The organism is Streptomyces sp. NPDC012888, from assembly GCF_042900645.1.
Taxonomy (GTDB): domain Bacteria; phylum Actinomycetota; class Actinomycetes; order Streptomycetales; family Streptomycetaceae; genus Streptomyces.
This window is the reverse complement of sequence record NZ_JBIBBM010000012.1, coordinates 169,058-226,728: the sequence shown is the minus strand read 5'-3', so window position 1 is coordinate 226,728 and position 57,671 is coordinate 169,058. Positions and strand designations below refer to the sequence as shown.

Sequence of the window (57,671 nt, the reverse complement as noted above, 5' to 3'; positions counted from 1 at the left end):
GGGCCGTTGCCGCGCCAGGTGTAGGAGACCAGCGCCAGATAGGTCCCGGCCGAGTTGGAGCCGCACACGTCGGGGCTCTGGGCGAAGACCCGGTTGTCGTTGGAGATCCCGTGCCGCTCGATGCCGAGGTCGCTCCAGCGCCGGCCCCGGTCGATGGTCTCCAGGAACTTCCGCATGTCGAGGGAGTAGTAGAGCGGCTGGTCCGGGCCCTCGGCGGGCAGCGGGGTGGCGATGCCCGCGTCGTGCAGGGTCTCGGCGTACTGCCGGTAGGTCGCCAGCACGATGGGGCTCACGAAGGGGCGGTGGACCTTGGCGTACTGCCCGGCCGTCGAACGCATTCCGGTGATCAGATCGCCGGCCGGCTGGCCGGAGGGGAAGACGAAGTCGAAGGCGGCGAGGTCGCGCAGGGCGACCTCGCGCGAGCCGGTACTGGTGATGTGGACCTTGATGCGGTGCCTCAGCAGGATGCGCTGGACCTCCTCGTCCTCGAAGAAGTCCCGTTTGGAGGCCATCTTCCCTTCGAGGACGAGGATCCGTTCGAAGGGCAGCAGCAGGTTGCCCGACACGGCGAGCGCCGTGAGCCCCGTCAGGAGGGTGGCCAGCGCGGGCAGGAAGAACAGCAGCAGGCCGCGCCGCGACCACGCGCCGGACGCCCGTCCGCGGACGACGAGGCGCGGCTCCTCGACGACAGGTCTTTCCCCGACGACCACGCCAGCCCCCCAGCCGTTCGCGTGCCCCACCCTGAGGGTGGCACCATGCACCACCCGGCCGGCCATTCACGCACGCACCGGCGAATCCCGGGTTAACAACTGGCGTACACCCGAAGGGAGTTCGAACATGGCGCAAAACGACCGGACGCACGGCTCATCCGCCGAAGGCGAGGTCTGGGACCCCTTCGGCACGCTGCGCCGCGCGCTGTGGATCGGCGGCGGCCAATGGGCCGGCAAGTCGACCGTCGCCCGGCTGCTGGCCGTCCGGTACGGCGTCACCGCGTACCACTACGACTACCACGACGCCCGCGCTCACAACGACCGCAGGATCGCCCGCCGCCTCGCCCTCGGCGAGCCCGTCACCGAGCCCGACCCGGACGAGGTGTGGGTCCACACCACCCCGGAACGGATGGCCGCCGGGACACTGGCCGGCTTCCCGGTGCGGTTCCAGTGGGCCCTCGACGACCTGCGCGCACTCGTCTCCGGCCGGCCGGTCATCGCCGAGGGCTGGGGGCTCCGGCCGGAGCTCGTCGCGCCCGTCGCAGATTCGCCGCGCCGGATGATCGTGATGGTGCCCACGCCCGGCTTCCGCGAACGGCAGGCCCGCGAACTGCCCCGGGCCGCCTCGCTCGGACACCCCTTCAGCGACCCCGCCCGGGCGCAGGCCAACCGACTGGCCCGGGACCGGCTCGTCGCCGAGGACGCCGTCCGCACGGCCCACCGGCTCGGCATCCGCGTGATCGAGATCGACGGGTCCCGCGACGCGGACGCGATCGCGGAGCTCGTGGCCGACCACTTCGGCCCCTACCTCCCGGAACGGGAACCCGGCGCCGGTGCCGCGCGCCCGGGGCCGTGACGGTGGCACCGGGCGGTGCGGCGGTGAGCACCGGGCACTGGGCGGTGGGCCGGTGCGGCGGTGGGCGGTGCGGCGGTGGCCGGTGCGGCTGCTCAGCGCCCGGGCCGCACCGTCCGGAGCCGGGAGGCCTGGGCCTCCCGGCCCGCCGTGCCCTCCTTGATGGCGGCGGCCCGGTCCATCCCGGCCCAGCCCGAGCCGCTCTCCGCGTTGACCTCGTCCCGCGCCGACCGCAGCCCGTAGTGGGCGAACAGCCGCTGCTCCTCCTGCACCGACAGGACGCTGCCGCAGTCCAGCGCCGCGCACGGAGCCCGCTCGATCAGCGAGACGGCGTACGGCAGGGTGAGGCGGTGCCCGTCCAGCAGCGCGTGCCGCAGCGGGACGAAGACACCGCCCAGGCCGGAGGCCGGGTCGGTGACGCGGGCCCACTCGGGCCTGCCGGTGGTGTCGTCCACCAGGACGTACTCGACCGAGCCCAGGCGCTGACCCTGGTCCGTGAACGCCGCGATCCCGGCCGTGGCCGTCAGCTGCTCCTGAGTGATCATTGCTTCTCCCTGTCTCCGGTCGGCGGCTGCCTGCACCGTTCGGCTACCCGCCGTCGGCCCGCGGAACCGACCCGGGCGGTCCCGTCTCAGCAGCCGGTCCGGGAACAGGGCCCGTCGCTCAGGCGGTGCAGCGGATCATCGTCAGCGGCGGGTTCGCGTGGTACTCCTCCCAGAACGCCTCGCCGAACTCCTCCACGCCGGCCTGGGAGACGCCCAGCGGGACCCACTCGATCCCGGTGAACCCGGCCGCCGTCAGCGTCTGCTCGTACGTCTTCCTCGACGGCGTGGTCGCCTCGAAGGACACCGGCGGTTCCAGCAGGGCCGTCAGCCGGATCCCCGTGCCGATCTCGTTGTCCTTGCCGGTGGATTCGAGCAGGAACCCGTACTTGGCCAGCGACGGGCCGCCGAAGTCGTAGTCCGGCTCCTGCGCGAAGAGGAAGAACGAGCCGCCGTCGACGAGGCTGCGGCGGATGTTGCGCATCATCTGCTCGATCTCGGCCACGTCCTTCGCGTAGTTGAACGCCTGGACGGCCACGGCGACGTCGAACGGCTCGTCGAAGGTCCGCAGCGTGGCGGTGTCGCCGACCTCGTAGTCGATGCCGAGGGGCTCCGCCTGCTCGCCGGCGGCGGCGGCTTCGACCATCGCAGGGGAGATGTCGAACCCGAGGACGCGGGAGGCGCCCCGGCGCTTGAGCTCGCGGCTGTAGAAGCCGGTACCGCAGGCGATGTCGAGCACCGACTTGCCGGTGACGTCGCCGACCAGGGCGAGGAAGCCCGGGACTTCGGCGTAGCGGATGACGGGCAGGGTCTTGAAGCCCTCGAAGGCTTCACCGATGCCGTCGTACAACTGACCACTCATCGTGGTGTTCTCCTCGATTTGTGGCGTCGGCCCTCACGATGAGCCGCGGCCCTTGGGGGAAGTCTCTTCCTTGATCAAACCGAGTTCGTACTGGTGGAAGGCACGAAAACCGGCCGCCCGCGATGTATGGAGATCTCCCGGCGTTGTCGGGGGCGGCCCGGGCCGGCCCGGCGCCGGGTGGAGGCGGACGCTCAGGCCAGCAACCGCTCCCTCACCGCGGCGAGGACGTCCGCGCGGCTGCGCGGGCCGTTGTCGGCCGCGATCAGGTGGTCGCCGATGCGCAGGGAGAAGGTGATCAGGCAGCGCGCCTCGACATCGCCCTCGTCGGGGCAGAAGGCCCCGTAGAGCCGGCGCAGGTAGTCCATGCGGCGGTTGTCGGCGCGGCGGAGCCGGTCGGCCACGCCTTCGTCACGCCGCGCCCAGTCCCGGACGGCCAGCTCGACCCCGGCATCGGTCACGGGCGTCTCGGCCGACCCGACGAAGTCGAAGAGACGTCCGAGCCGCTCCCGGGCGTCGCCCCCGTCCCGTTCGATCCGCTCGATGACGTCCTGGGCGACCCCGCGCTCCCAGGTGTCGAGCATCTCCTCCAGCAGGGCCGCCCGGTTGCGGAAGTACCCGTAGAAACCGCCCTTGGTGACGCCGAGTCGCTGGGCGAGCACCTCGACGCGGACGGCCTCGGGGCCGCCGCGGGCGAGCGCGCGCAGCCCCTCGTCGATCCACCTGTCCCGCGGCGTACGGATCGTCCCCATGCGGTATTCCTCCTCACATCAGGGGGCCAGTATACGGAGCCGTATATCCGGGGCTATGATCCGTCTATACGCCACCGTATAGATCGGAGTCCGTGATGAACGGCCTGCGCCTCCCCGCCACCGACCACACGTCCCGCCCCTGGCGGATCCACGAACTGGCCCCGGACTTCCGGCTCGAGGACCTGTGGGCGCTGCCCACCCCGGGCGGCCCCGACGACCTGCGGCACCTGGTCCGGCAGATGGCGGAGGGCGAGGGCGGCCCCGACGGCGGCAACCTCGTGGGCCGCTTCCTGTTCGCGGTGCGCTGGAAGCTCGGCGCGCTCCTGGGCTGGGACGGCCCGGACGGCGGCCTCGGCGGCCGGGTCGCGACGCTGCGCGACCGGCTCCCGGACGACCTCCGCGACGGCCCGCGGGGCCCGGACGTCAGCGCGGCGCCCTTCACGTCGGTCTTCCAGACGGACCGGGAGTGGGCCGCGGAGTACGCCAACAAGACCATGCACGGGGTGATGCACATCGGCTGGGTACCGGACGGGAGCGGCGGCTACCGCGGCCAGATGGCCGTCCTGGTCAAGCCCAACGGCCGCCTCGGGTCCCTGTACATGCTCGGCATCAAACCCTTCCGCTACCTGGGCGTGTACCCGGCCCTGATGCGGTCGATCGGCCGCGAGTGGCAGGAGAACGCGGCGCGACGCACCGCGGGCTGACGCACCGTCGCCTGTCAGGACCGGGCGGGTCACTCCTCGTTGAGCCAGCCGCACACGTAGTACTGCTGGTCCGCGTCCCGTTCGATGATCCACTGGTTGAGGACGTCGCCCGCGAGTTCCCCGGTCTCGGGGTCCCGTCGGGTGATCTTCGCTTCCACGCTGAGCTCGTCCATGTCCGCGGGGATCTCGTAGGGCTGGAGTTCCCAGCGGTGCACGAAGTAGCCGTTGAGGGCGAACCCGAGCAGTCCCGAGCGCAGCCGCGGGCAGGTGCCCCGGCGCAGCGAGGTCATGTCGTGGTCGGCCAGACCGTTCATGTAGAGCGCGAAGACCCGCTCGACGGCCTGGCGGTCGAGCGGCGTGTGCGTGGGGGAGGGGGTGCGGCCGGCGCTGCGTTCGGGGACGGACGGACCGGCCGTGACGGGTGCCGCGGTGGACGGGGACGAGGACGGGAAGGGGGACGGGGACGGGGACGGGGACCCGGACGGGGAGTGCCGGGTGGGCGCCGTCGAGCCGGTCGCACCGCTGCGGCCCCCGTCGCCGCCACCGGAACCGGACTCCGGCAACCACCACGGCATCGCGAGCAGGGCGGCCACGACGGCCGCCGCCGGCACCCCCAGCCATAACCCCCGCCGCCGGCCGCCACGCGCGGGACCGGGCCCCGCCGGGGTCGGCCGTCCCGTCGCGGGCCCGGCGCCCAGCCGCAGCGTGGACGCGGACGTCGGCGCGGCGTCCGGCCCGGCGGGCTCCGCTTCGCCCGCCGGCCCGGCGAGCATCTCGTACGCCTGCTCGGCGGTGAGGCGCTGCGCCGGATCCTTGCGGAGGAGGCCCGCCAGCACGGGGGCCAGCTCCCCGGCGCGGACGGCGGCGGCGGGCTCCTCCGTGGCGACGGCGACGAAGACCGCCCACGAACCGGAACCGGAACCCGAACCGCCGAACGGAGGGTGTCCCTCCACCGCCGTGAACAGCGTCGCACCCAGGGACCACAGGTCCGATTCGGCGGTCGCCGGGAGACCGCGCACCTGCTCGGGGGACATGTAGACCGGGGTGCCCATGAGGGCCCCCGACCGGGTCAGACCGGGCTCGCCCTCCACGGCGGCGATCCCGAAGTCGGTCAGCACCACCCGGTCGCCTTCGAGCAGCACGTTGGCGGGCTTGATGTCCCGGTGGGTGACGCCCGTGGCGTGCACGGCGCGCAACGCCTCCAGGATCTGCCGGCCGATCCTGGCCACGCGGGCCGGCGGAAGCGGACCGTCCTGCTTGATCACGTCGTCCAGGGAGCGCCCGTCGACGAGTTCCATCACGATCCACGGGCGGCCGTCGTCGCCCGCTATCCGGTCGTGGACGGTGATGACCCCCGGGTGCTTCAGCCTGGCGGCCGCGCGCGCCTCGCGGTCCAGGCGGCCGATCCACGCCTCCCGCCGGGAGGCGTCGAGCTCGCCGGGGAGCCGGAGCTCCTTGAGGGCGACCTCCCGGCCGAGTTGCTCGTCGTGGGCCCGCCAGACGGTCCCCATGCCGCCCTGGCCGAGCAGTTCGGCAAGCCGGTACCGGCCGGCCAGCAGTCGTCCGCGATCGTCAGTCACGACGGGAACCTAACCCACCGCGCCTGGCCGTGCGAACGCCGACCCGGCCCATGTGCCCGCCCACACCGCCCAGTTGGCGCCGCCGGTGCTCCGCGACCGGAACGAAGAGGGCAGGGCGGTGCCGGAGCACCACCCTGCCCTGTCGGCCGGGACGTCAGCTGACGTGGTCGTACAGCCAGCCCGTCGCGATCTTCGTGCGCGCCGCGAACGTGGACGTGCCGCTCAGGCCGGTGGCGGTGTAGCGGTAGACGTCGCCGGCGGTGGTGACGGCGACCAGGTCGGCGCGGCCGTCGCCGTTGATGTCACCCGGGGCCGCGAGGTGCGCGTACACGCCCCAGCCGGCGCCGACCAGGACGCGGGCGGCGAAGGGGGCGGCGGCCGAGCCGGTGCCGGGGTGGACGTAGAGGCGGTCGCCGTCGCGGGAGATCAGGTCGGGACGGCCGTCGCCGGTGACGTCACCGGCACCGGTCAGCTTGTCCAGCGGCCAGCCGGTGCCGACCTTCACCGCGGCTCCCACCTGGGGCCCGGATCCGCCCTTCACGCCCGCGTGGAGGAACAGGTTGCCCCAGCCGTCCAGGCCCAGGACGTCGCCCTTGCCGTCACCGGTGACGTCGCCGGGAGCGACCCTCTCGTAGTACTGGTAGAAGGCCCCGCTGGAGGAGATCATGTGGCCCACCCCGTCGCGCTCGCTGACGAAGCCCGGGTTGGTGGCGACCAGCAGGTTGGCGCGGTCGGTCTGGTCGAGGGCCGATCCGTTGCCCATGCTCCAGTGGTACCCGTACGAGCCGGCGGTCCCGTACTGCTTGGCCGCGGCCAGGGTGCCGTTGGCCAGGGTGGCGTGGTTGGACGCGGTGCCCGCCTTGTCGACGGTGAACAGGCCGTGCTTGCCGTAGTCGGGGACACCTCCCTGGTTGACGTGCTGGGCGGTGTACTGACCGCCGCCGCGCTCGTAGGAACGGGTGGCGAACTTGCCGCCGCCGACCGAGAGGTACTTGTAGTACGCGCCGGAGTGGGCACGGGCCGTCAGGTCGGCCTTGCCGTCGTCGTTGACGTCGTCGGTGCCGATGATCTGGTTGTAGATGTTCCAGCCGCTGCCGACCTTGACGCGGGTCTGGAACGGGGCGGTGGCGGAACCGGTGCCCTTGTAGAAGTACAGGTCGCCGGCGAGGGTCTTCGCCACCAGGTCGGCGACGGTGTCGCCGTCGAGGTCGTTGGTGGCGACGATCTGGTCGTAGATGTTCCAGCCGCCGCCGACCTTGACGCGCGTCTTGAACGGGCCGGCGGAGTCGACGGTTCCCTTGCCGGCGTACAGGTAGAGGGAGCCGTCGGGCGTCCGGGCCAGCAGGTCCTGGCGGCCGTCCCGGGTCAGATCACCGGGGGCGAGGACCTTGTTGTAGATCTGCCATCCGCTTCCTTGCCACACCAGCGCCTTGTCGGTGGCGGTGGGGCTCACGGTGGCGTGCAGGTTGAGCGTGCCGTCGGAGTGCAGCGTCAGCAGGTCCGGGGCCGCGGTGCCCCACAGGTTGTCCGCCGGCAGGATCTCCTTGGCGGAGGCACCGCGCAGGTCGTCGGCGCCGATGGTGAACGCCGAGGCGGTGCCCGTGCCGGACGCGACGACCGTCAGCTTCCCGGTCACGGCCGAGCGGGTCAGCCGCTCGCTGCGGCCGTCACCGTCGAGGTCGAAGCGGGCCTTGGCCCGGACGGTGGACTGGGCGGAAGGCTGAGGAGACTCCGCGGCGATCGCGGGGACAGCCGACACGAGTCCGGCGCTGAGGGCGAGGGCCGTGCATGCGGCCACCCGGTCGGTGCGCCGGATGGGCAGGAAAGTCAAGGTCCCTCCTGGGACGGTGTGCGGTCTCGTGACACTGGCGACGGCCGGACGGTCGTACCACCGACGCTGCCCGGACGCCGCCGCAGAGGCGTGCCGGCGCGGGGAGCCCCGCGCAACGTAGTGGAGGCTATCCCTCCTGATCTCCAGAAAAAAAGACGTTCCCCGTACAACCTTTCGCCCTTTCGCCCTACGCCCGCGTGGTCCGCGGCCCGTGGACCACGGCCCGGAGGGCAGGCCCGTCCTCCCGGTTCCGGTCCGGGTGCCCCGGTCCCCGAGCCGGCCGCCGCCCGTCCAGGTGAACCGGGACCCGCCCGCCGCAGACGCCCGGCGACAGGGTGCACCCCGCCCCACCTGCGCCGGGCCCGCTCCCCACCGCCTGGGGACGCATCCGCTCGCCGGCCACCCCCGCAGGCGCTTCGGCTACGGTGAGCGGCCGCGGCCGCGCCCGGCCGCGTTGACACGGCCCGTACCACGAGGCAGGCGAGCCATGCACCGCACCACCCCCTGGCAGGACCGGTCCGTCGTCGTCACCGGCGGAACGCGCGGCATCGGACGGGGCATCGCCGAACTCTTCGCCCGCCGCGGCGCGGCCGTCCTCCTGACCGGGCGGGACGGGACGGTGGCCCGCCAGGTCGCCGCAGGCCTCGCCCGGTCCACCGGCGGACGCGTCGCCGGATGCGCCGTGGACCTCCGCGATCCGCACGCGGTCGAGGAAATGGCCGCCGAGGCCGAGCGGCACCACGGACACGTCGACGTCCTCTGCGCGAACGCGGGGATCTTCCCCGAGAAGCCGCTCCGCGAGATGACCGCCGCCGACGTCGACGAGGTCCTGGCGGTCAACCTCCGCGGCTGCATCCTCGCCGTCCGCGCCTGCCTGCCCGCCATGGAACGCGCCGGCCGGGGCCGGATCGTCCTCACCTCCTCCATCACCGGCCCCACCACCGGGTACACCGGCTGGTCCCACTACGGGGCCAGCAAGGCCGGCCAGCTCGGATTCCTGCGCGGCGCAGCCCTGGAACTGGCCCCGCTCGGCATCACGGTCAACGCCGTGCTGCCGGGCAACGTCCGCACCGAGGGCCTGGAGGAGCTGGGGGAGGACTACCTGCGCCGGATGGCGGCCTCCATCCCGCTGGGCAGGCTGGGCGAGACCACGGACGTCGCCCACGCCGTGGGCTTCCTCGCCTCCGACGAGGCCGCGTTCATCACCGGCCAGACACTCACCGTCGACGGCGGCCAGACCGTCCCCGAATCCCTCGACGCCCTGGCCGCCACCGGCGCGTGACGGGGCCGGGCCGACCACCGTCCCGGATCAGACGCGCCCAAGGGTCCGGTTCCCCGGCGCGGCCGGGTCGGTGGAGGTGAAGAACTCCATGGCGGCCGGGTGCCATTCGTCCCGATCGGGGGTCCGGAACACCTCCTCCGCCGCCGGCTCCGGTACGCCGCGGCCCACTTCCCCGCTGGACCGGATCTTCCGGCGGTCTTCCTGAAGCCGGGACCGCCCTGTTCACTGGCACCGTCATGCCGCGCCCCTGAACCCAGGAGGTCCCATGCACGACGAACGGCCGGTCCCGGAAACGGACGTGCTGGTGATCGGCGGCGGCCCGGCCGGCACCACCGCGGCCGCCCTGCTGGCCCGCGAGGGCTTCGCCGTCACCCTGCTGGAAAAGGCCCGTTTCCCCCGCTACCACATCGGGGAGTCCCTCCTGCCCTCCCTCCTGCCCCTCCTCGACCTGCTCGGCGCCCGCCAGTCCATCGAAGACCGCGGTTACGTCCGCAAGCAGGGCGCCTACTACGACTGGGGCGGCCAGCAGTGGCACCTCACCTTCGACGGCATCGGCCCCGACGCCCCCTACAGCTTCCAGGTCGTCCGCGCCGACTTCGACCACGCGCTCCTCGACCACGCCCGGGCGCAGGGCGTACGGGTCCACGAGGAGACCGCGGTCCGCACGGTCGACTTCCACGACGGCCGGGCCCGTTCCGCCGCCTGGACGTCACCGGACGGCCACGAGGGCAGCACGTCCTTCCGCCACCTGGTGGACGCCTCCGGCCGCGCCGGCCTGCTCACCGCACGCCACTTCCGCACGCGCCGCTTCCACGACGCGTTCCGCAACGTCGCCACCTGGACGTACTGGCAGGGCGCCGAACCCGCCCCGGGCGCCCCCGAAGGAGCGATCCGCCTGCACTCCCTGCCGGACCACGGCTGGTTCTGGGCGATCCCCCTGCACGACGGCACCCTCAGCGTCGGCCTGGTCACCGACAAGCACTCCTTCGCCCGTTCCCGCCACGAACTCGGCTCCACCGAGGCCCTGTACGCGGACCGGCTGGCCCGTACCCCGGCCCTCGCCCGACTCCTCGCCGACGCCGTACGGACCGCCGGCCTCCGCGTGGAGAGCGACTACTCCTACACGGCCGAACGGTTCTGCGGACCGGGCTGGTTCGCCGCCGGCGACGCCGCCTGCTTCCTCGACCCCCTGCTCTCCACCGGCGTCCACCTCGCCATGTACAGCGGCCTGCTCGCCGCCGCCTCCATCGCCGCCACCCTCCACGACGACGCCACCGAAACCGAGGCCACCGCCTTCTACCAGGGCGCCTACCGCCACGCCTACGAACGTCTCCTCGTCCTCGTCGGCGCCTTCTACGACATCCACCAGGGCCGCGACGCGCACTTCCGCCGCGCCCAGCGACTCAGCCACCGCGACCAGAAGCCCCTGCGCCTGCACGAGTCCTTCCTCAACATCGTCACCGGCGTCGAAGACCTCCACGACACCCGCGGCGACGCCCTCACGCACCTCTTCACCGCCCTGCGCGAGCCCCTCCCCGGCCACAGCCGGGCAGGCCTCGGCGGCCACGGCGCCAGCCGCATGACCCCCTGGCCCACCACGCCCGCCCAGTCGGTCGGCGGCCTCCGCCTCACACTGCGACCCCGACTGGGCCTGCACCGCCCCGACCACTGACGCGCCCGGCTCCCGGCGGGCTCCGCGTGACCGGGCGCCCCGGCCCTGACGGCCGGGGCGCCCGGGTGCGGCGGGGGCCGGTCAGGGGCAGCGGGTCGTGGCGCCGCCGTTGCTGAGGTAGGCGCCGTAGATCCACCCGAGGCTGGATCCGGCGGCGTCGCGGATCCAGGTCCACCTGTTGCCGTAGTCGTTCACCACGTAGCAGTCGTAGGAGACGCGGGCGTCCTGGGACACGTACCCCACGGTGGTGCAGGCTCCGTACGGGCCCGTGTGGACCGCGGCACTGCCGGACTTGGTGACCCTGCCGGAACCGCTGTCCACGTTCTCGTGCGGCCAGTACGCGTTCCCGCACGTGACGGCGGACTCCCCGGCCGGGGCCGCCTGCGCGGGCACGGCCACGGCCCCGGCTGCCGCCGTTGCCCCGAGGGCCACCGCGACGAGGGCGCTGCGAAGACGCATGGATCCTCCTGTGATCGGTGCTGGTGATGGGAATACGAGCGCTGCGCCCGCCCGATCAGCCTCGCCGCCCCGCCCCCGGCACGTCGACTCGTTTCGGTCTGGCCCGAAGCGAGGGCCGGCGGGAGGATCGCAGCGCCGATGTCCGTGAGCGCGACGCGTACGAGGGGGGCTCGTGCTTCGCCTTCACTTCACCACCGCCGACCTGGCCCGGGTCCGCATCACCAGCCTTGGGCCGCTCGCCGAGACGGAACTGGCCCTGCGTAACCTGCAGGAGCACGACCGCCGGGCCGTGTTCGGCAACTGGCGCGCCCGGTCCGGCCCCCGCGTCCGGGCCGACGGCCGGGACCTCGCCCGCTTCCTGGCCCCCGCACCGCCCGGAGGCATGGTCGACCTGTTCAGCCTGACCGGCCCCGCGGACGGCATCGACGAGGCCATGGACCGCCTGCGCGCCGTCCCGCACCGGCAGTTGTACGAGGAGTTCACGTTCCACCCGGGCATGGCGACGCGCCGCGCCCCCTGGCTGGGCCGGGTCCTGGAGCGCGACCGTGAGGCGGCCGATCGGCTGGCCCGGGCGCTGGAGCACTGCCACGAGGTGGCCGTGGCCCCGTACTGGGACCGGATCCACCACCACTTACGGGCCGAGGCCGTGCTCTTCGGGCAGCTCGTCGCCCACGACGGCCTGGCCGCCTTCCTCGGCCGCCTCCAGCCGCTGGTCCGGTGGCGGGCACCCGTGCTCGAAGTCCCCGGATACCGGCCCTGGCAGAAAAGCTCCGACGTACACATGGCCGGCCGGGACCTGGTCCTGGCGCCCTCCGTCTTCTGCGGCCCGGTACCCCAGCCCTTCGCCCGCCCCCACGGCCGGCAGATCCTGCTGATCTACCCCGCGTTGCGCGACCTCGCCGCCGCGAGCACGATCTGGGCGGACCCCACCGGCCCCCCGCACGGCGCCGCCGTCCCCCAGCCCCTGATCGCCCTCCTCGGCCGTACCAGGGCCACCGTGCTCAGCGCGATCGCCGAGCACGCCCTGTGCACGACCACCCAGCTCGCCGCGCACACGAGGACCTCCCTGGCCAGCGCCAGCGAGCACGCGACCGTGCTGCGCCGGGCCGGGCTGACGTCGGTCGTCCGCGACCACAAGCACGTCCGGCACAGCATCAGCCCGGCCGGCCTGGCCCTCCTCGCAACCACCGCCGCCAGGTGAAGGCGGCGGCCGCCCGGCACCAGGGCGACCACCGCCCCCGCCGCGCCGTTCCGGCGGAGCTCAGAGCATGTTCTTGTAGATGTTCCAGCCGGTGCCGAACTTCACCCGGGCGGCGAACGTCCCGGTCCCGGCGTTGCCCGTCGAGGTGTACAGGTACATGTCGCCGTTGGCGACGCGCGCGAGTACGTCGCCCTTGCTGTCGCCGTCGATGTCACCCGGCACGACCAGCATGTCGTAGATGCCCCAGCCGGTCGCGATCTGCTCCCGGGCGGCGAACGGCGCGGTGGACGTGCCCGTGCCCTTGTAGAGGAACAGCCGGCCGGAGGTGTCGCGGGCGAGCAGGTCGGGGCGCCCGTCGCCCGAGTAGTCGCCGGCGCCGACGACCGCGTTGTAGATGTTCCAGTTGGCGCCGACCTTGATGCGCGCGCCGAGCTTGGTGTACACCGCCCCGTCGCCGGGGTGCAGCCACAGGCCGCCGGCGGAGTCGCGGCTGATCAGGTCGCCCTTGCCGTCACCGGTGAGGTCGCCGGGGCCGACCATCATGTCGTAGTTCCAGGTCGTGCTGACCTTCTGGCCGCGGATGTACAGGTCGCTGCCGATGTTCTGCACGTAGCCGGCGTGGTTGTGGCTGTTGAGACCGGTGGCGTACGTGTTGCGGGACCCGGGCGTCTCGGTGCCGGCGTTGACCGGGGGCGACAGGTAGTCGCCGTTGGCCAGGGCGTAGTACTTGGCCAGGGTGTTGTTGGTCTGGGTCATGAGGTTCTGACCCTTGCCGTAGAGCTGCGTCGTGCCCGCGCCGACGACGAACTCGTTGCGTTCGTAGCCGCTGCCGAAGTACGCGCGTGCGGCGAACCGGCCGCCGCCGACCGACTTGTACCAGTACTGCAGGCCGTCGCGGTTCCGGGCGAGCAGGTCGCCCAGGCCGTCGCCGTCACCGTCGTCCGAGCCGGTGATCATGTTGTACGTGTTCCAGCCGGAGCCGACCTTCACGCGGGGCTTGAGCGGCGCGGTGGCGCTGCCGGAACCCTTGTGGAACCACAGCTCGCCGGTCAGGGTGCGGGTGAAGACGTCGCCGATGCCGTCGCCGTCGACGTCGTTCGCGCCGACGAGCTGGTCGTAGATCCCCCAGCCGGATCCGACCTTGACCCGCGTGTCGAACGGCTTGCCGACCGTGCCCGTCCCCGTGTACAGGTACAGGCCGCCCGTGTGGTCGCGGGCCAGCAGGTCGGGCCGCCGGTCCCCGGTGATGTCGCCGGTGGCGACGACGCGGTTGTACGTCTGCCAGCCGCGGCCGGACCACAGCGGCGCCGAAGTGGACTTCAGGCCGGCCTCGTAGAGCGTGAGAACGCCGTCGAAGGAGAGGGAGAGCAGCTCGGGCCTGGTCGTGCCGCCCACGTCGCCCACCGGCAGCAGGTCCTTGAACGAGGCCGAGGGGTCGGTCTTGTGGATCGCGTAGTCGCTCCACGCCTTGGCCGACGACAGGTAGACGGCCGTGTGCTGGTCGTACTCCATGACGATCATGTCACTGATGCCGTCGCCGTCGACGTCGTGCCGCGGCTTGGCGGCGGCGGCCACCCGCGCGGACGGCGCGGCCCGTCCGGGCATGACCACGGTCGGGTGCTCGGCGGCGCGCCGCGCTCCGGCACCGGAGGACGGCTGCGGGACCGGGGCGGGCGCGGGCCGCGCCACGGCGGAGCCGGGCGCGGGGTGCTGCGGGGCCGCGGTGCTCGGGGCGGCGGCGAGGGCGCCGGCGGCCAGGGCCAGTACGCCACCGGCCGCCAGCAGGCGCAGGCGTCCGCGCTGTGGTGTAGTCAAGATCCCCCCTCGGGAACGAGCCGTGGGGGAATGTGACCGGGAACACGCGTCCGTGCGTGAACGGCCCCCCACTTCCGTCCGTGCAGCGTACGTCGTGCCGCTGACAGAGGAGGGGCCGGGTCGCGCCGACTCCCGTGCCGGGGTGGGCCGTTGGTGGCGCGGGACGGGACGGTCGCCCGGCGGTGCGCCGCGTACGGAACGCCGTTCACGGTCCGTCACGCTCCGCCGGGCCGGCGGCCGGCGGCCGGTCAGGCGTGCTGCCAGACCGGGGCGGTGTGCCGGGCGGCGCCCTGGACGAAGTTCGACAGGGTGCCGTTCGCGTTCAGGACGACGATGGTGTTGTCGTCCTGGAGGATCACCGACTTGCCCTTCGCGAAGTAGGTCCAGTTGCTCCAGCTGCCGCGCGAGGTCATCTGCACGCCGTACAGCCCGTCCTTCTTCACCAGGCGGACCTTCGTGCCGCCCACGACCCCGTAGACGCCGAGCTTCGGGGAGGTGGTGGTGGCGCCGGTCCAGCTGTGGACCTCGCCGTCGATCGTGAGGCGCACGTAGCGCTGACCGACCTTGCGGACGTCCTGGTACGCGGTGTGTCCCGGGCGCAGGAAGCCGACGCGCTTGCCGTTCTCGACGACGTGCGAGCTGAAGGCCTGCGGACCGGCCTTGTAGGTCTTGACGGTCAGGCCGCCGTACGTGGTCGTGGAGTGGAGCCGGCCCGCGGTGTTGCACTCCTTCGGCAGCAGCGGGAACGCGGTGGCGGTCCACGGCGCGTCGCCGCCCCCGGCGCGCTGCCTGAAGACGGGAGCGCTGGACAGCACACCGTCGATGCGCAGGCCGGCGGCCTGGTCGACCGGCTTGCTCTGGTCGACGGTGTTCAGGACCTTGCCCTGCTCGTCGCGCAGCTGGGCCACGGCACCCGTGTGGGCGCTGTTGGTCAGCTTGACCGTCCGGCCGGCGGACACGGACGGGACGACCTTGCTCACGATGCACTTCTCGGCGACCACCAGGGTGCGCGCGGGGGAGGCTTCCTGCGCCGGGGCAGAGGCCGCGAAGGCCGCGGTGGGGGTGGCGATCGCCGCGCCGGCGAGGGCGAGGGCGAGGGCCGCGGTGGTGGTGGCGCGGAGGGTGGTGCGCATGACGACTCCTTGATGCGTGGGAGGTGTGTGAGGAGCGCCGTATGCCGTGGTCTCTTGCGGTGGAGTCCGTCGAGTTCGGGCCGTTGGCTGCATGAGCAAGATTAATGATCTTGTGGGGTGGAATCGTCGGGTCCGCGTCACAGCCGTGTGACAGCCCCCGGCACCCGAGCACCTCCGGCACCCGAGCACCCCGGGCACCCGAGCCCCCCGGGCGCCCGAGCACCCCCGGCGACCTGCGGCCTTGCGCGGCTCACCCCCGTCCGGAGCCCCGCGGGAGCAGCCTGCGCAGGGCCTCGGCGGATCCGGCGTCGTTCGGGGTGTAGAACTCCAGGCGGTGGTCGAGGCTGTCGGGCTGGAGCCACACCTGGTAGGTGACGCTCAGGGCGCCGACCGCCGGGTGCAGCAGGTGCATCGCGGCCGTGGTGCAGTCGCGGACGTCCCCCTCGGCCCACAGCCCCGCGAACGCGTCGCTGCCCATCATGATCTCGCCGAGCAGGGACGCGAGCCGCGCGTCGGTCGGGTGGCGGCCGGCGGTGAGCCGCAGGTAGCCGACGTGGATCTCGGCCAGCTCGGACCAGTTGCGGTAGAACTCCCGCGCGGACGGGTCCAGGAAGAACGCCCTCGGCACGGACGGCCGCCGCTCCCGGTCCTCCGGGTCCTCGAACGCGAACCCTTCGCCCAGCAGGGCGTGACCGGCGCGGTTCCACCCCAGGACGTCCCCGCGGCGGCCGAGGAGCACCGCGGGCGTCGCCTCGTCCAGGGCGGCGAGGAGGGCGACCACGCGCTCGTGCGGCGTCTCGTCCGGGGGCTCGCTCAGGCAGGAACGGCCGGGCCGACGGGCGAGGTTGCGCAGGTGGGCGCTCTCCACCTCGTCCAGCCGCAGCACCCGCGCCAGCGCGTCCAGCACCTGCTCGGAGGCCGACTCGGCCAGCCCCTGCTCCAGCCGCGTGTAGTAGCCGGCGCTGACCCCCGCGAGCTGGGCCAGCTCCTCCCGCCGGAGACCGGGGACGCGGCGGGAGGTGCCGTACGTGCGCAGCCCGGCCTCGCCGGGCGTCATCCGGTCCCGACGGTTCTTCAGAAACGCTCCCAGGCTCTCCATGAACCCGACGGTAGGCCGTGGACCGGGCCGCCGGGGACGCCGAGGGTGTACCTGGCGGGTGTACCCACGGCAGGGGGATGGCCGGGTCGGCCACCGCCACCGAGCGTGGGTCCATGACGACGACCGAGAAGAAGACGCACGGACACCGGAAGCCCACGCGGACGCGCACGGAAAGGGCCGGCGCCGGGCGGCCGGACCTCCGGGCCCGGCTCGGCCTGCTCGTGGTCCTCGGCCCGGTCCTCCTGGTCTCCATGGACGGGTCGATCCTCTTCCTGGCGATGCCGCGGATCTCCCGGGCCCTCGCGCCGACCGCCGACCAGGCACTGTGGATCCTCGACGGCTACGGCTTCGCCGTGGGCTCCCTGCTGATCGCCTTCGGCAACCTCGGCGACCGCTACGGACGCCTGCGGCTGCTGAAGGCCGGCGCGGCCGTCTTCGGACTGGCCTCCCTCGCGGCCGCCTCCGCCCCGACGCCCGGACTGCTCATCGCGGGCCGGGTCCTGATGGGGGTCGCCGGCGCCACCCTGCTGCCCTCGGCGCTGGCCGTGGTCAGCGAGCTGTTCCCCGACCCGCGTCGCCGGGCCAGGGCCATCGGCGTCTTCGCCGCGGCGTTCGCGGCCGGGTTCGCGATCGGACCGGTCGTCGGCGGGCTGCTGCTGGAGCGGTTCCGGTGGGGCTCGGTGTTCCTGGTCAACCTGCCCGTCATCGCCCTGTTCCTGCTCCTCGCGCCACGACTCGTCCGCGAGGTCACGCCCGCCCGCCCCGGACGCGTCGACGCGCTCAGCGTGGCCACCTCCTCCGCCGGCCTGCTGTTCACCGTCTACGGCCTGAAGCACCTCGCCGCCGACGGGATCGCCGCCCTTCCGCTCGGCGCGATGGCCGCCGGCACCGTCCTGCTGGTCCGGTTCGCCGCCCGGCAGCGCCGGCTCGTCCACCCGCTGATCGACTTCTCGCTCTTCCGGGACCGCGTCTTCACCCTCGCCATCGTCACCGGTCTGCTGCCGCTCGCCGCCTGGTCCGCGACGAACTACCTGGCCGGGATCCACCTGCAGTCCGTCCTCGGCCTGGACGTGCTGCACGTCGCCCTGCTGGCGCTCCCCGGGGCCGCCGTCCTCACCGTCACCTCCGTCGTCGCCCCGGGCTTCGTCGACCGCATCGGCAAGCGGGCGGTGCTGGTCACCGGCCACTTCGCCATCGCCGTCGGCCTGCTCGCCCTGCTCGCCGTCACCCCCACCAGCGGCACCGGCTGGTACGTCGTCTCCACCGCCGTCACCGGGATCGGCTACGGGATCTCCTTCGCGGTGGTCGCGGACACCGCGGTCGGAGCCGTCCCCGCGGAGCGGGCCGGCGCGGCCGGAGCCATCGCCGAGACCAGTAACGAGCTCGGCAACGCCCTCGGCATCGCCCTCCTCGGTTCGCTGGCCGTGCTCGTCTTCCGCCTCCGAGGACCCGGCCTGGCCCCCACCCTCGACGAGACCCTCCACCTCACCGGTCTCGGCGCGGCGGGCGCCGCGCGCGCCAAGGCGGCCTTCGTGACCGGCCTGCACGTCGTCGCGGTCACCGCGAGCGCGCTGCACGCGGTTCTCGGCGCGGCGGCCCTGCGCCGGTTCCCGAAGGCGGAGCCGGCCGACGCCGGGCCCGCCCGTCCGGCCGCGGGCCTCTGATCGCGGAGCTCGCGCCCGCGGTGGAGACTGGTGGGGACGCCTCCAGAGAGGGCCTGGGACCATGGGCGACTACGTCGAGCTTCCGGGGGTCACCACCTGGTACGAGACCGACGGGTCCGGTGACCCCCTGCTGCTGCTCCACGGCGGCTTCTGCACCATCGAGACGTGGGGCGCACAGCGGGGCGATCTGGCGGAGCGGTACCGGCTGTTCATGCCCGAGCGCCGCGGGCACGGACGCACGCCCGACGTCGAGGGGCCGCTGACCTACCGGGACATGGCCGACGACACCGCCGCCTTCCTCGACTCCGTCGTCGGCGCCCCGGCCCACCTCGTCGGCTGGAGCGACGGCGGCACAGTCGCCCTGCTCGTCGCCCTCGCCCGCCCCGACCTGGTCCGAAAGCTCGTGGTGATCGGCACCAACTTCCGCCCCTCCCCCGAGTGCTGGGCCGACCCGGCGGCACTCGACCGCATGACCCCCGACAGTCCCGACATGGCGTTCTTCCGCGAGATGTACGTGCCCCTGGCGCCCGAGGGCGCCGGGCACTGGCCGGCACTGGCGGAACGGATGGTCGAGATGTGGCGCACCCAACCGACGCTCACCATCGGCGACCTGGCCGGCATCACCGCGCCCACCCTGGTCGTCTCCGGCGACGACGACCTGGTGACCCTCGAGCACACGGCCGCCCTGTACCGGGCGATCCCCCGCTCCCAACTGGCGGTGGTACCCGGAACCTCGCACCTGGCGCCACTGGAGAAGCCCCAGCAGGTCAACCGGTTGATCCTCGACCACCTGGGCGGCGAACCGGTGGAGACCATGCTCCCGATCCGGCGCAGCGAGCCGGCCGGCACACCATGACCGAATCCGGTGCCCCGTACGTCACTCCCCGGGGCGGTCGCCGCCGCTCCGGCGGTGCCGGTACCGCGACCTCCACCGGGCGAAGAGCTCGCCGGGGGTACGGGCGGGTGGTGTCCGTTCCGCCGGCCACCGCTCCTGCCGGGTCAGAGCGACATGGGGCATGAGGTAGCGGTCGCCGCCGGTCTCCAGCACGCACAACGGGACGTCGTCGGCGGCGTCGGGGTGCGCGATCCGCACGACCAGGCGCCTGGGCGGGACGGTGGGGACCTCACCCTCGAGGACGGTGGCCCCGCGGCGCGGGGCGCGGGCAGCGGCGACGGTCCTCCCGTCGACCCAGACCTCCGCACGCCGGCGCCGCGGATCGTGCAGGACGGTGATCGAGTGACCGTCCTGATCCAGGTGGTAACGGTGGTGGCGGCTCGCCATGCCGGCCTCCCGGGAAGCTCCTTCCACCAGCGTAGTCGGCCGCCCCCCGCACCCGCCCGCCGCCCGGGGCGGCCGCGGGACGGCCGGAACCGGCGGCGCCGCCCGCCCCCGCTTTGTAGGCTCGACCCCGGGCCCCGACGCGTACGCGGGGCCGTACACACTGCGAAGGCACGGGACGGCGGCCACATGACCACAGCACGGGATCTGCTGATCGTCGCACTGGACGGCGGGGCCGGGGGTGCCGCCGCCGAGCAGGGCGATCTCTCGCTCGCACTCGCGGGCGCCGAGGTGATCGACCTCCTCGGGACCGGGGCCGTCCGGTTGGACGGCGACCGGATCGTGCCGGCGAGCCAACCGGCCCCGCAGGACGCGCTCCTGGCCGAGGCGGTCTCGTCCCTCGTCGGGGAACCCCCGTACGAGGCGCTCAGCGACTGGCTGTGGCGCCGCGGCCGCGGCCTGGCCGCGGCCTACCGGGACGCGCTGGAAGCGGAGGGGCGACTCGCCGCCAGGTCCCGCCGCGGACTCTTCGCCCGCAAGGGCAACCCGGTACCGGCCGCAACACCCGCCCACGATCGGACGGTACAACCGCGAGCCACGCCGGACGCCGCCCTCACCGCCCTCGCGGAAGCCGCCGGCGTCCACGGCGAACGGACCGCGGACGCCCCGGACATCACCGACGACGCCGTCGCGGCCGTGCTGGCCGCCGTCTACGACGCGGTGGTGGAACTGGCATCGGAACGCCAGCGGCGCACCATCAGCGAGGCCGCCTTCGACAACATCTGGCGCGGACCGGTCGGCTGACGCCACGCCCGCGCCGACAGGGTCCGTGCGCCTCGCCCACCAACAGGCGAATGACCGCCTTGGGGGCGGCCGATGCCGTGGGATGGGCTGGTCGTTCCGTCTCACTGTTGGGAGATCAACATGAAGGTTCGTGCCATCGTCGTCGGCGCCTGTCTGGCCGCGGGTGTGGTCCTGGGCGGCGCGAGCGTCGCCGTCGCGGACGCGGGCGCGAATGGCGTCGCGGCGGGCTCGCCCGGCGTCCTGTCGGGGAACGTGGTCCAGATCCCGGTCCACATCCCCATCAACGTGTGCGGCAACTCCATCAACATCATCGGGGTGCTCAACCCGACTGCCGGCAACACCTGCGTCAACGCCTGAGTGATATCCGAGCCGTCCGCCGTTCAAGCGGCGGCGCGTTCGGAACGCGCCACTCGTGGCAGCGACCCGCCGGGCCGCTGCCACGTTCGTCGTGCTGTGGCGGACCACCTGCGCCGAGAGCAGCCGCTCCGGTCCGGCCCCGTTCCCTTCCGGTCGACACGCCGGACCGAGCGGGAGACGATGGAGCCGCCACGACCGCTCGTCACCGCGGCGCGACACCGCAAAAGAGTCACGGCATGGCCGGCCGGCGGCCCGAGCGCCCTCAGCCCCGGCCGGACGGGCCCGCCGTCGCCGGGCCGCCGCGTCCGCGCCGGCGCAGGCCTCGACCTCGCGCAGCGGCCGCGGACCCTCTCCGGCCGGACCGGAGCTCCGACAAGGAGGAGCACCATGCACCGACGAGCCCGCCTCACCGCCGCCCTCCTCCTCGCGCTGGGCACCCCCGCCCTCGCCACGGTGGCGCCGACGGCCTTCGCCCAGGCGGCCCCGGCAGCGCCCACCGTGACCTGCGCCGTGTCCGCCGCCGACGGGACGGACCGGGTCGACGTCTCGGGTGACGGGTTCACGCAGGGCCCGGCCCAGCTGTCCTCGCCGGGCGGCGGCACGACCACCTTCGCCGTCCCCGACGGCGGCTCCTTCCGGATCGGGAACAAGCCCGACGACCGGTACGCGGTGACGCAGGGAGGCCGCACCACCGCGTGCACCGGAGGCACGGAGCCGACGGCCGCACCCGGCACCACCTACAAGGCGGGGCTCACCGCCGGCTGGGACGCGGTACGCGCCGACTGCGGCGCCCGCCCGCCCGCCTCGGCGAACACCGGCTTCACGGACGGCTGGAACAAGGGCGCGGCCACGGCGAGGGAAGTCTTCTGCCAGTAGCCGGGCGGTACCCACGCGCTACGACGGGGGTCGCCCACGTCCACCCCGGCCACACCGCGTCCGCCGCCATCGCCCCCGCGGCAGGCCTCGCCCTGACCCGGCCGAGCGTCGCGTCGAGGTCGTCGACACCGATGCTCAGCAGGGTCCGCGGCACGCCCGACCTCCTCGGCGCCGAAGAGTTCCGTGTGCCGGCCCGGCACACCGCAGTGGGATAAGTGGGATAATTTAGAAATATACGGCGTATCCCTGCACCCGGAGGAGGCCGGGACATGGGCCGTCCGGACACCCCCGACAGGCGGCGGCGCCTGAGCCGCCCGCTGGTGCTCGCCGCCGCCCTCGCCCTCGTCGACGAGGAGGGCCTGAAGGCGCTCACCATGCGGCGCCTGGCCACCCGCCTGGGCGTGGAGCCCATGGCCATCTACCGGTACACCGCCGGCAAGGAAGCCCTCCTCGACGGACTGGTCGAGGCCTTCTTCGCCGAGGTGAACGACCGGCTGCGGACCTCGCCCGAGGAAGCCCCGGGCCCTGCCGGCGTGCCCGCCTGGCGGGCGGAGCTGCGGCGGATCGCGCGCGCCTTCGCCGCGGTGGTGCACGCCCACCCCGAGGTCCTGCCCGTCGTGGCGACCCGGCCGCTGTCCGTACCGGTGGCCCGGCGCCCCGCGCCCGTGCTCCAGCTCACCGAGCACATCCTCGCCGTACTCGCCCGGGCCGGCTTCGACGACGCCACCACGCTGACGATCTACCGCGCCTTCGCGGCCTGGAACCTCGGCTGCCTCCTCGTCGACAAACGCCAGGTCGTCGACGACCCCGACGAGCCGGAACCCATGCTCCGCCTGGGACTGCACCGGCTGCCCGCCGCCCAGTACCCGCGGCTGCGCGCGCTCGTCCCGCGGCTCGCCGAATACGACGACGAGGAGGAACTGATCGCGGGCCTCGACAGCCTCCTGAGCCGCATGCCCGAGGCGCCCCTTGACGCGTTCTACGGCCGCAGCGCACGCTGAGGATACGAAGTACACATCGGATATATCCATACATAGGCCATATATGCGTCCGTGCTCAACCGGTGCCGCTGCCTCCCGGCATGAGCCGGACGATGCCCCAGGGAGCACCCCATGCCCAGCGAAGACACGATCCTGCGCGTCCGGGTCACCGCCAGAGACCCCGACACCCTGCGCAACCTCCTGCGCGAAGCCCACCCCGACGTCGGCGGGCGGGTCCAGCAAGCCGCCGACGGCACCTGCACCATCGACGCCTACGTCACCCCCGAGGCGGCCGAGGCCCTGCCGCGCGAAGGCGTGACCGTCACGACCGTCGAGGACGCCACTGCCGTGGGGCGGGCCCGCCAGGCCGAGGTCGCCGAGGGGAACCGGTTCGCTCCCGAAGACGCCGTCCCCCAGGGGCTCGGCCTCAAGGTGCAGGACCCGTAGGGAGACACGCCATGCCGTACATGAACATCGTCGAGGTCGAGTCCGGTCTGAGCAGCCTGGGCACCGCCTTCCCGGCCACGAGCGACCTCGTCGAACTGCCCGAGCCCTCCGTCGAGGGCCGAACCTGCCACGCCCTGCGGATCGGCACCCACCGCCGCGAGCCCAAGAACGCCGTCGTCCTCACCGGCGGTGTGCACGCCCGGGAGTGGGGCAGCTGCGAGATCCTCCTCGACTTCGCGGCCGACCTGCTGCACGCACACGACGGCGGAACCGGCCTGGCGTACGGCGGCACGCACTACACCTCCGCCCAGGTCCGCACCATCCTCGAGGAACTCGACGTCGTGGTCTTCCCGCTCGTCAATCCCGACGGCCGGCGCCACAGCCAGACCGTCGACTGGGACTGGCGGCGCAACCGCAACCCGGCCCAGTCCGGCGGGAATCCGGCCGCGGTCGGCGTCGACATCAACCGCAACTTCGACTTCCTCTTCGACTTCGCGGCCGCCTTCCACCCGCTCGCCCCGGTCCGCGTCTCGGACGACCCGGCCGACCAGAACCAGGTGTACCAGGGCCCCGGGCCGTTCTCGGAGCCGGAGACGCGCAACGTCCGCTGGCTGCTCGACCACTTCGTGCGCACCCGCTGGTACGTCGACGTGCACAGCTACACCCAGACCATGCTCTACGTCTGGGGTGACGACGACAGCCAGTCCGACGACCCCGCCAGGAACTTCCGCAACCCCGCCTTCGACGGCAAGCGCGGCCTGAAGAACGACCTGCTCTACGGGGAGTTCCTCCCGAAGGTGGACGCGGACGACTCCGTCGTTCTCGCCGAGCAGTTCTGCACGGCGCTCAAGGGCGTACGCGGCAAGACCTACACCCCGAAGCCCTCCTTCGACCTCTACCCCACCTGCGGCACCAGCGGCGACTACACGTTCGCGCGCCACATCATCGAGCCGGACCAGGACCGGATCCTGCCGTTCACCGTCGAATGGGGGACGGAGTTCCAGCCGCCGTGGCCGGAGATGAAGAAGATCGTCCTCGACGTCGACGCCGGGCTCGTCCAGTTCTGCCTCACCGCGCTCGCCCCGTGACCCGTCCCGTTCCGTCCCTCACCAGCCGGCGCCGAGCAGCCCCGAGAGCCCGGCGGCCGGCTCCACGGGGTCCGTGAGGCCGGCGTACACGGGAGTCCCAGTAGCCGACGACCCCCACCCCGCCGGGCCGGCTCACCGTCGTCACCCGTCCGGCCCGGCCCAAGGGCCCCTCCCGCCACGGACGGCCCACCTTCACCACCCGCAACAGGCCACGAGCCGGATGACGTGCCTAACGTCGATGTCCACGCACCGGTCGGAAAATCGTGGAGGCGTCATGTCCCGTCGGGCCCGCCGTCTCGTCGGCGTCTGCGCCGGCATGGTCGCCGTCGGCCTCCTCGCCACCGGCGGCGCGCTCGCTCCGCCGCAGCGCCCGGTCTCCGAGGGGGACGGGGGAGGCGAGGTCGCCCTGGGTGCCTACCTCCACTACGGCTCGCCCGGTGTCGAGCGGATGCGGAAGCTGTCGCGCTGGCTCGGGGGCGCCGAAGTGCGCGCCGGGCACACGTACCTGCCCGGCGACACCTGGACGAACATCGAGGGCGCACCCGATTCCCTGCGCAGCTGGGCGCGGTGGCGGGAGGCCGGAGCGGACCGGATGTTCGTCCTGAACGTGCCCATGCTCGACCACAACGAGGACCGGGTCCCCGATGAACGGGTCGCGCAGCGCCTCCGCTCGGGCGCCCGCGGCGACCACGACCACCACTTCGCGCGTCTGGCCGAGCGCCTGGTCGCGCTCGGGGTGCCCGACACGGTGATCGTGCTCGGCTGGGAGATGAACGGTTTCGACTACACCCACCGCTGCCGGCCGGACCCGGAGAACTGGAAGAAGTACTGGCGGCGCATCGTCGCCGCCATGCGGTCGGTCGAGGGGCAGCGGTTCCTCTTCGACTTCGCCCCCAACCGGGGGCCCGACGCGATCCCCTGGACCAGGTGCTATCCCGGTGACGACGTCGTCGACATCATCGGCATGGACACCTACGACCAGCCGCCCGGCGACGACTTCCACGAGCACGTGACCCAGCCCTACGGACTAGGCCGGCAGGTCGAGTTCGCCAGGGAGCACGGCAAGATGCTCTCCTACCCGGAATGGGGACTCTTCCGCAACGGTGACAACGCGGCGTACATGCGGGACATGCTGGAGTGGATCGCCGAGCACAGGCCGCTGTACCACAGCATCACCGACTACTGCCCGCACGGCGTGTGGCAGTGCGGTCGGAACCCCCGCTCCGCCGCCGTGTTCAGGAAGTTCCTCTCCCGCTCCGACCACGAGCCCTGACCGCGTCCGGCCCGGCGGTCTCCCGGTCGGGGTTCGCGAGAACGCTCGGGCGCCGACGCCTTCCGGCTATCCCGCGCCGGCCGCGGTGGCGGTGTCGATGGCGAACAGGTCGTAGGTGTCCGTCAGCTTCAGCAGGCGCGCGGGCTGGGCCTGGAGCCCCCTGACGGCCAGCAGGCCGCCTTCGGCACGCAGCCGCCGACGCAGGACGACGAGCAGGTTCAGCCCGCTGGAGTCCATGAAGGACACCCCCGACACGTCCAGGTACAGCGTCTTGCCGCCGAGGGGGATGATGGTCGCCGCCTGCACCACCTGGGGGCAGGTGTGCAGGTCCAGTTCGCCGCTGACGGTGATCAGGGTGTGGTCGGAGTGCTGTCGGGTGAGCACGGTGAAGTCGCTCATCGGTTCGCCCCTCGCGTTCTCGAAGGTCGAGCCCATCACGCCCCACCCACGAGGAGGGGCATCAAGCACACGGCGTAGGGCCGCGTACAGCCGAGCGAGACAACCCGTACCGCGCCCCGGTCACCGAGCCGGTGACCTGCAAGGGCGGCGCGGGGCCTCTCACCAGACCAGGCTGGTAGTCCTGCGAGCGTCCCACAGGCGGGCGGACCTTTTCCAGCCCGTTCGGACAAGCGGAGGCAGAACTACCGGATGGGGTGCCTCCGGCGGGAGACCCTGCTACCGGCTCGCCGGATCCGACAGCGGACCGGCCTCGCGAGACCGCGCCGGGCGGGAACTAGCCGCTGCACTCGGTCACTTCGCCGCCCTGCCGGACGAGGTAGTCACCGGGAGGCACGTTCATGACCTGGAAGCCGCCGTTCTGGGCGATCTCCACCGTCCCTCCGAAACCGGCCGAGCCGAACACGTAGGCCGGGCCCGGAGTGAAACCGCCGCCGGAGAGGTGGACCTTTCCGTTGTCCAGCACGCCGGAGGTCGAGCACGTCGCGGTCGGCAGGACGTCGTACGGGGACGCCGCGAGGGCGGTGGGGCCGGTGACGAAAGCTGCACCGGCGACGAGTGCGCCGAGGGCGAGCAGGCGCGCGGGTCGGCTCATGGGTTTCTTCCTCTCCCGGACACGAAGCGGACTTCCCCCCTCCATCCTGCCTCCCCGGACCCACCGGGGCGACCTGCCGACCGGGCACCGAAGCACGCGGTGACGTCCCCTTCACGTGCTGTCGTGGTCCCAGGAGAGGGGGACGGCCGGAGCGACGGGAGAGGCATGGGGCGCGCACCCCCACGAGCCGGTGGAGTGGAAAGCTGGGCAGGTGAATGACGCCATCACCGCGGCCTGGCAGCGAGCGGCCGACCACCAGCGCCGGTTCGACGCCCGCTTCGCCGCCTACTTCGACTCCCTGACCGACCCGGCCGCCGGCCGCCTGGACGTTCCGGGGCGCGGCACCTTCCCGGCCCGCGCGCTGGAGCTGGTGCGCGAGCTGTCACTGCGCGGCGGCAAGCGGCTGCGCGTGGCCCTGCTCCACGAAGCCTCGGCCCTGGTCACCGACGGGAGCGTTCCGGGACTGGACGAGGCCGCCATCAGCATCGAACTGCTGCAGACCCACGGCCTGATCCACGACGACATCATCGACGACGCACCCACACGCCGCGGCGGACCCTCCACCTACTACGCCTACCGCCGCGACTTCCCCGACCGGCCCGACACCGCCCTCGCCCTCGCCGTCCTCGCCGGCGACCTGGCGGCCTTCCTCGCCGGGCGGGTCCTGCTCACCAGCGCCCTGCCGCCCGACCGGGTCCTCGCCATGGCGGCGGTCCACGCCGACGTCTCCGCTTCCACCGTGGCCGGACAACTCATCGACCTGGAAAGGGACTTCCATCCCGCGCCCGACACGGAGCTCCTGCACGAGGTCACCGAGTACAAGTCCACCCGCTACTCGGTCCTCGCGCCGATGCTCCTGGGTCTGCTCGCCGCCGGCGTCGACCCGACCCCCTACGACGCCGAACTCCGCCGCTACGCCACTGCGGTGGGCATCGCCAACCAGATCCACGACGACTGGCTCGACCTCTTCGGGGATCCCGCCTCCCTGGGCAAACCCGCCGGTTCCGACATCCGTTCCGGCCGCCGCAGCTATGCCGTCCGCGCCCTCCTGTCCGCCGCCGACGACGCCGAACGCAGGCTGCTGGAGGGAGCGCTGGCAAACCCGGACTGCGACGACGACACCCTCGAGCGCATCCGCCGCACCGCTCGGACCCACGGCATCGACCGCGTCCTCGCAGCCGACGCCGACCGCCAGGCCCGCCGGGCGGCAGCACAGGCCGCCGCCTGGCGGGGGCGCTGGAGGCCGGACGCCGTGGCGTTCTTCGAGCACCTGCCGACCTGGTCCGTCCGACGCGACCGTTAGGGCAGGTCGGCGAGCGCGCCGGGCGGCCAGGAGCCGCTCAGACAGGCGGAACGTCGTCGAGCCGCATCAGGTCATCCGCGCTCAGCGTGAGCTCCACGGCCTTGGCGGAGTCGGTGATGGAGGACGGGCGGCTGGCTCCCGGTAGCGGCAGCACGGCCGGGGAGCGGGCGAGCAGCCAGGCCAGGGCGACCTGTTGGGGGCTCACGCCGTGCTCGGCCGCGACGTGGTGGAAGGCGGTGCCCGTGGAAGTGGGACCGGAGGGGTCGTCGAGGGAGCTCCGCGATATGCCGCCGAGCGGGCTCCAGGGCAGGAAGGCCAGTCCCAGTTCGGTGCTCAGCCGCAGTTCGGGCTCGCTGTCGCGGACGGCGGGGGAGTACCGGTTCTGCACGGAGGCGAGTCCCCCGCCGAGGATCTCGTGCGCCTGGCGGATCCGGGAGGTGGTGACGTTGGAGATCCCCGCGGCGCGGATCGTTCCCGCGTCGAGCAACTCGCGCAACGCGCCGACGGATTCGGCCCAGGGCACGGCCGGGTCCGGCTTGTGCAGCTGGTACAGGCCGATGGCCTCGACGCCGAGGCGCCTGGCGGAGGCTTCGGCGGCCCGCTTGAGGTGTGCGGGGGTGGCGTCGACGGTCCAGCTGCCGTCGCCGGGGCGCCCGCGGCCGCCCTTGGTGGCCACCAGGACGCCGGAGGTGTCGCCGCCGTAGCGGGCCAGGGCGCGGGCGATCAGCAGTTCGTTGTGGCCCGCCTCGCCGGCGTGCCAGTGATAGCTGTCGGCGGTGTCGATGAGCGTGACGCCGGCGTCGAGCGCGGCGTGGATGGTGGCGATGGCCTGCGTCTCGTCGGGGCGGCGTTCGATGGACAGCGGCATGGCGCCCAGCCCGACGGCGCTGACGGAGGTATGGGCGAGGGGGCGGTATCGCATGACGGCTCGGATTCCTCAGGCAGTGGGGGACGGCTCGGTGGTGAGGGTCTCGACGACGGCGCCCGGCAGCCAGTCGGTGGAGCGGGAGATGGAGAAACCCAGGGCTTTGGCACGGGCGTTGCTCATGGCGTAGTGGCGGTCGAAGGAGAAGGGCGAGGCCGGTTCGCCCGCGCTGACGGTCCGGTAGACGGGCTCCCGGCCCACCTGCGCGGCGGTGATCGCGGCGACGCCGTACACGTCGAGCGGGCCGTCGGAGCAGGCGTTGACCGGGCCGGTGAAGTCGGCCGTGGCCGCCCATGCCAACAGCTCCGCCAGTTCCCGGTGATGGACGAAGACGGTCGGCAGTGCCCGTGCGTGCACGAGGACTTCTTCGCCACGGGCGATGCGGCTGACGTAGTGCGCCAGCCGACCGGTGAACTCCTGTGCCCCGCCGCCGAGTACGTGGGCGCTGCGGACGGTGGCGTACGCGAAGCCGTCGGCGCGGGCGAACACGGCCTCCGCCTGGCGCTTCCCCTCGGCGTAGTGCCCCTCGACGTACGCGTCGTCGTGCCAGGGAAGGTCCGGAGCCACGCGCCAGGCGGCCGGATCGACGGTCTCCTCGGGTACGGGCGCGCCGGCCGGCACGGCGGGCAGCGCCGCGGTGGCGGGGTCGTACACCTCGATCGTGGAGGTCATGACGTAACGTCGCGCGCGGTCGGCGAACGCGCGTGCGGCGATGGCGGCCTGGACCGGTGTGTAGCAGACCTGGTCCACCACGACGTCGAACGTGCGGAAGCGGATCGCGGCAGTCAGCGCGGCCTCGTCGTTCCGGTCGACGACCAGGTGCTCGACGCCGGTGGGCGGCGAAGTGGAACCGCGATTGATCACCGTGACCTGGTGTCCTGCGGCTTGCAGGCGACCCACCAGGAGCTTTCCGAAGTAGCGGCTTCCGCCGATGACGCAGATCCGTTGCATGCCCCCATCCTGGAGACCTACCGTCATCAGCAGAAGTACCGAACTCCTGCATAGGTATTAAGGAAAACTGTTGATCGATGTGCAGCGGCTCCGCGTCCTGCGGGCGGTGGCGGAACACGGCAGCTTCAACCAGGCCGCCACGGCCCTGCGCCTCACCCCTTCGGCCGTCTCCCAGCACGTGGCCGCCCTGGAGCGCAGCCTCGGCACCCAGGTCGTCGCCCGCAGTACCCGCGGCGTCACCCTCACCCCGGCAGGGCGCATCATGGTCGGCGCCGCCGAGTCCGTCGCGGCAGAGATCGAACACGCGCGGAACAAGGTGGCGCAGCTCGGCACCGGTCGCCCCCGGCTCACCATCGCCACCTTCACCAGCGGCGGCAGGCTCCTGCTGCCCGCAGCGCTCACCCGGCTCACGGCGGCGCATCCCCGCATGCTGCTCCACATCAGGGAGGGCGAACCCGAGGACACCCTGCCGCTGGTCCGGCAGGGCGCCGTGGACCTCGCCCTCGCCTACCACTTCGACGGCCCGCTACCCGTCGGGCCGGGCATCACCTCCGCCCTGGAGTGGACGCCGCTCCTGGACGACCCCCTGCACGTCGTCCTCCCGACGGAGCACCGGCTCGCCGACCGCGACGCGCTCGACCTGACCGAGCTGGCGGCCGAACCCTGGGTGCTCGGCTGCCTGAAGACCGAGGCGTACCTGCGCCGCTACGCCGCGCGTGCCGGTTTCGATCCGGACGTCCGCGGGACCACGACCGACTACTTCTTCGCCCGCTCACTGGTCGCCGCCGGTACGGGGATCTCCCTGATCCCCTCCATCGCCCTCGCTCCGGACGTCCCCGGCTCCTGCACCGTCCCCATCACGTCTCCGGCGCCGGTCCGGCACATCGGCGTCGCCACGATCGACCGCGGCGACCGGCCGCACCTGGCGACCCTCGTCCACGCCCTCCGCGATCAGGCCGCGCGGTACGACGTGCCCTGAAGGAGGGCCGCGGCCGCGGGCGACGAGGACCGCGGTTCAGAGCAGGCCGGGGCCGTTGTCGATGTCGAGACCGCGGCTGTTGTCGACGCGCCGGCTGTTGTCCACGCGCGTGCTCACGTCGACGTCCGAGCTCGCACCGCAGCGGTTGTTCCTGGTCGACTGCGATGCGTCGCCGAGCTCGGCATCGCCGCCGTCTCCGGTGTCGACGTCGGAAGCCGTGTTCCCTTCGTTGGGGGCTTCCTGCCCGGAGACGGCCGAGATCAACTGACTGACCAGGGAATCCCCGCCGGAGGCATCGGCGACGGAAAGATTCGTCGGGTTGTTGCACCGCACGACGACAGGGAGATCCTCCCCGACAGGCGCCGCGGCCGCGGCGCCGTTACCGAATACCGCAGCACTGAGGGCGATCACGATGACCGATGCGGTGCGAACGACAGACTTCACGGACTTCCTTTCCCGAGGGCGCCGCATGAGGCGCCGTGAAGAACCGCCCGGGCGCGCTCTCGCGGCGCAGGGCGGCTCGGATGTGGCCACCGCGGTTCAGCGTGCTTGCTCAAGGCATCGGGCAGGCACGGTGCGGCCGTCGCGCCCCGAGGTGCCGGGGCCGACGGTGTCCGGTCCAGGGGCGGTCAGAGCAGGCTCGGCGCGTTGTCGAGGGTGAGCCTGCTGCTGTTGTCCACGCGCTGGCTGTTGTCGATGCGCGTGCTCGCGTCGACGTCCGAGCTCAGGCCGCAGCGGTTGTTGTTCGCCGACTGGGAGGCGTCCCCGCCCAGGGCGTTGCCCCCGGAACCCGTCTGCACCGCAGAGGCGTTGTTGCCGTCATTGGAGCCGAGGACGTCGATCAACTGGCGCACCAGCGAATCTCCACCGGAGGCGTCGACGAGCGAGACGTTCGTCGGGTTGTTGCACTGGATGACCACGGGGATTTCCTCCCCGAAAGGCGCCGCCGACGCGGCGCCGTGGCCCGCTACCGCCGTGCCGAAAGCGATGACGAGAACCGAAACGGCGCGAATGACAGACTTCACGGGGATTCCTTTCAGAGGGGCGCCGAATCGGGCGCCGCGCGTGGTCAACCAACGGGCCCCGTTCTCGGTTGCGGCCTGTTCCCCCGGTTCACCCGCCCGGCCGTCCCGGCGACCGGGTGCCGCCGCTGCGACGCGTTCGCCCTGTTCACCCCGTCAACCCCGCAGACTGGCGCCCGTCACCCGGATGCAAGACTGGCCCGGGTCGGACGGCGACGAGCCGGCTGAACACGAAAGAGCAAGCGGACCGGCAGGAGGCGCAGTTGAGCATCAGCGTCGAGGGACAGATCGACATATCGGGTCCGGTGGGCAAACTGCTCCACCGGCGGAGGCTGTACAACACCACGGTGATGCAGTCCTTCGGCATCGACCCCGTCACCGGAGAGATCTTCGTACTGCAGGTCGCCGAAGGCGGGCTCACCCTCCCCGGCGAGTCCGGCCCCAGGACCGGCAGGCAGCGGGCGTACGCCGGCGACCTGGCCCTGACCCGGCTCGACCAGGCGGGTGTGATCACCGGGCACATGTACCTGCGGGGCTTCGGCCACGGCGTGTCCATGGGTGTCGAGCACCACGACGGCGTGTCCCGGCTGTGGACGGAGACGGCCTCCATCCCCATGGGCGCCAACGTGCCGGAGGAGGAGAAGGAGGGTTACGGCACCGCCGTCACCCACTTCGCGTTCCGCGACGGAGCGGTCGTCGACTCCGGATCCGCCCAGCTCGCCCAGCCGTACCGGCCGGTCAGCGGTGCCACCAACGTGACGTGCACGATCGACCCGACGACGAACCGGGTGATCGTGCGCTTCAAGAGCGGCAGCATGATGTTCGAGTCGTACGACCTGGACAAGGCCAGGGCCGGGGACTGGACACCGCTGACCCGCATCACCCAGCCGGACGCGAAGGGAACCTTCCAGGGGTACGCGTCCCTCGGCGGCGTGCTGTACATGATCGCCGGCAACGGCTACTCGGACACCGTCAAGCCGCCCGGCAACACCTACCTGACCGCCGTCGAATGGGCCACCGGCGCCGTCCTGGACCAGCAGTTCGTCAGCGCCGCGCCCGGTCTGGAGCTGCGCGAACCCGAGGGCATGGCCGTATCGGTGCGGAACGGCGTGCCGCACGTGCACTTCGGCTTCGCCGGCGAGGAGCCCGGCCCGCGGACCTGCACCATCCTGTCGCTGTCCGGCGCGCCGGAGGTCGACGGGGTGAAGGTGCTGGCCGACTGGCAGCCCATCCCGCTGGCGAGCGGCGTCACCGCCGACGTCCGGGCCCCCCGGGGGCGACTCGTCGGCATCGCCGGCACGACGGTGCTGCAGCTCAGTGGCGGGGTGAAGGGGACCTTCGAGGCGGACACCCGGATCGGCACGCTGCCCGACGCGCTGGCGCCGAGCATGGCGGCGCAGGCCAGCGTGCCGCGCAACAACAGCGGCGGCGTGTGCACCGCACGGGCGGAGGCGGACTCCGCCCAGCAGCTCTGGCTCTACGGCGGGCGCTCCACGAACCCCATCACCTGGGCGCAGCTGGACAACTTCAGCGCCGTCTGGCGCTGACCTCCCCTCGCCCCTCCCTCCCCTCCACACCCTTCCCTGTCCCCCTCTTCCCAGGCCAAGGAGACCGACCACTCATGTCCCACAACCGCCGCCGCATCCTCGGTGCCGCGCTGGCCCTGCCCGCCACGCTGACCGCGACGAACCTGGTGGCCGCCACCCCCGCCGTCGCCGCCGGTGGCGTCGAGGCGCAGCCGTGGACCAACCTGCTCCTGGAACCCGGCGTCACCGCCCAGGCCGGGGCGACTCCGCAGGTCCGCCTGATCACCATCGCCGGCACGGTCTTCCTCCAGGCGCGGGGCTCGGTGACCTGCAACCTCGCCGCCGACACGAAGATCGCCACCCTGCCGGCCGGGCTCCGCCCGACCGGGCTGGTCCGCGCCACCGCCCCGCGGAACAACAGCCAGGGCATCAACGCCTGCCGTTTCGAGGTCAACACCGCCGGATCCCTGACCATCTACGGCGGCAACAGCGGGAACCCGATCACCTGGGTCCAGCTGGACTCCGTCCAGACGATCTGGAACTGACCCCGGCGGACGGGCCGGCCCCACACCGTGCCACCGCCGTGACGGCCGGAGGCCGGCGACGTCGGACCGTGCCCGTCAAACCCGGCTGGAGCCGGGCCTCGTAGCGGGCGGCCATGGCCGTGGCGCGGTTCCGCAGGGCGGCGCGCAAGGACGCCGGGGCCAGGGCTTCCGCGTCCGCGCCGAGCCGCCACAGCGCCCATGCGGCGTGCCCCACGCCCTCGCGGCGCTGCTCCTCAGCGGGGTGTGGGGAGGGTGAGGCGGGTGGTGGGGGAGGGGGCGGGGAGTGGTACGGGGCTGGCGCCGTCGTGGTCCGGCGTGACCTCCGCGAGCGGGCGGGTGCCTTCGGCGGCCCGGGCCATCCACTGCCCGATCCGGGAGGGGGTGACGTTCGTCGGCGTGGCGGGCTCCGTGCCGCTGATCCACGTGGTGAGGGTGAACCGGTGGTCGGCGAACCGGCCGCTGGGGCACGTGGACGGCACGACCTCGTGGAAAGCGCCGGCCGGGAAGAAGACGATGGTGTCGTGATCCGGTTCGACGGTGCGGTAGGAGTCGGCCGGCCGGACGCCTCCGTCGTGCAGCAGGAGGTCGTACACCCGGAGTTGGCCGCCGCCGAACCCGCGGGGCGTGCGGTGCAGGTAGTACACCGCGGAGAGGGCGGTGCCGACGTCCCGTACCCGCGAGGCGTCGGTGTGGACGCCGTAGTGGCCCCCTTCGCCGTGTGCCGTCAGCAGCGTCACCGACTGCGTGAGGGTGGCCCGGTGGCCCAGTACCTCCTGGACGAGCGGGAGGCAGTCGGCGAGGTGGGCGCTGAACACCGGGCTGGTCACGGGGAGGACGAGCGAGTTGCGGCCTTTGTGGGACGCCTGACCCGTGAGGGGGTCGAGGACGGTTCCCGCGTAGAAGTCGGCCTCCCGCGCTATCGCGTACGACAGGAGGGTGTCGGCGCGTTCCGCACCGAGGAAGTTCTCGAAGCGGCAGACGGGCACCGGGAGAACAGGAGCCGGTGACCACTGGTCGGAGGGAGGCAGGGCCCGGGTGCTGATTTCCGTCGGCGTGGCCGGTTCCATCGCGTATCCGCTCATGGGCCGGAAACGTACGCGGGGCGTCGGTCGCGCTGAAGGGAGCGCACGGGGGCGCACGGGAGTACGAGCCTCCGGTCCGACCCGCCGCGGGCCAACCGAGCCCACCGCCACCGCACTTGCTCGTCGTGGCCACTTGACACCACCTGGGTACTGAGGCGACGGTTAGGTCTGCCTAACCTTAGTGAGTGGATGGTGTGTACGTCCCGTCCGCGGGCATCGATACTTGGCTTCAACGGAAGGACCAGCATGTCGGGACGCCGCGAGGACAGCGGTCAGCCAGCCCAGGACCTGGTCGGCATAGGTTTCGGCCCGTCCAATCTCGCGCTGGCCATCGCGGTCGCCGACCACAACCGGCGTGACGGGCAGCGCGCCTTGCGCGCACGGTTCGTCGAGCAGCAGGAACGCTTCGGCTGGCATCGCGGCATGCTGCTGGAAGGCGCGACCATGCAGGTCTCCTTCCTCAAGGACCTGGTCACGATGCGTGACCCCGGCAGCCGCTACACCTTCCTGATGTACCTTCAGGACCGCGGCCGCCTGGCCGACTTCATCAACCAGAAGACCTTCTTCCCCACCCGGCTGGAGTTCCACGACTACTTCGAGTGGTGCGCCGCCGAGTTCACGGACAGCGTCGACTACGGCCGGCGCGTCACCGGACTCAGCCCCGTCCGCACCGCCGACGGGCGGGTCGAGGCGGTGGACGTGGTCTCCGAGGGCGCCGTCGGCGAGACGCGCCAGGAGGTCGTCCGGACGCTCAACGTCTCGGTCGGCACCGGCCTCACGCCCCGGCTGCCCGAAGGGGTGACGTCCGGTGAGCACGTGTGGCACACCCGGGACCTCCTCTTCCGGGCCCCGCAACTCAAGGAGCTCCGCCACCAGCGGTTCGTCGTCGTCGGCGCCGGGCAGTCCGCCGCGGAGACCGCCGACTACCTGCACCGCACCTTCCCCGAGGCCGAGGTCAACGCGGTCTTCTCGCGCTACGGGTACAGCCCGGCGGACGACAGTCCCTTCGCGAACAGGATCTTCGACCCGTCGGCGGTCGACGACTTCTTCACGGCGCCGGCCGAGGTCAAGCAGGACCTCTACGGCTACCACCGCAACACCAACTACTCCGTCGTCGACGGCGAGCTCATCGAGCAGCTCTACCGCACCCACTACCAGGAGCGGGTCGCGGGCCGGGAGCGCCTGCGCATCCTCAACACCTCCGAACTCGGCGCGGTGGAGCACCTCGACGACGGCGCCCGCGCGGTCGTCCGTTCGCTGACGACCGGCGAGCAGCAGGTCCTCGACTGCGACGCCGTGGTCATGGCCACCGGCTACCGGCCCGTCGACCCGCGCGGGCTGCTCGGTGAACTCGCCGCGGACTGCCTCACCGACGAGGAGGGCCGGCTCCGTGTCGACCGGGACCACCGCCTGCTGATGGCCGATCACGTCGACGTGGGCGTCTACCTCCAGGGGGGTACCGAGCACACCCACGGCATCACCTCCTCCCTGCTGTCGACGCTCGCCGTCCGCTCCGGCGAGATCTGCGACTCCCTGCTGCTCCGCCGCACCGCCCGGGCCCTGCGGGCCGACCGGGGCCGGGAGATCGACCCCATCCGCGGCTGAGGGCGGACACGACAGCGACGACCGGCCGGCGGCGCGCACACCGCGCCGCCGGCCGGCGCACGCGCGCGCACGAGCGGGGCGGCCGCGGTCCGGGCAGCCCCGCCCGGGCACGCGGGGCCCCGCCCGTACCCCGCGCCTCGGACGCCGGCGGGGCCGAAACCTCCCCCCGGGGGCCGCCCGAGGGGGCGGCCCCCGGCCGGCTACTCGCCCGGCCGGAAGTGCCGCGCCAGCACCTGCGAGATCACGCGCACCGCGCCCGGGTCGAGGACGCCGTCGTGGTCCCCGGCGACCGTGTGGACCTCCACCCCGCCCTCCGTGAAGGCGGCCCACTCCGAGGCCTCCCGCGGGGCGTCCTCGGCACGGAAGTGCAGCAGCGTCCCCCGGTAGACCCCCGGCGAGAAGCCGACCAGCAGCCCGTCCGCGGCACGGTAGTTGGCCCGCATCGCGGCGATCGTGCCCTCCGGGAGGCCGAGCCCGTCGACGGCGGACGTGACGGCCGCGGCGGCATCCTCGTCCGCGTCCGCCTCCGGTGCTCCACCCTCCCCCCCGCCCGGATACGCGTCGAGCAACGCCAGCAGGGAGACCTCCTCACCGCGCGCCTGGAGCCGGCACGCCAGCGCGTGCGCGACGACGCCGCCCAGCGACCAGCCGAGCAGGCGGTAGGGACCGCTCGGCTGCACTCGGACGAGTTCGGCCAGGTACGTCTCGACCAGCTGGTCCAGGGACTCCGGTGCCGGGCCGCCCGCCAGGTTCGGCGCCTGGAGCGCGTGCACGGCGACGTCCTCCGGTACCTGGCCGAGGAGGGCGGCGTAGCGCCACCCGAGCCCGGTCGCGGGAGCAGGACACCACAACGGTGCGGGGGCCTCCGCGCCGGTGTCCGGCCCGGGGCGCAGCGTGAACAGCACCTCCAGCCCCGACCCGGCCCCGGCGGCGTCGCGCAGCAGGCCGGCCAGCGCCGCCGGCGTCGCGTTGCGGAACAGGTCGGCCACGGCCAGCCGGCGCCCGGTCGCCTGCCGGAGCCGGTCCCGCAGCCGCATCAGGAGCATCGAATGCCCGCCCAGGGCGAAGAAGTCGTCCTCCGGGCCGGCTCCGGGGCGGTCCAGGAGCTCCGCGAAGACCTCGCAGACCAGCGCTTCCACGACGTCGCGGGGACCGCGTCCGGTGTGGGCCTGCGCGGCGGGCGGCGCGGGCAGGGCCCGCCGGTCGAGCTTGCCGTGGTCGGTCAGCGGGAGGGCGGTCAGCTCGACGAAGACCGACGGCACCATGTAGTCGGGGAGCACGCGGGTGAGCTGCTCGCGCAGCGCGACCGGGTCGAAGGCCGAGCCCGCCGCCGGCACGACGTAGCCGACCACGTACTTGCCCCGCACCTGGTCCTCGCGGACGTCGACCGCGGCCTGCAACACCGACGGATCGGAGGCCAGCGCCGCGGTGATCTCGCCCAGCTCGATGCGGAACCCCCGGATCTTCACCTGGTCGTCGGTGCGGCCGAGGTAGTCGATCTTCCCGTCGGGCATCCAGCGCACCAGGTCGCCCGTGCGGTACATGCGGGTGCCCGGAGCGCCGAAGGGGTCCGCCACGAACCTCTCCGCGGTCAGCGACCGCCGGTCGAGGTACCCGCGCGCCAGGCCCGCCCCGGACAGGTACAGCTCGCCGATCACTCCGGCCGGCACCGGCTGGAGGCGTCCGTCGAGCACGTACGCGGCCGTGTTCGCGGTCGGCCGGCCCACCAGCGGGCGCTCGCCGTCCGAGACGCGCGCCGCCAGCGAGTCGACCGTGCACTCGGTGGGCCCGTAGAGGTTGAACCCGGCGGTGTTCGCCAGCCCCCGCATGTCCCGCCACAACGGCGAGGGCACCGCCTCCCCGCCCACACCGAGCGCGAGCAGGGAGCTCCGGCCGTCCTCGATCAGTCCCGCGCCGGCCAGCTGCATGGCGTGGGACGGGGTGACCTCGATGAAGTCGATCCGGTGGTCGCGGATGAACCCGACGAGGAGGTCCGGGTCCCGCAGCGTGTCCTCGGTGACGACGTGCAGGGCGTGCCCGTCCAGCATCCACAGCTGGGGCTGCCAGGACGCGTCGAAGGCGAACGACCAGCCGTGCGCCACGCGCAGGCCACGGCCGCCGGCGGCCTCGACCGTGGGGCGGTACAGCAGCTCACGGTGGCTGTAGAACAGGTTCGCGATGCTGCGGTGCTCCACGACGACGCCCTTGGGCAGGCCCGTCGACCCCGAGGTGTAGATCACGTACGCCGGATGCCCCGCCAGCGGGTGGGGCAGTTCCGACGGCGCCGGGGTGCCGGCCGACTCGGCCAGCCGCGCCTGCACCTCGGGCGAGTCCAGGACGACGGTCCCGACCGCGGTGGCGTCCGGGGCGAGCGCGGCCAGCGAGCCGGTGGTGACCAGCAGGGTCGGCCGGGCGTCGCTCAGGATGTGCGCGATGCGTCCGGCCGGGTACGCCGGATCGATCGGCACGTACGCGCCGCCCGCCCGCATCACGGCCAGCAGGGCGACCACGGTGTCGGCCGCGCGGGGGAGCAGCAGGGCCACCATCCGCTCCGGCCCCACCCCCTCGGCCCGCAGCAGCGAGGCCAGGCGGGCGGTGCGCCGGTCCAGCTCGGCGAACGTGTACGACACGTCCCCGCACACGAGGGCCGGGGCGTCCGGCGTGGCCCGGACCTGGCTCTCGAAGAGCTCCGTCAGCGTGGACAGCGGGGCGTCCACCCGGTCGCCCTTCCAGTCGACGAGCACCTGCTGGCGCTCCTCGGCCGACAGCAGGTCCAGGCTGCTGATCGCCCGTTCCGGAGCCCGGGTGACCGCTTCGAGGACGCGCAGGAACCGGGTGGCCATGTTCGCGGCCGTGGCCCGGTCGAAGAGGTCCGTGCTGTACTCCACGCCCAGGGTCATGCCGTCCCGGCCCTGCTCCTCGACGATCTCGAAGGCCAGGTCGAACTTGGAGGTTCCCATCTCCACCGGCTCCTGGACCACGGTCAGGCCCCCGAAGGACAGGTCCGTCGCCGGACGGGCCTGGTGGCTGAGCATCACCTGGAACAGCGGGTGACGCGCCATGGAGCGGGCCGGGTTGAGCAGCTCCACCAGTCGCTCGAACGGGATGTCCTGGTGGGCGTACGCGGCCAGGTCGGTCTCGCGGACCCGCGCGACGAGCTCACGGAAGGTGGGGTCGCCGGAGGTGTCGGTGCGCAGTACCAGGGTGTTGGCGAAGAACCCGACGACGTCGTCCACGGCGTCGTCCCCGCGCCCCGCGACGGGCGAGCCCACCGGGATGTCGGTGCCGGCGCCGAGCCGGGTCAGCAACACGCCCAGCGCGGCGTGCAGGACCATGAAGACGCTCGCGTCGCACCGGCGGGCCAGCGCCCGGAGCCGCACGTGCACGTCGGCGGGGACCGCCGCCTCGACGGTGGCCCCGCGCAGGCTCGGGGAAGCGGCCCGGGGCCTGTCGGTGGGCAGCGGAAGCTCCTCCGGCAGCCCCTCGAGGGCCTTGCGCCAGAAGCCGGCCTGGCTGCTCAGCAGGGACTCCGGGTCGGACTCGTCGCCGAGCAGCCGGCGCTGCCAGACGGCGTGGTCCGCGTAGCCGACGGGAAGCGGCGCGAACGCCGGCAACTCGTCCCGGGTGCGGGCGAGGTAGGCGTCCGAGAGGTCCTGCAGCAGGGGCAGCGCCGACCAGCCGTCGGCGGCGACGTGGTGCAGCACCAGCAGCAGCACGTGCTGCCCGCCGCCCACGGCGAACAGCTCGGCGGTGAACGGCGGCTCCTCGTCGATGCGGAACGGGCGTGCCGCGGCCGCGGCCAGCAGGCCGGCCAGCTCCCCCTCGTCCGCCCGGGTCACGGGCAGCGCGGGCCGCGCCGACCCCACGGGCAGGATCACCTGCCGGGGAGCACCGGCGTCGTCGGTGAGCAGCGTACGGAGGGTCTCGTGCCGGTCGGTCAGGTCCCCCAGCGCCTCGCGCATGGCCTCCGGGTCGAGGTCACCCGTGAGCCGGGCGGCGAACGCCATGTTGTAGGCGGGGTGCGGGCCCTCCAGGCCGTACTGGAACCACATCCGCGCCTGTGCGAAGGACAGCGGCAGCGGATCGGGCCGCACCTCCGCACGGAGCGCCGGCCGTTCGGCGCCGGCCGTGAGCCGCCGGGACAGCGCGGCGACGGTGGGGGCGTCGAAGAGCGTCCGCAGCGCGAGGTCCGCGCCGAGGGTGGAACGCACCCTGCTGGCCAGGCGGGTGGCGAGCAGCGAATGCCCGCCCAGGTCGAAGAAGTCGTCGTCGATACCGACCTCGGGAAGACCGAGGACCTCGGCGAACAGGTCGCACAGGATCTCCTCGGCGGGGGTCCGGGGACGCCGGCCGGCGCCCGCCCCGGCGCCGAGGTCCGGCGCCGGCAGGGCCCGCCGGTCGAGCTTGCCGCTCGGCGTGAGCGGCAGGGCGTCCAGAACCACGATCGCGGCCGGGACGCAGTGCTCGGGCAGCGTGGACGCCAGCGCCCGGCGCAGCAGGACGACGTCGGGCGCGGTGCCGGCGACGTAGCCGACGAGGACGGGGTCACCACCCGCCGCCAGGTCGCGGCGGGCCACCACCGCGGCCTCCCGGACGCCGGGCTGTGCGGCGAGCGCGGCCTCGACCTCCCCGGGCTCGATGCGGAAACCGCGGATCTTGACCTGGTCGTCGGTGCGTCCCAGGTACTCGACGACACCGCCGGCGGTCAGCCGCGCCAGGTCGCCGGTGCGGTACATGCGGCTGCCGGGCGGGCCGAACGGGTCGGCCGTGAAACGCTCCGCGGTCAGCGCGGGCCGCCCCAGATAGCCGTGGGCGAGCTGCGGACCGGCGAGGTACAGCTCGCCGGGCACCCCGGCGGGGACCGGGCGCAGGCCCGCGTCCAGCACGTACACACCGGTGTTCCACACCGGGCGGCCGATGGGCACGGTGTCGCGACCGGCGTCCTCGGGCGGGCAGGCCCGGTGGGTGACGTCGACGGCCGCCTCGGTCGGCCCGTACAGGTTGTGGAGCTCCACGGCGCCGCCGTAGAGCCGGTGGAAGGCGCCCACCAGGTCGGGGGCGAGCGCCTCACCGCTGCACAGCACGCGGGTGAGTCCGGTGCAGCCGGCGGCCTCGGGCTCGCCGAGGAAGGCCCGCAGCATCGACGGCACGAAGTGGGCCGTGGTGACGCCCCGTTCGCGGATCAGCCGGGCGAGGTACTGCGGATCGAGGTGGCCCTGCGGGCGGGCCACCACCAGCGTGGCGCCCGTGATCAGCGGCCAGAAGAACTCCCACACCGAGACGTCGAAGCTGGAGGGCGTCTTCTGGAGCACGCGGTCGTCGACGGTCAGCCCGTACTCGGCCTGGGTCCACAGCAGCCGGTTGACGATCGCGGAATGCGGTACGACCACCCCCTTGGGACGGCCGGTGGAGCCGGACGTGTAGATCACGTACGCCGGGTCGCCCGGCAGGGCCGGACGGACGTCCGCCGCCGCGGCACCACCGTCCGCGGACGACCCCGGGCCGTCGGCCGGTACGACGGGGACCGACGCGTCCCGCGGCAGGAGCGCGCCGGTCGCGGTGTCGGTCACCAGCGCGACCGGGTCGGCGTCGGCGAGCATGAACGCGATCCGGTCGGCCGGATAGCCGGGGTCCAGCGGCAGGTACGCGGCCCCGGCGCGCAGGACGGCGTTCAGGGCCACCACCAGCTCGGCGGACCGCGGCAGGGCCACGGCCACCACCCTGCCCGGTCCGGCGCCGAGCCGGACGAGCCGGGACGCCAGCTCCCCGGCACGCGCGTCGAGTTCGGCGTAGGTCAGCTCGACGTCCTCGAACACGACGGCGGTCGCCCGGGGCGTACGGGCGGCCTGCCCGGCCAGGAGCGCCGCCAGTGTGGTGTCCGGGACGGCGTGCCGGGCGGGCGGGGCGGTCAGCGCGGCCGCCTCCCCGGCTCCGAGCAGGTCGATCCGCCCGAGGGGCAGGTCCGTGGCGGTGGTGAAGGCCCCGAAGGCCCGCTCCAGCCGGTCCGCGACCTGCCGCACCCACTCCTCGTCCAGCGCGTCCGGACGGTAGCCGAGTTCCAGGCGCAGCCGTCTGCCGGGCAGCGCCGTCAGGGCGAGCGGATAGTGCACCCCCTCGTCGCCGCCCGCGTCCTCCATCCGCAGGCCGGGGGCGAGTTCGGCCATGGAGTCCGGGTCGAAGGGGTAGTTCTCCACCACGGCGAGGGTGTCGAAGAGGTCCCGGCCACCGGCCGCCCGCTGGATCTCGGCCAGGCCCAGGTGCTGGTGCGGCACCAGGTCGGACTGCTCGGCCTGCAGCCGGGCCAGCGCCGACGCGAACGGTTCCGCCGGCGGCAGCACGGCCCGTACCGGCACGGTGTTGACGAACACGCCGATCATCGACTCCACACCCGGCAGGTCGGCCGGACGGCCGGACACGATGCCGCCGAAGACCACGTCGGTGCGGCCCAGCGTGCGGGCCAGCGCCAGGGCCCACGCGCCCTGGACGACGGTGCCCAGGGTCAGGCCGCGGGACCGGGCGGTCGCCGCCACCGAGGCCGAGAGCTCCTCGGGAAGCTCGACGACCACCTTGCGCGGCCGCGCGGTGACCGAGTCACCGGCACCCGGGGCGACCAGCGTCGGGCTGTCGACGCCCTCCAGCGAGGCGGTCCACGCCGCGACGGCGGCCCGCCGGTCCCGGGAGGCCAGCCAGTCGAGGTACACCCTCGGCGGCACCGGAACGGGCAGTGCCGGACCCCCGGCCCCCGCGCGGAGCCCCGCGTAGAGCGCGAACAGCTCCTGCACCAGCAGCGGTTGGGACCATCCGTCCAGGACCACGTGGTGGTTGGTCACCACCAGTCGGTGCACGTCCTCGGCGAGCTTCAGCAGCCGGAACCGGATCAGCGGAGGCCGGCCGAGGTCGAACCCGCGCTCCGTGTCGAGGAGCGTCAGCCGCTCCTCCTCCCGTGCCCGGTCCGCGTCGGCGAGCCCCGACAGGTCGTCGAAGGCCCAGGGCACGTCCACCCCCGACGGTATGAGGGCCGCCGCCTTGCCCTGCCGGTTCCGGCGGAACGCGGCGCGCAGCCCGGGCCGCCGGTCCAGCAGGCGCTGCGCGGCCTCCCGCAGCCGCGGGCCGTCCACCGGGCCGCGCAGGCCGAGCCGCAGGTGCCCCGCGTACACGTCGAGGCCGGTGCCGTCGAGCTCGGCCCGGAACAGCAGGCCCTCCTGGAGAGGGGTCAGCGGGAGGATGTCCTCCAGCTTGGGACGGGCGTTCACGAAAGCCTCCAGTCGGCCTCGAAGTCGTCGATCTCGTCCTGGGTCAGGGAGATCAGGGAAAGGTCGGAAGGCGTCCAGCCCCCCGCGTCGGCGGCCGTGGTGTGGCGCGCCAGCGCCCCCAGGTACGCGAGCCAGGCTTCCGCGAGCTCGCGCACCCGTGCGCCGGGCAGGGCCCCCGGCGCGTACGACCAGGTGGCCGTCAGGCGGGCCCCGTCCGGACCGGGAGCCACATGGACGTCGATCTCCAGGGCGTGGGCCAGCGGCAGCGCGGGGTCGACGCCGTGGAAGAGGGCGTCGTCACCGGGCACCGGCTGCCACGCCTCCCCGTCACCGCCCGCACCGAACCGGCCCAGGTAGTTGAAGGCGACTTCGGGTACGGGCAGGTCCGCCAGCACGCCCGCCGTCTCCGGGTTGAGGTGGCGCAGCGCCCCGAACCCGAGCCCGCCGTCGGAGGCCGACCGCAGCTGCTCCTTGACGCTCTTCAGGGCCTGGCCCGCCGCCGGGCCGCCGGCCCGCGCCTCGGCCAGGTCGACGGCGCCGGGGTCGATCCGTACCGGATGGACGGAGGTGAACCAGCCCACCGTCCGCGAGAGATCCGTCCGCGTGCCGACGGCGTCCTCCCGCCCGTGGCCTTCGAGCTGGACGCTCAGCGCCCGGTCGCCCGCGGCCGCGGACCGCGTGCCACTGCTCCTTTGCTCGGCGACCGCCAGGGCCAGGGCGGTCAGGAGCACGTCCTCGGTGTTCGCGTGGAAGGCGGCGGGAACGCTGGTGAGCAGTGCCCCGGTCTCCCGCGCGTCCACCGTCACGGTGTGGCGTGCGACGGAGCCCGCCGTGTCCCGGGCGGGATCCAGGGCGTCCGCGAGTTCCGGCCCCCGGCCGCCGCCGTCCAGCGCCGACCGCCAGACGTCCAGCTGCGCCACCGCCGGCGCGCTCCGCGCGTAGTCGCGCAGCAGCAGGCTCCAGGCGCGCAGCGAGGTGCCCTCCGGCTGGGGTTCCGCACCGCGCCAGGCGGCGTCCAGGTCGTCGCACAGGATGCGCCAGGACACACCGTCGACGACCAGGTGGTGCACCACGAGCACCAGCCGCCCCCGGGCGCCGGCCGGGCCCGGCTCCCAGACGGCCTGGAGCATGACCCCGGAGCCGGGGTGGAGCCGGTCGCGGGCGGCGGCGGCCTCGTCGGCCAGGCTGCCCTCGGCGATCCGCAGGACGTCCTGGGCCCGTACCGTGCCGCGGGCCGGCGCGTCCAGCTCCCAGCCGCCGTCCTCCGCGGTCACCAGCCGGGCCCGCAGCGCGGGGTGGGTGTCGAGGACGGCCTGGAGGACCGCGGTCAGCGCGTCGCGGGACAGCCCGGCCGGGGTGGCCAGGGTCATGCCCTGGCTGTAGCCGTCGATGGTGGTCCCGGAGCCACCGGACGCGGCGAGTTCCCGCAGCCATGCGGTGATCGGGGTCTCCGGCACGCGCCCGGTGCCGTCGTCGGCCGGCCGGCCCGCGCCCGTGTCCAGCGGCTCGGCGACCGCGGCCAGGGTGGCCGGGGTCTGGTACCGGAACACCTCGCGGGGGCCGATCGACCAGCCGGCCGCCCGCGCCCGGGCGACCAGCTGGAGGGAGACGATGCTGTCCCCGCCGAGCTCGAAGAAGTTGGCGTCGGCGTCCGTGCCCCCGTGCCCCAGGAGGGCCGAGAAGAGGTCGCAGAACAGCCGCTCCGCCTCCGTGGCCGGGGCCCGCCCCCCGCCCCGCTCGGGAAGGACCGGCAGCGGCAGCGCGGCCCGGTCCAGCTTGCGGTTGGAGGACTGCGGAAGGGCGTCCATGGCGACCCACAGCGACGGCACCATGTGGTCGGGCAGCAGGGTCGCGGCGTGCGCGCGCCAGCCGTCCGGGTCGGGCCCGTGGCCGGCGGACGGCACCACGTACGCGACCAGGCGCCGGGAACCGGGCAGGTCGTCGCGGGCGATCACGGCGACCTCGGCGACGCCCTCGTGGCGGCCGAGCACCGCCTCGATCTCCCCGGGCTCGATGCGGAACCCGCGGATCTTCACCTGGTGGTCGGCCCGTCCGAGGCATTCCAGGGAGCCGTCGCCCGTCCACCGGGCGAGGTCGCCCGTGCGGTACATACGGGTCCCGGGCGGGCCGTACGGGTCGGCGGTGAACCGTTCGGCCGTCAGGGCCGGCCGGCCCAGGTAGCCGCGGGCCAGGCCGGCACCGGCCAGGTAGAGCTCGCCGGTCACGCCCGGGGGGACGGGCCGCAGCCGGCCGTCGAGGACGTAGGCCGTCGTGCCGAGGACGGGGCGGCCGATGCGCGGCGCGCCCTCGCCCGTGACGGGGGCGACCACCGAGTCGACGGTGCACTCCGTCGGGCCGTAGAAGTTGTACGCGGTGACGGCCGGGTGCGTGCCGAGCTCCCGCCACAGGGCGTCGGGCATCGCGTCCGCCCCGGGGCCCAGCAGGACCGGCCGGTGGCGGTCCTCGTCGAGCAGGCCGTGCTTGATCAGCTGCTGGAGGTGTGCGGGGGTGAGGTCGAGGTAGTCGATCCGCTCCCGGTCGACGTAGCGGGCCACCGCCTCGGCGTCCGGATAGGTGCCCTCGTCCAGGACGTGCAGTTCGTGCCCGCCGACCATGAGGACGACCGGGTCCAGGGAGGCGTCGAAGGCGAACGAGGCGATGTGTCCCACCCGCAGCCGCCGGCCGCCGGCCTCGGGGACCTCCGGCGGGAACAGGGTCGAGGTGTGGGCCGCGTACAGGTTGGCCAGGTTGGCGTGGGTGACGACCACGCCCTTGGGGCGGCCGGTGGAGCCGGAGGTGTAGATGACGTACGCCATGTCGGCGGGGCCGGCCTGGGCCGGGACGGCGCCGGTCTCCGGCACGGGGGCGTCCCGGTCCACCAGGACGACGGGCAGGCCCGGATCCGCGGGCATCCCGGCCGCCAGGGCGCCGGTGGTCAGCAGGCAGACGGGGCGCGCGTCCTGAAGGGTCCGCGCGAGCCGCTCGACGGGGTACTGCGGGTCGAGGGGCAGGAAGGCCGCTCCGGAGCGCAGCACACCGAGCAGCGCCGGAACCATGTCGTGCCGGGGCAGGGCGAGGGCCACCAGCCGGTCGGCGGCGGCGCCGTGCGCGGCGGCGAGGGCGGCGATCCGGTCGACGCGGGAGTCGAGTTCGGCGTAGGTGAGACGCTCGGGCGCCCCCGGGCCGCCACCGAGGACGAGTGCCACGGCGTCCGGCGTCCGCCGCACCTGCTCCGCGAACGCTTCGTGCAGCGGGGGAGCGGCCGGTGCCGGCACCGGCGCGGCGAGCAGCACCTCGCGCTCCGCCGCGGTCAGCACGTCGTGCGCGGACATCGGCAGGTCCGGACGCGCCACGGCCGCCTCGAGCAGCCGCACCAGCCGTCCGGCCAGCAGTTCCACGGTCTCCCGGTCGAACAGGTCGGCACTGTACTCGGCGAAGCCGCCGACGCCGCCGGGGTCCGCGTCGGGGTCGAAGCCCTCGATGAAGGTCAGGCTGAGATCGAAGGTGGAGGTGCCCGCGGACACGACCTCGGGCCGGCTGCGGAGGCCCGGCACCGGCAGCTTCGACGCTGTCCCCGACTGGTGCACCACCATCACCTGGAACAGCGGGTGACGTGCAGTCGAACGCGGTGGGTTGAGGATCTCGACCAGTCGCTCGAACGGCAGGTCCTGGTGCTCGAAGGCGGAGACGGCGGTGTCACGTACCCGGTGCAGCAGGGTCTCGAACGAGGGGTCGCCGGACGTGTCGGTCCGCAGGACCAGGGTGTTGACGAAGAACCCGACCAGGCCGTCCAGTTCCTCCCGGGAACGTCCGGCCACGGGCGTGCCCACGGGGATGTCCTCGCCCGCGCCGAGCCGGGTCAGCAGGGCGGCCACGGCCGCCTGGTAGACCATGAACGGGGTGACGCCCCGGTCGGCGGCGAGGGTGCGGACCTGCTGCGCGAGGCCGGCTCCGACACCGAACCGGACCATGCCGCCGCGGTTGGTGGCCTCGGCCGGCCTCGGCCGGTCGGTGGGCAGGCGCAGTTCGTCCGGAGCCCCGTCGAGGGCCTGCCGCCAGTACGCGGACTGGCGGGCCGCGAGGCTGTGGGCGTCGGAGGCGTCGCCGAGCAGCTCGCGCTGCCAGACGGCGAAGTCGGCGTACCGGAGCGGGAGTTCCTCCCAGCCGGGGGCCTCCCCGGCCTGTCGCGCCCGGTAGGCCTCGGCGAGGTCGCCGACCAGGACAGGCAGGGACTGCCCGTCGCCCGCGATGTGGTGGAGCAGCAGGAGGAGTACGTGTTCCTCGGGTCCGCACGCGAAGAGGGTGACGCGGAGCGGGGGCTCCCGGTCCAGGTCGAAGACGTGCGCGGCGGCCTCGGCGAGGGCGTCGCCCACCGTGTCCGGGGCCGCGCGGCGTACGTCCAGGCGCGGGCCGTCCCCCGGGTCCAGCACCACCTGGTACGGCCTGCCGTCCTCCGAGCGGAAGACGGTGCGCAGGGTCTCGTGCCGCGCCGCGACGTCCGCCACGGCGGCGTCGAGCGCGTCCGCGTCGAGCGCGCCGTCGATCCGCAGCGCGGTCGGGATGTTGTAGGCGGGGCCGGGCTCCTCGAGCTGGTGCAGGAGCCACAGGCGCTGCTGCGAGAACGACAGCGGGAGCGGCCCGGTGGCCGCACCCGCGGTCAGCGCAGGACCGGAACCGGAACCGGAACCGGAACCGGAACCGGGAGCCGGGGGCCGCGCCGCGACGGCCTCGTCGAGCAGCCGGGCCAGCCCCGCCGGAGTACGGGCGTCGAACAGCGCGCGCAGGGCCGGCCGGACGCCGAACTCCGCCTCCACGCGCGTCATGAGCCGGGCGGCGAGCATGGAGTGTCCGCCCAGCAGGAAGAAGTCGTCGTCCGGCCCGGCGGCGGTCTCCAGCACGTCGGAGAAGAGGGAACACAGCGTGGCCTCGGCCGGACCGGCCGGTTCGCGGTGGACGCCGCTGACGTGGACCGGCGCCGGCAGCGCCCGGCGGTCGAGCTTGTTGTTGCTGGTGAGCGGCAGCTTCTCCAGCGGCACGATGGCGGAGGGCACCATGTGCGCGGGCAGGACGGCGGCGAGCCGCTCGCGCAGGCCCGACACGTCCGGCCCGGGAGCGCCTTCGGCGGGGACCACGTAGGCGACGAGCCTGAGGTCCCCGGGGACGTCCTCGCGGGCGATGACCGCGGCCTGGTCGATGCCGTCGGCGCGGCGCAGGAGCTGCTCGACCTCCCCGGGCTCGATGCGGAAGCCACGGATCTTGACCTGGTGGTCCACCCGCCCCAGGTACTCCAGCACGCCGTCCGCGGTCCACCGGGCGAGGTCGCCCGTGCGGTACATGCGGGTCCCCGGGGCGCCGAACGGGTCGGCGACGAAGCGCTCCGCGGTCAGGACCGGCCGCCCGAGGTAGCCGCGGGCCAGGCCGTCGCCCGCGACGTACAGCTCACCGGGGGAGCCCGGGGGGACGGGGTGGAGCCGGTCGTCGAGGAGGCGGACCGCGGTGTCGTGCACGGGGGTGCCGATCGGGACCACGGTCCCGTCGTGCCCGGGGGAGCAGGCCCACAGGGTGGCGTCGACCGTGGTCTCGGTGGGGCCGTAGGAGTTGAACATGCGCGTGGTCGCGGACCAGCGGCGCATCAGCTCGGCCGGACACGCCTCGCCCGCGACGATCAGCGTCACACCTGCGGGGAGCGCGTGCTCGCCGGGAAGGGTGGCCAGCACACCGGGCGGCAGCGTCAGGTGGGTGACGCCGTGCCGCGTGCAGAAGTCGGCCAGCGGCGGCCCGAGGCGCTGCTCGGCGGGCACGATGGCCAGGCAGCCGCCGGTGAGCAGGGCCATGGTCCACTCCCACACCGAGGTGTCGAAGCTGAACGAGGCGAACTGCAGCACGCGGCTGCCCGGGCCGACGCCGAAGTGCTCGGCCATGCTGGAGACGAGGCTGGGAACGCCCAGGTGGGTGACGACCACGCCCTTGGGCCGGCCGGTCGAGCCCGAGGTGTAGATCAGGTACACGGCCTCCGCGGGCAGGGACGGCCGGAACTCCGCCGTGCGGCCGAGGCCCGGCCGGGACGCGTCGTCCACGAGGACCCTCACGGCCGGGTCGGCGGGCAGGCGGCCGGAGGACGCGGTGTCCGTGACCAGCAGGACGGGCCGGGCGTCCTCCAGCATCAGCGCGATCCGGTCCGCCGGGTACTCCGGGTCCACCGGCAGGTAGGCCGCACCCGCCTTCATCACGGCGAGGGCGGCGACCAGGAACTCCCCGGTACGGGGCAGGGCCACGGCCACGACCCGCTCGGGGCCGGCGCCCAGGGCGGCCAGTTCGCCCGCCAGGGCGGTGGACCGCTCGTCGAGCTCGGCGTAGGTGAGGCGCTGCTCGGTGCCGCCCGCCTCCTCGCCCTCCCAGATCAGCGCGGGGGCCTCCGGCGCCCTGCGGACCTGCTCGGCGAACAGCTCGGGGATGGTGCGGGAGGGCACCGCACGGCTGTCGGCGCCCCACGTGGTGAGGACCCGCTCCCGCTCCTCGGCGTCGAGCAGTTCCAGGTCGCCGATCGGGGTGTCCGGCGCCGTGGAGGCCGCGTCGAGCAGCCGCTCGAAGCGGCCGAGGAGCCGCTCTACGGTGTCCTGCGTGTACAGGTCACGGCGGTAGGTGGTGTCGAGGGTGAGCGTGCCCGCCGCGTCCAGGACCGCGGACACGGCCAGGTCGAAGGCGGCGGCGTTGCCGGGCATCGCGCGCTCGGTCAGCCGTATGCCGGGCAGGTCGAACCCCTCCCACACATCGCTGCGCAGGGAGAACATGACGTCGAAGAACACGTGGTGACCGAGCGTCCGCTCGGGCCGCAGCTCCTGCACCAGGGTGTCGAAGGGGACCGTCTGGTGGGCGTAGGCCCCCAGGCAGGTCTCCCGGACGGATCCGAGCAGGCTGCGGAACGTCGTGCCGGGGCCGGCCGTGGTGCGCAGGACGAGGGTGTTGCCGAAGTTGCCGACGAGGTCCTCGGCCCCTCCGGCGGAGCGCAGCACGGCCGGCGAGCCGACGAGCACGTCCGGCGCCCCCGAGGTGCGGTGCAGCAGGGTGTTGAAGACGGCGAGCAGGGCCATGAACGGGCTGACCCCCTCCGACCGGCACAGCGCGTGCACCTTGTCCCGCAGGGCGGACGGCAGGGTACGGGCGACGCGCCCGCCCGCCTCGGCGCGCACGGCCCTGCGGGGGAAGTCGGTGGGCAGCGGGAGCGGCGCCGGGGTGTCCTCCAGGGCCCGGCGCCAGTGGTCCAGGTCGGCCTCCGCCCACGGTGCCCGCCGGCTCTCGGCCAGGGCGAGGTCGGCGTACTGGACGGGGAGTTCGGGCAGCGCACCGCCTTGGTAGGAGGTGGCGACGTCGCGCAGCAGGACCTGCCAGCTGCCGTCGTCCCAGGCGATGTGGTGGGCGACGAGGACCAGCACGTGTTCGGTGGCGGCGAGCCGCAGGACCTGGAACCGGACGGGTGTGTCCCGGGCGAGGTCGAAGGGAAGGGCGGCCAGCCGGGCGGCGACCGCGTCGACCTCCGCCTCCCGCCGGTCCTCGCCGACGGCCGACAGGTCGGTGACCGCGACGTCGAGGACGGCGTCGGGCAGGACCACCTGCAGCGGGTTGCCGTCGTCGTCCGCCCGGTAGACCGTCCGCAGTACGTGATGCCGCCGGCTCACGGCCCGCAGCGCCGTGACGAACCGCGGCACGTCGAGGTCGCCGGACAGCCGGACGGCGACGCTGATGTTGTACGAGGTGCCCTGCGGCTCCAGCTGGTGGAGCAGCCACATCCGGCGCTGCGCGGCGGACAGGGGAGAGGGGCCGGTGGCGCGCACCACGGACGTCCGCGGGGACGCGTCCCGGGCCTCCTGCCGGGCGATGCCACGCGCAGCCAGCTGACGGCGCATCAACTCCCGGCGCCGCTCGATGGATTCGTTGTTCTGGCCGATGTCCGCACCCGACACGAAGGTTCACGTCCCCTCAAGGCATGACTGATGGGCCGAACCATAACTTAGGATAGCCTTATCTTGCTATGGTTGGGCCGCTCCGCCGGGCGCCGCCGGCGGCCCAGAAATCGCAGGTGGAGGCCCGGAGTTGCGTATCAAACAGCTGGCACTGGATCTCTCCCCGCTCCGGGCCGGCGGCCCGCTGGGCCTCGTCCTGGCCGCCCGCGTCCTCGCCCTCCTCGCCATCGGGCTCACCTCCGTGGGCGTGGTCGTCCAGGTCTACGAACAGACCGGTTCCTCCGCGCAGGTCGGCATGGTCAGCCTCGTCCTGGCCTCCGGGCTGCTCCTGGGCTTCCTGGCCGGCGGCGTCCTCGCCGACCGGCGGGACCGCAAGGGCCTCATCCTCGTCGGCAGCGGGTGGGCCGTCGTCACCTTCGCGGTGCTCGCCGTGAACGCGGCCGCCGACCGTCCGGCGCTGTGGGTGGTCTACCTCACCGGGGCCCTCTTCGGGTTCACCGAAGGCGTCGCGGAGACCGCCCTCACGGCCGTCCTCCCGGCTCTCGTCAGCGAGGAGCACATACCGGCGACGGGTGCGCTGGTGACCGTCACCACCACCCTCGGCGCGATCGCCGGACCGATGCTCGGGGGCGTGCTGATCGCGGGACCCGGACTCGCGACCACGTTCGCCCTCGCGGCGGCCGGCACGGCGGTCACCACGCTCCTGCTGACGCGGCTGGACCCCATGCCGCCCACCGGGGCGGCTCCGCCCGGGCCGCCGGAGGACGCGACGGGTGACGAGAACGGCCGGACCCCCGACGACGGCACACCGGTGACCGGGAGGGCGGGCGCCCTCGCGGACCTGCGGGAGGGCTTCCGGTTCGTCGGCGGCAACCGCGTCGTCTCGGCCGTCCTCGTCGTCGACCTGTGCGTCGCCGTCTTCGCCACCCCGCAGGCGCTCTTCCCCGAGCTGGCGGAACGACGTCTGGGGGGCGGCCCCGAGCTGGTGGGCCTGCTCACCACGGCGCCGATGATCGGTGCGGCGCTCGCCTCGCTCACGTCCGGCTGGACCGGTCGGACACGGCGTCACTGGCGCGTCCTGTGCGCGGCCGTGGCCGGCTGGGGACTGGCCTGTCTCGGCTTCGGCCTCAGCCCCTGGCTCGGCCTCGGCCTGGTCTTCCTGGCCCTCGGCGGGGTCGCGGACACGATCTCCGAGATCATGCGCCGCACGCTGCTGATGACCCACACCCCCGATCCGCTCCAGGGCCGGGTCAGCAGCCTGTGGCTGGCCCAGGCCATGACCGCCCCCGCGCTGGGCGGTGTCATCGCCGGCCTCGCCTCCTCGGCCGTGGGGCCGGCCGCGACCGTCGCCGGCGGCGGTGCGCTCTGCCTGACCACCCTCGCCGTCGTGGCGCTGATCTACCGTCAACTCTGGCGCGATTCCTACCAGTCGGTCACGAACGACCCCGGAAACGACGAGGTCGGACGAGGGGATAACAGAGGCGCAACAGCATCCGCATAACGCTTGCTGGCCAAGAGTTAGGTATGGCTATCCTTTCCCAGTGCTTCCCGAATCTCCCCCACCGCGCACCGCACGTGGGGGGACCGCCAGCCCCACCGCGGCACCCGTCCCACCGGCCGGGACGGCTCCGCGTCGGGCTGCTCCCCATCTCCTCGTCGTTCCCGCGTGCCTGACCGTCCTCGCGCTGCTCTGCGTGGCCTCCCTGGCACTCGGCACCAAGTCGATCCCACCCGACCGCCTGGTCGACCTCCTGTTCCACCCGGACGGGAGTGAGGAGTCGGGGATCATCCATCAGATGCGCGTGCCCCGGACCGAGTTCGGGCTCGTCGTGGGCGCCGCCCTCGGCATGTCGGGGGCGCTGATGCAGGGACTGACCCGCAACCCGCTGGCGGATCCGGGACTCCTCGGCGTGAGCGCCGGAGCATCGCTCGGCGTCGTCGTCGGAACGGGACTGCTCGGCGTCACGGCCGTGTACGGCTACGTGTGGTTCGCGTTCGCCGGAGCACTCCTGACCATCGCACTCGTCTACGCCCTCGGCGCCGCGGGCAGGGGCGGCGCGACACCGGCCAAGCTGGCCCTCGCGGGCGCCGCCGTGTCCGCGCTGCTGCTGTCCCTCGTCAACGCCGTGCTCCTCTTCGACGCGGCGGCCCTGGGCGACTTCCGGTTCTGGGCGGTCGGTTCGCTCACCGGTCAGCCCGCGGAGGTGCTCGCAGGGGTGCTGCCCTTCATCGCGTCCGGCGCCCTGCTGGCGGCCTTCACCGCGCCGGCCCTGAACAGACTCGCCCTGGGCGACGGGGTGGCCACCGCACTCGGGCAGAACGTCGGCCGGGTCCGCGTCCGCGGGGCGGCGGCCGTCACGCTGCTGGCCGGCGGTGCGGTCGCCCTCTGCGGGCCGATCGCCTTCATCGGCCTCGTCATCCCGCACATCGCACGCCGCCTCACCGGCCCCGACCACCGGTGGATCGTCGTCTACTCGGCCCTCCTGGGCCCCTGTCTGCTGATCGCCGCCGACCTGGTCGGCCGGCTGATCGCCCGCCCCGACGAACTCCACGTCGGCATCGTCGTCACGGCGGTCGGTGCTCCGTTCTTCATCCTGTCGGTCCGCCGCCGCCGACTGCGGGAGCTCTGAGCCATGCCCACCACCCTCGCAGCGGCGCCGGCACCCGCCGGCACCCGGTCCGCGGGCGGAGTCGTCCTGCGGGTGCCCCGGACGCGGGCGTCCTGGGTCGTCCGGCCGCGCAGCCTCGCCGTCACCCTGGTTCTCACCGTCGCCGTCGGCTTCGCGTTCGTCGTGGAACTCGCCTTCGGCGAACTCGACTTCCCGCTCTCCGAGGTCGTCGCAGCCCTGTCCGGCGGCGGCGACCCGGCCACCCACATGGTGGTCCACAGCCTGCGCCTGCCGCGGGCGCTCGTGGGGCTGCTGTGCGGGGCGGCCTTCGGAGTCGCCGGCGCCATCTTCCAGACCCTCACGCGCAACCCCCTCGCCAGCCCGGACGTCATCGGCATCTCGGCGGGCGCGGGGACGGTGGCGACGGCCGGCCTGCTGTTCGGCGTCGGTTCCGGGATCGGCCTCCAGAGCTTCGCCCTGGCCGGCGGGCTGGGGGCCACCGCCGTGATCTACGCACTCGCCTGGAAGGGCGGCACCACCGGGTACCGCATCGTCCTGGTCGGCATCGGCATCGCCGCCCTGTGCACCAGCGCGACGAGCTACCTCCTGCTCAAGGCCGGCGTGTACCAGGCCCAGCAGGCCCTCATGTGGCTCACCGGCAGCCTCAACGCCCGTGACTGGAGCCATGTCGGCCCGCTGGCCGTGTCCCTGGCCGTGCTCCTGCCGGCCGTGGTCCTGGTCGGACCGTGGCTCACCGGGCTCCAGCTCGGCGACGAGACCGCCAAGGTCCTCGGACTGCCGGTCCAGACCGCCCGGATCGCCCTCCTCGTGGTCGGCGCGGCCCTGGTCTCGTTCGCGAGTGCCGCGGCCGGCCCGATCGCCTTCGTCGCGCTGGTCGCCCCGCAGATCGCACTGCGTCTGGTCAAGGCGCCCGGCCCGGCCCTCGTGCCGTCGGCGCTGGTGGGCTCCCTCGTCGTTCTCGTCGGCGACGTGGCCGGCCGCCAGGTGCTGGAGGGCACCGAACTTCCCGTGGGCGTCGTGTGCGGTGTACTCGGCGCCCCCTGCCTGCTCTGGCTGCTCGGCAGGTCCAACCGCACCGGATCAGGAGGCTGACGTGGACGAACGACCCCAGGGGCTGGTGGCGGAGGAGCTGACCCTCGCCTACGACGGCCGGCCCGTCGTCGAGGGCCTCGACGTGGTGATACCGGCCGGCAAGGTCACCGCGGTGATCGGTGCCAACGCCTGCGGCAAGTCCACCCTGCTGCGGGGGCTCTCCCGCCTGCTCACGCCCGAGCGGGGCTCGGTGTACCTCGACGGCCGGCTCATCCACTCGCTGCGCGGCAAGGAGCTGGCACGCCGGCTCGGCATGCTGCCGCAGTCCCCGGTCGCGCCCGAGGGCATCACCGTCCTCGACCTCGTCAAGCGCGGCCGCAGCCCGCACCAGTCCTGGTGGCGGCAGTGGTCCCCCGAGGACGAGCAGGCCGTCCACGAGGCCCTGGAGGCCACCGGCCTGACCGAGCAGGCGGACCGCAGCGTGGACGAGCTCTCCGGCGGTCAGCGCCAGCGGGCCTGGATCGCCATGGCCCTCGCCCAGGGCACCCCCCTCCTGCTGCTCGACGAGCCCACCAACCACCTCGACCTCGCCCACCAGATCGACATCCTCGACCTGGTCGTCGACCTGAACCGCGACCAGGGCCGCACCGTCGTCCTGGTGCTGCACGACCTCAACCACGCCTGCCGCTACGCCGACCACGTCATCGCCCTGAAGCAGGGGAGGATCGTCGCCGAAGGCGCTCCGGCCGACGTCATCGACGAGGAACTCGTCACCGAGGTCTTCGGGCTGAGCTGCACGGTCATCGACGATCCGGCGGGCGGCGGCCCGCACATCATCCCGTTCGGCAGGCACCACGGCGTCTCCGGCCGGGCGAAACCGGCGGTCACGTCCGGCTGACCGGCACCCCGGCTGACCGGCACCCCACCACCCCGCACCCCTGGCCCCACCACCCCGCACCCCCGTACCCGAGCCCCACGCACCATCACCCCGCACGATCCCCCGCGGCGATCCGCCGCTCGGAAGGACACCCATGCCCATCTTCGACAACGCCTCGGCCTCCGCCTCCCACGAAGTCCGCCCCGACCGGCGCCGGTTCCTGGCCCTTGCGGGCCTCGTCGCCGCCGCGCCGCTGCTGGCCGCCTGCGGCGGCTCCGAGGAGCCCGGGACCTCGGCCAAGGCCCCCTCGGGCAAGCCCGCCCCGAGCGGTCCCTGGAGCTTCACCGACGACCGCGGCAAGAAGATCGAGCTGGCCAAGCGCCCGGAGCGGATCGTCGCCCAGTCCCACCCGGCCGCCGCCCTCTGGGACTTCGGGATCCGGCCCGTCGGCATCTTCGGCCCCCAGAAGACCGAGGACGGCAAGCCCAGCCCTCAGATCGGCAACGTCGACCTGGCGAAGACCACCTCGGTCGGCACCGCGTTCGGCGAGTTCCAGATGGAGAAGCTGATCTCCCTCAAGCCCGAGCTCATCGTCACCATCGCGTACGGCCCGATGGTCTGGTACATCCCCGAAGACATCATGAAGAAGGTCGAGGAGGTCGCCCCGATCGCCGTCATCCAGCTGATGGGCGTGGCGGTCCCGGACGCCGTCAAGCGCTTCGGCGAGCTGGCCGCGGCTCTCGGCGCGGACCCGGAGAGCGCCGAGATCAAGAAGGCGAAGGCCGAGTTCGAGGCCGCCGCCGAAGGCGTGAAGAAGGCAGCCGAGGCCAAGAAGGGCCTGTCGGTCGCCGTCGTCTCCGGCACCAAGGAGAACTTCTTCGTCGCCGACCCCGCCTTCCACGGCGACGTCAAGTACTTCCAGCAGCTCGGCCTCGACATCGTCAAGCCCGAGAAGGCCGAAGCGGGCTTCGAGTCCCTCAGCTGGGAGCAGGCCGGCCGGTACAAGGCCGACCTGGTCCTCGAGGACGCGCGCCCGGAGGGCGGCCTGACCCACCAGCAGCTCGACGGCTACCCCACCTGGAAGGCCGCCCCCGCCGTCCAGGCCGGCCAGGTCGCCGACTGGCAGACCGAGACCCCGTTCACCTACCAGCGCTTCACCAAGGTGCTGAACGACCTCGCCGCGGCCGTCACCAAGGCCCGCGTCGACGTCGTCTGACCGGAACGCCCTTGACGAAGGCCCCCCACCGCTCGCGCGGTGGGGGGCCTTCCCGGTGTGCGGGCGTTACGAGGCCTCGGCCACGCTCCGGGGACGCAGGTCGGTCCAGGCGGTCTCGATGTAGGCCACGGCCTCCGCCCGGCCCACCGGGCCGAGCACGCTCCGCCAGCCGTCCGGAGCCGTCTGGAACGACGGCCACAGGGAGTGCTGGCCCTCGTCGTTGACGAGGACCAGGAAGGTGCCGTTCTCGTCGTCGAAGGGGTTGGTCATGAGGTGGTGCCTTTCTTGGTCGGGCCGGGTCGAATCGGGCGGGGCCGGGTCGGCCGGGGCTCAGGTCCGGTCGGAGGTGGTCAGCATGGTGCGCAGAGCACGCTTGTCGATCTTCCCGATGGCGGTGAGGGGGAGGTCCGTGACGGTGGACACCCGGTCGGGCAGCTTGAACGAGGCGACGCC

At 73.5% G+C, this 57,671-nt stretch carries 46 protein-coding genes (2 of these 46 running past the window's edge); 24 read left to right on the top strand and 22 right to left on the bottom strand.

Annotated elements, in window-relative coordinates:
- Positions 1-710, bottom strand: partial view of a hypothetical protein gene (locus tag ACFY61_RS22190; protein WP_389474345.1) — the 5' portion only. It extends 535 nt beyond the left edge of the window; 710 of the gene's 1,245 nt are visible here — the first part of the coding sequence; the start codon lies at positions 708-710; its stop codon lies off the left edge, out of view.
- A gap of 127 nt (positions 711-837) precedes the next feature.
- On the opposite strand from ACFY61_RS22190, the gene ACFY61_RS22185 reads away from it, so the two are divergent.
- Complete coding sequence (locus tag ACFY61_RS22185; RefSeq protein WP_389474343.1) at positions 838-1,566, top strand: hypothetical protein; 729 nt, start codon at positions 838-840, stop codon at positions 1,564-1,566.
- Between the two features lie 92 nt (positions 1,567-1,658).
- Here the strand turns inward: ACFY61_RS22185 and ACFY61_RS22180 are convergent, their stop codons facing one another.
- The 3 genes from ACFY61_RS22180 to ACFY61_RS22170 form a co-directional block, all read right to left on the bottom strand.
- A complete protein-coding gene (locus ACFY61_RS22180) occupies positions 1,659-2,108 on the bottom strand; it encodes a hypothetical protein (RefSeq protein ID WP_389474341.1) in 450 nt (149 codons plus the stop codon).
- 118 nt (positions 2,109-2,226) lie between these two features.
- Positions 2,227-2,967: a class I SAM-dependent methyltransferase gene (locus tag ACFY61_RS22175; protein ID WP_389474339.1), complete on the bottom strand. Its 741-nt coding sequence runs from the start codon at positions 2,965-2,967 to the stop codon at positions 2,227-2,229.
- A 191-nt stretch (positions 2,968-3,158) separates the two neighbouring features.
- Positions 3,159-3,716: a TetR/AcrR family transcriptional regulator gene (locus tag ACFY61_RS22170; protein WP_389474337.1), complete on the bottom strand. Its 558-nt coding sequence runs from the start codon at positions 3,714-3,716 to the stop codon at positions 3,159-3,161.
- Between the two features lie 95 nt (positions 3,717-3,811).
- On the opposite strand from ACFY61_RS22170, the gene ACFY61_RS22165 reads away from it, so the two are divergent.
- Positions 3,812-4,420: a DUF2867 domain-containing protein gene (locus ACFY61_RS22165; RefSeq protein ID WP_389474335.1), complete on the top strand. Its 609-nt coding sequence runs from the start codon at positions 3,812-3,814 to the stop codon at positions 4,418-4,420.
- 29 nt (positions 4,421-4,449) lie between these two features.
- Here ACFY61_RS22165 and ACFY61_RS22160 read toward each other — a convergent pair whose 3' ends face one another.
- Together ACFY61_RS22160 and ACFY61_RS22155 are read right to left on the bottom strand one after the other, a co-directional pair.
- Complete coding sequence (locus ACFY61_RS22160; protein WP_389474334.1) at positions 4,450-6,000, bottom strand: serine/threonine-protein kinase; 1,551 nt, start codon at positions 5,998-6,000, stop codon at positions 4,450-4,452.
- 154 nt (positions 6,001-6,154) lie between these two features.
- Complete coding sequence (locus ACFY61_RS22155; RefSeq protein WP_389474332.1) at positions 6,155-7,831, bottom strand: FG-GAP repeat domain-containing protein; 1,677 nt, start codon at positions 7,829-7,831, stop codon at positions 6,155-6,157.
- Positions 7,832-8,318: 487 nt separating this feature from the next.
- Here ACFY61_RS22155 and fabG point away from each other — a divergent pair, with 487 nt between their 5' ends.
- Entirely contained in the window at positions 8,319-9,113 is a 795-nt protein-coding gene (fabG, locus tag ACFY61_RS22150; RefSeq protein WP_389474331.1) for a 3-oxoacyl-ACP reductase FabG, read from the top strand.
- A 265-nt stretch (positions 9,114-9,378) separates the two neighbouring features.
- The gene (locus ACFY61_RS22145; protein ID WP_389474329.1) at positions 9,379-10,785 is read left to right on the top strand and encodes an NAD(P)/FAD-dependent oxidoreductase; all 1,407 of its coding nucleotides are present in this window, start codon (positions 9,379-9,381) and stop codon (positions 10,783-10,785) included.
- Positions 10,786-10,866: 81 nt separating this feature from the next.
- Here the strand turns inward: ACFY61_RS22145 and ACFY61_RS22140 are convergent, their stop codons facing one another.
- Positions 10,867-11,244 (bottom strand): hypothetical protein, encoded by a 378-nt coding sequence (locus tag ACFY61_RS22140; protein WP_389474328.1) that lies wholly within the window; start codon positions 11,242-11,244, stop codon positions 10,867-10,869.
- A gap of 172 nt (positions 11,245-11,416) precedes the next feature.
- On the opposite strand from ACFY61_RS22140, the gene ACFY61_RS22135 reads away from it, so the two are divergent.
- Positions 11,417-12,445: an ArsR/SmtB family transcription factor gene (locus ACFY61_RS22135; protein ID WP_389474326.1), complete on the top strand. Its 1,029-nt coding sequence runs from the start codon at positions 11,417-11,419 to the stop codon at positions 12,443-12,445.
- A gap of 60 nt (positions 12,446-12,505) precedes the next feature.
- Here the strand turns inward: ACFY61_RS22135 and ACFY61_RS22130 are convergent, their stop codons facing one another.
- The 3 genes from ACFY61_RS22130 to ACFY61_RS22120 all read right to left on the bottom strand — a co-directional run bounded on the left by ACFY61_RS22130 (position 12,506) and on the right by ACFY61_RS22120 (position 16,492).
- On the bottom strand, positions 12,506-14,260 hold the full coding sequence (locus ACFY61_RS22130; RefSeq protein ID WP_389474325.1) for an FG-GAP repeat domain-containing protein: 1,755 nt from the start codon (positions 14,258-14,260) through the stop codon (positions 12,506-12,508).
- A 248-nt stretch (positions 14,261-14,508) separates the two neighbouring features.
- Positions 14,509-15,393 carry a hypothetical protein gene (locus ACFY61_RS22125; RefSeq protein ID WP_389474324.1) on the bottom strand — a complete coding sequence of 295 codons (885 nt, stop codon included), beginning with the start codon at positions 15,391-15,393 and terminating at the stop codon, positions 14,509-14,511.
- A gap of 250 nt (positions 15,394-15,643) precedes the next feature.
- Entirely contained in the window at positions 15,644-16,492 is an 849-nt protein-coding gene (locus tag ACFY61_RS22120; protein ID WP_389474322.1) for a helix-turn-helix transcriptional regulator, read from the bottom strand.
- A 251-nt stretch (positions 16,493-16,743) separates the two neighbouring features.
- On the opposite strand from ACFY61_RS22120, the gene ACFY61_RS22115 reads away from it, so the two are divergent.
- Positions 16,744-18,156: an MFS transporter gene (locus tag ACFY61_RS22115; RefSeq protein WP_389474369.1), complete on the top strand. Its 1,413-nt coding sequence runs from the start codon at positions 16,744-16,746 to the stop codon at positions 18,154-18,156.
- Positions 18,157-18,217: 61 nt separating this feature from the next.
- Positions 18,218-19,012 (top strand): alpha/beta fold hydrolase, encoded by a 795-nt coding sequence (locus ACFY61_RS22110; protein ID WP_389474320.1) that lies wholly within the window; start codon positions 18,218-18,220, stop codon positions 19,010-19,012.
- A 21-nt stretch (positions 19,013-19,033) separates the two neighbouring features.
- Here ACFY61_RS22110 and ACFY61_RS22105 read toward each other — a convergent pair whose 3' ends face one another.
- On the bottom strand, positions 19,034-19,438 hold the full coding sequence (locus ACFY61_RS22105; protein ID WP_389474318.1) for a hypothetical protein: 405 nt from the start codon (positions 19,436-19,438) through the stop codon (positions 19,034-19,036).
- A gap of 186 nt (positions 19,439-19,624) precedes the next feature.
- On the opposite strand from ACFY61_RS22105, the gene ACFY61_RS22100 reads away from it, so the two are divergent.
- From ACFY61_RS22100 to ACFY61_RS22070, 7 genes are all read left to right on the top strand, one after another.
- Positions 19,625-20,239: a GPP34 family phosphoprotein gene (locus ACFY61_RS22100; protein ID WP_389474316.1), complete on the top strand. Its 615-nt coding sequence runs from the start codon at positions 19,625-19,627 to the stop codon at positions 20,237-20,239.
- A gap of 120 nt (positions 20,240-20,359) precedes the next feature.
- Entirely contained in the window at positions 20,360-20,596 is a 237-nt protein-coding gene (locus ACFY61_RS22095; RefSeq protein WP_389474315.1) for a chaplin, read from the top strand.
- A gap of 387 nt (positions 20,597-20,983) precedes the next feature.
- A complete protein-coding gene (locus tag ACFY61_RS22090; RefSeq protein WP_389474313.1) occupies positions 20,984-21,472 on the top strand; it encodes a hypothetical protein in 489 nt (162 codons plus the stop codon).
- A 269-nt stretch (positions 21,473-21,741) separates the two neighbouring features.
- A complete protein-coding gene (locus ACFY61_RS22085; RefSeq protein WP_389474312.1) occupies positions 21,742-22,473 on the top strand; it encodes a TetR/AcrR family transcriptional regulator in 732 nt (243 codons plus the stop codon).
- 111 nt (positions 22,474-22,584) lie between these two features.
- Complete coding sequence (locus ACFY61_RS22080; RefSeq protein WP_389474310.1) at positions 22,585-22,899, top strand: hypothetical protein; 315 nt, start codon at positions 22,585-22,587, stop codon at positions 22,897-22,899.
- Positions 22,900-22,910: 11 nt separating this feature from the next.
- Positions 22,911-23,987, top strand: coding sequence for a M14 family metallopeptidase (locus ACFY61_RS22075; protein WP_389474309.1), 1,077 nt, complete (start codon positions 22,911-22,913; stop codon positions 23,985-23,987).
- 274 nt (positions 23,988-24,261) lie between these two features.
- A complete protein-coding gene (locus ACFY61_RS22070) occupies positions 24,262-25,260 on the top strand; it encodes a glycoside hydrolase family 26 protein (RefSeq protein ID WP_389474307.1) in 999 nt (332 codons plus the stop codon).
- Between the two features lie 66 nt (positions 25,261-25,326).
- On the opposite strand, the gene ACFY61_RS22065 is transcribed toward ACFY61_RS22070, so the two are convergent.
- Together ACFY61_RS22065 and ACFY61_RS22060 are read right to left on the bottom strand one after the other, a co-directional pair.
- Positions 25,327-25,659: an STAS domain-containing protein gene (locus ACFY61_RS22065; RefSeq protein WP_389474305.1), complete on the bottom strand. Its 333-nt coding sequence runs from the start codon at positions 25,657-25,659 to the stop codon at positions 25,327-25,329.
- 334 nt (positions 25,660-25,993) lie between these two features.
- Positions 25,994-26,311, bottom strand: coding sequence for a hypothetical protein (locus ACFY61_RS22060; RefSeq protein WP_389474304.1), 318 nt, complete (start codon positions 26,309-26,311; stop codon positions 25,994-25,996).
- A 211-nt stretch (positions 26,312-26,522) separates the two neighbouring features.
- Here ACFY61_RS22060 and ACFY61_RS22055 point away from each other — a divergent pair, with 211 nt between their 5' ends.
- Entirely contained in the window at positions 26,523-27,614 is a 1,092-nt protein-coding gene (locus ACFY61_RS22055) for a polyprenyl synthetase family protein (RefSeq protein WP_389474302.1), read from the top strand.
- Positions 27,615-27,651: 37 nt separating this feature from the next.
- Here the strand turns inward: ACFY61_RS22055 and ACFY61_RS22050 are convergent, their stop codons facing one another.
- Positions 27,652-28,536, bottom strand: a complete 885-nt coding sequence (locus tag ACFY61_RS22050; RefSeq protein ID WP_389474300.1) for an aldo/keto reductase — start codon at positions 28,534-28,536, stop codon at positions 27,652-27,654.
- 15 nt (positions 28,537-28,551) lie between these two features.
- Positions 28,552-29,490 carry an NAD-dependent epimerase/dehydratase family protein gene (locus ACFY61_RS22045; RefSeq protein ID WP_389474298.1) on the bottom strand — a complete coding sequence of 313 codons (939 nt, stop codon included), beginning with the start codon at positions 29,488-29,490 and terminating at the stop codon, positions 28,552-28,554.
- A 70-nt stretch (positions 29,491-29,560) separates the two neighbouring features.
- Between ACFY61_RS22045 and ACFY61_RS22040 the strand changes: the two genes are divergently transcribed.
- Positions 29,561-30,469 carry a LysR family transcriptional regulator gene (locus ACFY61_RS22040; protein WP_389474296.1) on the top strand — a complete coding sequence of 303 codons (909 nt, stop codon included), beginning with the start codon at positions 29,561-29,563 and terminating at the stop codon, positions 30,467-30,469.
- A gap of 36 nt (positions 30,470-30,505) precedes the next feature.
- Here ACFY61_RS22040 and ACFY61_RS22035 read toward each other — a convergent pair whose 3' ends face one another.
- A complete protein-coding gene (locus tag ACFY61_RS22035; RefSeq protein ID WP_389474295.1) occupies positions 30,506-30,913 on the bottom strand; it encodes a hypothetical protein in 408 nt (135 codons plus the stop codon).
- Positions 30,914-31,098: 185 nt separating this feature from the next.
- The gene (locus tag ACFY61_RS22030; protein WP_389474293.1) at positions 31,099-31,389 is read right to left on the bottom strand and encodes a hypothetical protein; all 291 of its coding nucleotides are present in this window, start codon (positions 31,387-31,389) and stop codon (positions 31,099-31,101) included.
- 365 nt (positions 31,390-31,754) lie between these two features.
- On the opposite strand from ACFY61_RS22030, the gene ACFY61_RS22025 reads away from it, so the two are divergent.
- Both ACFY61_RS22025 and ACFY61_RS22020 read left to right on the top strand, forming a co-directional pair.
- The gene (locus ACFY61_RS22025; RefSeq protein WP_389474291.1) at positions 31,755-33,038 is read left to right on the top strand and encodes a hypothetical protein; all 1,284 of its coding nucleotides are present in this window, start codon (positions 31,755-31,757) and stop codon (positions 33,036-33,038) included.
- 74 nt (positions 33,039-33,112) lie between these two features.
- A complete protein-coding gene (locus ACFY61_RS22020) occupies positions 33,113-33,562 on the top strand; it encodes a hypothetical protein (protein ID WP_389474290.1) in 450 nt (149 codons plus the stop codon).
- Positions 33,563-33,795: 233 nt separating this feature from the next.
- On the opposite strand, the gene ACFY61_RS22015 is transcribed toward ACFY61_RS22020, so the two are convergent.
- Positions 33,796-34,644 (bottom strand): 2OG-Fe(II) oxygenase, encoded by an 849-nt coding sequence (locus ACFY61_RS22015; protein ID WP_389474288.1) that lies wholly within the window; start codon positions 34,642-34,644, stop codon positions 33,796-33,798.
- Between the two features lie 246 nt (positions 34,645-34,890).
- Between ACFY61_RS22015 and ACFY61_RS22010 the strand changes: the two genes are divergently transcribed.
- Positions 34,891-36,249, top strand: coding sequence for a lysine N(6)-hydroxylase/L-ornithine N(5)-oxygenase family protein (locus tag ACFY61_RS22010; RefSeq protein ID WP_389474286.1), 1,359 nt, complete (start codon positions 34,891-34,893; stop codon positions 36,247-36,249).
- 200 nt (positions 36,250-36,449) lie between these two features.
- Here the strand turns inward: ACFY61_RS22010 and ACFY61_RS22005 are convergent, their stop codons facing one another.
- Positions 36,450-43,502 carry an amino acid adenylation domain-containing protein gene (locus tag ACFY61_RS22005; protein WP_389474285.1) on the bottom strand — a complete coding sequence of 2,351 codons (7,053 nt, stop codon included), beginning with the start codon at positions 43,500-43,502 and terminating at the stop codon, positions 36,450-36,452.
- On the bottom strand, positions 43,499-51,463 hold the full coding sequence (locus ACFY61_RS22000) for an amino acid adenylation domain-containing protein (protein ID WP_389474283.1): 7,965 nt from the start codon (positions 51,461-51,463) through the stop codon (positions 43,499-43,501). Before ACFY61_RS22000 ends, ACFY61_RS22005 begins: the two co-directional genes overlap by 4 nt.
- Positions 51,464-51,593: 130 nt before the next feature.
- Between ACFY61_RS22000 and ACFY61_RS21995 the strand changes: the two genes are divergently transcribed.
- The 5 genes from ACFY61_RS21995 (at position 51,594) to ACFY61_RS21975 (ending at position 57,218) form a co-directional block, all read left to right on the top strand.
- On the top strand, positions 51,594-52,964 hold the full coding sequence (locus ACFY61_RS21995) for an MFS transporter (RefSeq protein ID WP_389474281.1): 1,371 nt from the start codon (positions 51,594-51,596) through the stop codon (positions 52,962-52,964).
- A 169-nt stretch (positions 52,965-53,133) separates the two neighbouring features.
- On the top strand, positions 53,134-54,093 hold the full coding sequence (locus ACFY61_RS21990; RefSeq protein WP_389474367.1) for a FecCD family ABC transporter permease: 960 nt from the start codon (positions 53,134-53,136) through the stop codon (positions 54,091-54,093).
- Between the two features lie 3 nt (positions 54,094-54,096).
- Positions 54,097-55,185 (top strand): FecCD family ABC transporter permease, encoded by a 1,089-nt coding sequence (locus ACFY61_RS21985; protein ID WP_389474280.1) that lies wholly within the window; start codon positions 54,097-54,099, stop codon positions 55,183-55,185.
- Position 55,186: 1 nt separating this feature from the next.
- Positions 55,187-56,023 carry an ABC transporter ATP-binding protein gene (locus ACFY61_RS21980; RefSeq protein ID WP_389474279.1) on the top strand — a complete coding sequence of 279 codons (837 nt, stop codon included), beginning with the start codon at positions 55,187-55,189 and terminating at the stop codon, positions 56,021-56,023.
- A 133-nt stretch (positions 56,024-56,156) separates the two neighbouring features.
- Positions 56,157-57,218 carry an ABC transporter substrate-binding protein gene (locus ACFY61_RS21975; protein ID WP_389474278.1) on the top strand — a complete coding sequence of 354 codons (1,062 nt, stop codon included), beginning with the start codon at positions 56,157-56,159 and terminating at the stop codon, positions 57,216-57,218.
- 66 nt (positions 57,219-57,284) lie between these two features.
- On the opposite strand, the gene ACFY61_RS21970 is transcribed toward ACFY61_RS21975, so the two are convergent.
- A complete protein-coding gene (locus ACFY61_RS21970; protein WP_389474276.1) occupies positions 57,285-57,488 on the bottom strand; it encodes an MbtH family protein in 204 nt (67 codons plus the stop codon).
- A gap of 60 nt (positions 57,489-57,548) precedes the next feature.
- A protein-coding gene (locus ACFY61_RS21965; RefSeq protein ID WP_389474275.1) for a (2,3-dihydroxybenzoyl)adenylate synthase crosses the window boundary here: on the bottom strand, positions 57,549-57,671 show its final stretch. Its footprint extends 1,524 nt past the window's final position; 123 of the gene's 1,647 nt are visible here — the last part of the coding sequence; its start codon lies off the right edge, out of view; the stop codon is at positions 57,549-57,551.

What these genes read in the sequence shown, in the direction of transcription:
- ACFY61_RS22185 (WP_389474343.1), top strand. Translation starts at nt 838, where the DNA reads ATGGCGCAAAACGACCGGACGCACGGCTCATCCGCCGAAGGCGAGGTC.
- ACFY61_RS22180 (WP_389474341.1), bottom strand. Translation starts at nt 2,108, where the DNA reads ATGATCACTCAGGAGCAGCTGACGGCCACGGCCGGGATCGCGGCGTTC.
- ACFY61_RS22175 (WP_389474339.1), bottom strand. Translation starts at nt 2,967, where the DNA reads ATGAGTGGTCAGTTGTACGACGGCATCGGTGAAGCCTTCGAGGGCTTC.
- ACFY61_RS22170 (WP_389474337.1), bottom strand. Translation starts at nt 3,716, where the DNA reads ATGGGGACGATCCGTACGCCGCGGGACAGGTGGATCGACGAGGGGCTG.
- ACFY61_RS22165 (WP_389474335.1), top strand. Translation starts at nt 3,812, where the DNA reads ATGAACGGCCTGCGCCTCCCCGCCACCGACCACACGTCCCGCCCCTGG.
- fabG (WP_389474331.1), top strand. Translation starts at nt 8,319, where the DNA reads ATGCACCGCACCACCCCCTGGCAGGACCGGTCCGTCGTCGTCACCGGC.
- ACFY61_RS22145 (WP_389474329.1), top strand. Translation starts at nt 9,379, where the DNA reads ATGCACGACGAACGGCCGGTCCCGGAAACGGACGTGCTGGTGATCGGC.
- ACFY61_RS22140 (WP_389474328.1), bottom strand. Translation starts at nt 11,244, where the DNA reads ATGCGTCTTCGCAGCGCCCTCGTCGCGGTGGCCCTCGGGGCAACGGCG.
- ACFY61_RS22125 (WP_389474324.1), bottom strand. Translation starts at nt 15,393, where the DNA reads ATGCGCACCACCCTCCGCGCCACCACCACCGCGGCCCTCGCCCTCGCC.
- ACFY61_RS22120 (WP_389474322.1), bottom strand. Translation starts at nt 16,492, where the DNA reads ATGGAGAGCCTGGGAGCGTTTCTGAAGAACCGTCGGGACCGGATGACG.
- ACFY61_RS22115 (WP_389474369.1), top strand. Translation starts at nt 16,744, where the DNA reads ATGGACGGGTCGATCCTCTTCCTGGCGATGCCGCGGATCTCCCGGGCC.
- ACFY61_RS22110 (WP_389474320.1), top strand. Translation starts at nt 18,218, where the DNA reads ATGGGCGACTACGTCGAGCTTCCGGGGGTCACCACCTGGTACGAGACC.
- ACFY61_RS22105 (WP_389474318.1), bottom strand. Translation starts at nt 19,438, where the DNA reads ATGGCGAGCCGCCACCACCGTTACCACCTGGATCAGGACGGTCACTCG.
- ACFY61_RS22100 (WP_389474316.1), top strand. Translation starts at nt 19,625, where the DNA reads ATGACCACAGCACGGGATCTGCTGATCGTCGCACTGGACGGCGGGGCC.
- ACFY61_RS22095 (WP_389474315.1), top strand. Translation starts at nt 20,360, where the DNA reads ATGAAGGTTCGTGCCATCGTCGTCGGCGCCTGTCTGGCCGCGGGTGTG.
- ACFY61_RS22090 (WP_389474313.1), top strand. Translation starts at nt 20,984, where the DNA reads ATGCACCGACGAGCCCGCCTCACCGCCGCCCTCCTCCTCGCGCTGGGC.
- ACFY61_RS22085 (WP_389474312.1), top strand. Translation starts at nt 21,742, where the DNA reads ATGGGCCGTCCGGACACCCCCGACAGGCGGCGGCGCCTGAGCCGCCCG.
- ACFY61_RS22080 (WP_389474310.1), top strand. Translation starts at nt 22,585, where the DNA reads ATGCCCAGCGAAGACACGATCCTGCGCGTCCGGGTCACCGCCAGAGAC.
- ACFY61_RS22075 (WP_389474309.1), top strand. Translation starts at nt 22,911, where the DNA reads ATGCCGTACATGAACATCGTCGAGGTCGAGTCCGGTCTGAGCAGCCTG.
- ACFY61_RS22070 (WP_389474307.1), top strand. Translation starts at nt 24,262, where the DNA reads ATGTCCCGTCGGGCCCGCCGTCTCGTCGGCGTCTGCGCCGGCATGGTC.
- ACFY61_RS22065 (WP_389474305.1), bottom strand. Translation starts at nt 25,659, where the DNA reads ATGAGCGACTTCACCGTGCTCACCCGACAGCACTCCGACCACACCCTG.
- ACFY61_RS22060 (WP_389474304.1), bottom strand. Translation starts at nt 26,311, where the DNA reads ATGAGCCGACCCGCGCGCCTGCTCGCCCTCGGCGCACTCGTCGCCGGT.
- ACFY61_RS22050 (WP_389474300.1), bottom strand. Translation starts at nt 28,536, where the DNA reads ATGCGATACCGCCCCCTCGCCCATACCTCCGTCAGCGCCGTCGGGCTG.
- ACFY61_RS22045 (WP_389474298.1), bottom strand. Translation starts at nt 29,490, where the DNA reads ATGCAACGGATCTGCGTCATCGGCGGAAGCCGCTACTTCGGAAAGCTC.
- ACFY61_RS22020 (WP_389474290.1), top strand. Translation starts at nt 33,113, where the DNA reads ATGTCCCACAACCGCCGCCGCATCCTCGGTGCCGCGCTGGCCCTGCCC.
- ACFY61_RS22015 (WP_389474288.1), bottom strand. Translation starts at nt 34,644, where the DNA reads ATGAGCGGATACGCGATGGAACCGGCCACGCCGACGGAAATCAGCACC.
- ACFY61_RS22010 (WP_389474286.1), top strand. Translation starts at nt 34,891, where the DNA reads ATGTCGGGACGCCGCGAGGACAGCGGTCAGCCAGCCCAGGACCTGGTC.
- ACFY61_RS21985 (WP_389474280.1), top strand. Translation starts at nt 54,097, where the DNA reads ATGCCCACCACCCTCGCAGCGGCGCCGGCACCCGCCGGCACCCGGTCC.
- ACFY61_RS21975 (WP_389474278.1), top strand. Translation starts at nt 56,157, where the DNA reads ATGCCCATCTTCGACAACGCCTCGGCCTCCGCCTCCCACGAAGTCCGC.
- ACFY61_RS21970 (WP_389474276.1), bottom strand. Translation starts at nt 57,488, where the DNA reads ATGACCAACCCCTTCGACGACGAGAACGGCACCTTCCTGGTCCTCGTC.